At 57.5% G+C, this 54,889-nt stretch carries 56 protein-coding genes and 1 pseudogene (2 of these 57 only partly in view); 20 read left to right on the top strand and 37 right to left on the bottom strand.

Annotation, left to right across the window (positions count from 1 at the left end):
* A protein-coding gene (locus HMPREF1144_RS11795) for a FosA family fosfomycin resistance glutathione transferase (protein ID WP_009652853.1) crosses the window boundary here: on the top strand, positions 1-7 show its 3' end. Its footprint begins 437 nt before the window's first position; the window shows 7 of its 444 coding nt (coding positions 438-444); the start codon falls outside the window, past its left edge; the stop codon is at positions 5-7.
* A gap of 275 nt (positions 8-282) precedes the next feature.
* Here the strand turns inward: HMPREF1144_RS11795 and HMPREF1144_RS11790 are convergent, their stop codons facing one another.
* The 8 genes from HMPREF1144_RS11790 to HMPREF1144_RS11755 form a co-directional block, all read right to left on the bottom strand.
* Positions 283-1,626: an APC family permease gene (locus HMPREF1144_RS11790; protein WP_004128506.1), complete on the bottom strand. Its 1,344-nt coding sequence runs from the start codon at positions 1,624-1,626 to the stop codon at positions 283-285.
* Positions 1,623-2,534, bottom strand: coding sequence for an acetamidase/formamidase family protein (locus tag HMPREF1144_RS11785; RefSeq protein WP_009652855.1), 912 nt, complete (start codon positions 2,532-2,534; stop codon positions 1,623-1,625). The genes HMPREF1144_RS11790 and HMPREF1144_RS11785 overlap by 4 nt, the downstream gene beginning before the upstream one ends.
* 452 nt (positions 2,535-2,986) lie before the next feature.
* A complete protein-coding gene (symE, locus tag HMPREF1144_RS11780) occupies positions 2,987-3,322 on the bottom strand; it encodes an endoribonuclease SymE (RefSeq protein ID WP_009652858.1) in 336 nt (111 codons plus the stop codon).
* A gap of 217 nt (positions 3,323-3,539) precedes the next feature.
* The gene (locus HMPREF1144_RS11775) at positions 3,540-5,306 is read right to left on the bottom strand and encodes a restriction endonuclease subunit S (RefSeq protein WP_009652846.1); all 1,767 of its coding nucleotides are present in this window, start codon (positions 5,304-5,306) and stop codon (positions 3,540-3,542) included.
* Positions 5,306-6,775: a type I restriction-modification system subunit M gene (locus tag HMPREF1144_RS11770; protein WP_009652832.1), complete on the bottom strand. Its 1,470-nt coding sequence runs from the start codon at positions 6,773-6,775 to the stop codon at positions 5,306-5,308. The genes HMPREF1144_RS11775 and HMPREF1144_RS11770 overlap by 1 nt, the downstream gene beginning before the upstream one ends.
* Before the next feature lie 74 nt (positions 6,776-6,849).
* Positions 6,850-9,279 (bottom strand): EcoAI/FtnUII family type I restriction enzme subunit R, encoded by a 2,430-nt coding sequence (gene hsdR / locus HMPREF1144_RS11765; RefSeq protein WP_009652831.1) that lies wholly within the window; start codon positions 9,277-9,279, stop codon positions 6,850-6,852.
* Positions 9,280-9,325: 46 nt separating this feature from the next.
* Complete coding sequence (locus tag HMPREF1144_RS33590; RefSeq protein WP_227500437.1) at positions 9,326-10,114, bottom strand: hypothetical protein; 789 nt, start codon at positions 10,112-10,114, stop codon at positions 9,326-9,328.
* Between the two features lie 27 nt (positions 10,115-10,141).
* A complete protein-coding gene (locus HMPREF1144_RS11755) occupies positions 10,142-11,554 on the bottom strand; it encodes a PLP-dependent aminotransferase family protein (protein WP_004128527.1) in 1,413 nt (470 codons plus the stop codon).
* 177 nt (positions 11,555-11,731) lie between these two features.
* Between HMPREF1144_RS11755 and HMPREF1144_RS31345 the strand changes: the two genes are divergently transcribed.
* From HMPREF1144_RS31345 to HMPREF1144_RS11740, 4 genes are all read left to right on the top strand, one after another.
* Positions 11,732-11,896: a DUF1127 domain-containing protein gene (locus HMPREF1144_RS31345; protein ID WP_004098259.1), complete on the top strand. Its 165-nt coding sequence runs from the start codon at positions 11,732-11,734 to the stop codon at positions 11,894-11,896.
* Between the two features lie 218 nt (positions 11,897-12,114).
* Positions 12,115-12,579: a MarR family winged helix-turn-helix transcriptional regulator gene (locus HMPREF1144_RS11750; protein WP_004128530.1), complete on the top strand. Its 465-nt coding sequence runs from the start codon at positions 12,115-12,117 to the stop codon at positions 12,577-12,579.
* Between the two features lie 6 nt (positions 12,580-12,585).
* Entirely contained in the window at positions 12,586-13,653 is a 1,068-nt protein-coding gene (locus HMPREF1144_RS11745; protein ID WP_004098264.1) for an HlyD family secretion protein, read from the top strand.
* Positions 13,643-14,707: a DUF2955 domain-containing protein gene (locus tag HMPREF1144_RS11740; RefSeq protein ID WP_004098265.1), complete on the top strand. Its 1,065-nt coding sequence runs from the start codon at positions 13,643-13,645 to the stop codon at positions 14,705-14,707. The genes HMPREF1144_RS11745 and HMPREF1144_RS11740 overlap by 11 nt, the downstream gene beginning before the upstream one ends.
* A gap of 2 nt (positions 14,708-14,709) precedes the next feature.
* On the opposite strand, the gene HMPREF1144_RS11735 is transcribed toward HMPREF1144_RS11740, so the two are convergent.
* A complete protein-coding gene (locus HMPREF1144_RS11735; protein ID WP_004098266.1) occupies positions 14,710-15,624 on the bottom strand; it encodes a LysR substrate-binding domain-containing protein in 915 nt (304 codons plus the stop codon).
* A gap of 312 nt (positions 15,625-15,936) precedes the next feature.
* On the opposite strand from HMPREF1144_RS11735, the gene HMPREF1144_RS11730 reads away from it, so the two are divergent.
* From HMPREF1144_RS11730 to HMPREF1144_RS11720, 3 genes are read left to right on the top strand one after another with little or no spacing between them, the layout of a single operon-like run.
* Positions 15,937-16,620: a nucleoside recognition domain-containing protein gene (locus tag HMPREF1144_RS11730; RefSeq protein ID WP_004098267.1), complete on the top strand. Its 684-nt coding sequence runs from the start codon at positions 15,937-15,939 to the stop codon at positions 16,618-16,620.
* Entirely contained in the window at positions 16,613-17,080 is a 468-nt protein-coding gene (locus tag HMPREF1144_RS11725) for a YjiG family protein (protein ID WP_004098268.1), read from the top strand. Before HMPREF1144_RS11730 ends, HMPREF1144_RS11725 begins: the two co-directional genes overlap by 8 nt.
* A gap of 20 nt (positions 17,081-17,100) precedes the next feature.
* Complete coding sequence (locus tag HMPREF1144_RS11720) at positions 17,101-18,204, top strand: M20 peptidase aminoacylase family protein (RefSeq protein WP_004098269.1); 1,104 nt, start codon at positions 17,101-17,103, stop codon at positions 18,202-18,204.
* A gap of 59 nt (positions 18,205-18,263) precedes the next feature.
* On the opposite strand, the gene HMPREF1144_RS11715 is transcribed toward HMPREF1144_RS11720, so the two are convergent.
* The 4 genes from HMPREF1144_RS11715 to HMPREF1144_RS11700 all read right to left on the bottom strand — a co-directional run bounded on the left by HMPREF1144_RS11715 (position 18,264) and on the right by HMPREF1144_RS11700 (position 20,764).
* Entirely contained in the window at positions 18,264-18,518 is a 255-nt protein-coding gene (locus HMPREF1144_RS11715; protein ID WP_004098270.1) for a DUF3343 domain-containing protein, read from the bottom strand.
* A complete protein-coding gene (gene yjiL / locus HMPREF1144_RS11710) occupies positions 18,515-19,282 on the bottom strand; it encodes a putative 2-hydroxyacyl-CoA dehydratase activator YjiL (protein WP_009652827.1) in 768 nt (255 codons plus the stop codon). The genes HMPREF1144_RS11715 and yjiL overlap by 4 nt, the downstream gene beginning before the upstream one ends.
* 8 nt (positions 19,283-19,290) lie before the next feature.
* Positions 19,291-20,442, bottom strand: coding sequence for a double-cubane-cluster-containing anaerobic reductase (locus tag HMPREF1144_RS11705; RefSeq protein ID WP_004098273.1), 1,152 nt, complete (start codon positions 20,440-20,442; stop codon positions 19,291-19,293).
* A gap of 82 nt (positions 20,443-20,524) precedes the next feature.
* Positions 20,525-20,764: a DUF2164 domain-containing protein gene (locus tag HMPREF1144_RS11700; RefSeq protein ID WP_009652824.1), complete on the bottom strand. Its 240-nt coding sequence runs from the start codon at positions 20,762-20,764 to the stop codon at positions 20,525-20,527.
* 374 nt (positions 20,765-21,138) lie between these two features.
* On the opposite strand from HMPREF1144_RS11700, the gene HMPREF1144_RS11695 reads away from it, so the two are divergent.
* Complete coding sequence (locus tag HMPREF1144_RS11695; protein WP_004098275.1) at positions 21,139-22,350, top strand: phosphoadenosine phosphosulfate reductase; 1,212 nt, start codon at positions 21,139-21,141, stop codon at positions 22,348-22,350.
* On the top strand, positions 22,350-22,976 hold the full coding sequence (locus tag HMPREF1144_RS11690) for an IbrB-like domain-containing protein (RefSeq protein WP_004098276.1): 627 nt from the start codon (positions 22,350-22,352) through the stop codon (positions 22,974-22,976). The genes HMPREF1144_RS11695 and HMPREF1144_RS11690 overlap by 1 nt, the downstream gene beginning before the upstream one ends.
* Before the next feature lie 10 nt (positions 22,977-22,986).
* Here the strand turns inward: HMPREF1144_RS11690 and mdtM are convergent, their stop codons facing one another.
* From mdtM to HMPREF1144_RS11670, 4 genes are all read right to left on the bottom strand, one after another.
* Positions 22,987-24,228, bottom strand: coding sequence for a multidrug efflux MFS transporter MdtM (gene mdtM / locus HMPREF1144_RS11685; RefSeq protein ID WP_009652859.1), 1,242 nt, complete (start codon positions 24,226-24,228; stop codon positions 22,987-22,989).
* A 163-nt stretch (positions 24,229-24,391) separates the two neighbouring features.
* The gene (locus tag HMPREF1144_RS11680; RefSeq protein WP_004098278.1) at positions 24,392-25,681 is read right to left on the bottom strand and encodes a DUF445 domain-containing protein; all 1,290 of its coding nucleotides are present in this window, start codon (positions 25,679-25,681) and stop codon (positions 24,392-24,394) included.
* Positions 25,674-26,336 carry a LysE family translocator gene (locus HMPREF1144_RS11675; RefSeq protein WP_009652849.1) on the bottom strand — a complete coding sequence of 221 codons (663 nt, stop codon included), beginning with the start codon at positions 26,334-26,336 and terminating at the stop codon, positions 25,674-25,676. Before HMPREF1144_RS11675 ends, HMPREF1144_RS11680 begins: the two co-directional genes overlap by 8 nt.
* A 46-nt stretch (positions 26,337-26,382) precedes the next feature.
* Positions 26,383-27,198, bottom strand: coding sequence for an AraC family transcriptional regulator (locus HMPREF1144_RS11670; protein WP_009652834.1), 816 nt, complete (start codon positions 27,196-27,198; stop codon positions 26,383-26,385).
* A gap of 29 nt (positions 27,199-27,227) precedes the next feature.
* On the opposite strand from HMPREF1144_RS11670, the pseudogene HMPREF1144_RS34000 reads away from it, so the two are divergent.
* The 3 genes and pseudogenes from HMPREF1144_RS34000 to HMPREF1144_RS11660 all read left to right on the top strand — a co-directional run.
* Positions 27,228-27,305, top strand: a pseudogene (locus HMPREF1144_RS34000) (Rpn family recombination-promoting nuclease/putative transposase); the annotation flags it as partial.
* Between the two features lie 12 nt (positions 27,306-27,317).
* Positions 27,318-27,710, top strand: coding sequence for a transposase (locus HMPREF1144_RS11665; RefSeq protein WP_009652856.1), 393 nt, complete (start codon positions 27,318-27,320; stop codon positions 27,708-27,710).
* 178 nt (positions 27,711-27,888) lie between these two features.
* Entirely contained in the window at positions 27,889-29,259 is a 1,371-nt protein-coding gene (locus HMPREF1144_RS11660) for an NAD-dependent succinate-semialdehyde dehydrogenase (RefSeq protein ID WP_009652829.1), read from the top strand.
* 45 nt (positions 29,260-29,304) lie between these two features.
* On the opposite strand, the gene HMPREF1144_RS11655 is transcribed toward HMPREF1144_RS11660, so the two are convergent.
* From HMPREF1144_RS11655 to HMPREF1144_RS11580, 16 genes are all read right to left on the bottom strand, one after another.
* Entirely contained in the window at positions 29,305-29,625 is a 321-nt protein-coding gene (locus tag HMPREF1144_RS11655; RefSeq protein ID WP_004098289.1) for a hypothetical protein, read from the bottom strand.
* Positions 29,625-30,170, bottom strand: a complete 546-nt coding sequence (locus HMPREF1144_RS11650) for a YfaZ family outer membrane protein (RefSeq protein WP_004098290.1) — start codon at positions 30,168-30,170, stop codon at positions 29,625-29,627. Before HMPREF1144_RS11650 ends, HMPREF1144_RS11655 begins: the two co-directional genes overlap by 1 nt.
* A gap of 348 nt (positions 30,171-30,518) precedes the next feature.
* Positions 30,519-31,475: a GTPase gene (yjiA, locus tag HMPREF1144_RS11645; RefSeq protein ID WP_004098291.1), complete on the bottom strand. Its 957-nt coding sequence runs from the start codon at positions 31,473-31,475 to the stop codon at positions 30,519-30,521.
* A gap of 11 nt (positions 31,476-31,486) precedes the next feature.
* The gene (locus HMPREF1144_RS11640) at positions 31,487-31,690 is read right to left on the bottom strand and encodes a YbdD/YjiX family protein (RefSeq protein ID WP_004098292.1); all 204 of its coding nucleotides are present in this window, start codon (positions 31,688-31,690) and stop codon (positions 31,487-31,489) included.
* Between the two features lie 109 nt (positions 31,691-31,799).
* Positions 31,800-33,950, bottom strand: a complete 2,151-nt coding sequence (locus HMPREF1144_RS11635) for a carbon starvation CstA family protein (protein ID WP_004098294.1) — start codon at positions 33,948-33,950, stop codon at positions 31,800-31,802.
* 297 nt (positions 33,951-34,247) lie between these two features.
* Entirely contained in the window at positions 34,248-34,760 is a 513-nt protein-coding gene (locus HMPREF1144_RS11630; protein ID WP_004098296.1) for a 4-hydroxyphenylacetate 3-monooxygenase reductase subunit, read from the bottom strand.
* 19 nt (positions 34,761-34,779) lie between these two features.
* A complete protein-coding gene (hpaB, locus tag HMPREF1144_RS11625) occupies positions 34,780-36,342 on the bottom strand; it encodes a 4-hydroxyphenylacetate 3-monooxygenase, oxygenase component (RefSeq protein WP_004098298.1) in 1,563 nt (520 codons plus the stop codon).
* A gap of 361 nt (positions 36,343-36,703) precedes the next feature.
* Positions 36,704-37,594 (bottom strand): 4-hydroxyphenylacetate catabolism regulatory protein HpaA, encoded by an 891-nt coding sequence (gene hpaA, locus HMPREF1144_RS11620; RefSeq protein ID WP_009652862.1) that lies wholly within the window; start codon positions 37,592-37,594, stop codon positions 36,704-36,706.
* 9 nt (positions 37,595-37,603) lie between these two features.
* Entirely contained in the window at positions 37,604-38,980 is a 1,377-nt protein-coding gene (hpaX, locus tag HMPREF1144_RS11615; protein WP_004098301.1) for a 4-hydroxyphenylacetate permease, read from the bottom strand.
* 43 nt (positions 38,981-39,023) lie between these two features.
* The gene (gene hpaI / locus HMPREF1144_RS11610) at positions 39,024-39,815 is read right to left on the bottom strand and encodes a 4-hydroxy-2-oxoheptanedioate aldolase (protein ID WP_004098302.1); all 792 of its coding nucleotides are present in this window, start codon (positions 39,813-39,815) and stop codon (positions 39,024-39,026) included.
* 10 nt (positions 39,816-39,825) lie between these two features.
* Positions 39,826-40,629 carry a 2-oxo-hept-4-ene-1,7-dioate hydratase gene (hpaH, locus tag HMPREF1144_RS11605; RefSeq protein WP_009652823.1) on the bottom strand — a complete coding sequence of 268 codons (804 nt, stop codon included), beginning with the start codon at positions 40,627-40,629 and terminating at the stop codon, positions 39,826-39,828.
* Positions 40,630-40,728: 99 nt separating this feature from the next.
* On the bottom strand, positions 40,729-41,109 hold the full coding sequence (locus tag HMPREF1144_RS11600) for a 5-carboxymethyl-2-hydroxymuconate Delta-isomerase (protein WP_004098305.1): 381 nt from the start codon (positions 41,107-41,109) through the stop codon (positions 40,729-40,731).
* Between the two features lie 12 nt (positions 41,110-41,121).
* On the bottom strand, positions 41,122-41,979 hold the full coding sequence (gene hpaD, locus HMPREF1144_RS11595) for a 3,4-dihydroxyphenylacetate 2,3-dioxygenase (protein ID WP_004098307.1): 858 nt from the start codon (positions 41,977-41,979) through the stop codon (positions 41,122-41,124).
* A gap of 1 nt (position 41,980) precedes the next feature.
* The gene (gene hpaE / locus HMPREF1144_RS11590; protein WP_004098309.1) at positions 41,981-43,447 is read right to left on the bottom strand and encodes a 5-carboxymethyl-2-hydroxymuconate semialdehyde dehydrogenase; all 1,467 of its coding nucleotides are present in this window, start codon (positions 43,445-43,447) and stop codon (positions 41,981-41,983) included.
* The gene (locus tag HMPREF1144_RS11585; protein WP_004098311.1) at positions 43,444-44,208 is read right to left on the bottom strand and encodes a fumarylacetoacetate hydrolase family protein; all 765 of its coding nucleotides are present in this window, start codon (positions 44,206-44,208) and stop codon (positions 43,444-43,446) included. The genes hpaE and HMPREF1144_RS11585 overlap by 4 nt, the downstream gene beginning before the upstream one ends.
* The gene (locus HMPREF1144_RS11580) at positions 44,205-44,837 is read right to left on the bottom strand and encodes a fumarylacetoacetate hydrolase family protein (protein ID WP_009652850.1); all 633 of its coding nucleotides are present in this window, start codon (positions 44,835-44,837) and stop codon (positions 44,205-44,207) included. The genes HMPREF1144_RS11585 and HMPREF1144_RS11580 overlap by 4 nt, the downstream gene beginning before the upstream one ends.
* 285 nt (positions 44,838-45,122) lie before the next feature.
* Between HMPREF1144_RS11580 and hpaR the strand changes: the two genes are divergently transcribed.
* A complete protein-coding gene (hpaR, locus tag HMPREF1144_RS11575; RefSeq protein ID WP_009652847.1) occupies positions 45,123-45,560 on the top strand; it encodes a homoprotocatechuate degradation operon regulator HpaR in 438 nt (145 codons plus the stop codon).
* Between the two features lie 121 nt (positions 45,561-45,681).
* Here the strand turns inward: hpaR and HMPREF1144_RS11570 are convergent, their stop codons facing one another.
* Positions 45,682-46,896, bottom strand: a complete 1,215-nt coding sequence (locus HMPREF1144_RS11570) for an amino acid deaminase (RefSeq protein WP_004098316.1) — start codon at positions 46,894-46,896, stop codon at positions 45,682-45,684.
* Positions 46,897-47,097: 201 nt separating this feature from the next.
* Here HMPREF1144_RS11570 and HMPREF1144_RS11565 point away from each other — a divergent pair, with 201 nt between their 5' ends.
* From HMPREF1144_RS11565 to HMPREF1144_RS11545, 5 genes are all read left to right on the top strand, one after another.
* Positions 47,098-48,537: an N-acyl-D-amino-acid deacylase family protein gene (locus HMPREF1144_RS11565; RefSeq protein WP_009652844.1), complete on the top strand. Its 1,440-nt coding sequence runs from the start codon at positions 47,098-47,100 to the stop codon at positions 48,535-48,537.
* Between the two features lie 10 nt (positions 48,538-48,547).
* The gene (locus HMPREF1144_RS11560) at positions 48,548-48,940 is read left to right on the top strand and encodes a RidA family protein (protein ID WP_004098320.1); all 393 of its coding nucleotides are present in this window, start codon (positions 48,548-48,550) and stop codon (positions 48,938-48,940) included.
* A gap of 103 nt (positions 48,941-49,043) precedes the next feature.
* Positions 49,044-50,528: a sodium:solute symporter family protein gene (locus tag HMPREF1144_RS11555; RefSeq protein ID WP_009652822.1), complete on the top strand. Its 1,485-nt coding sequence runs from the start codon at positions 49,044-49,046 to the stop codon at positions 50,526-50,528.
* Positions 50,525-51,397, top strand: a complete 873-nt coding sequence (locus tag HMPREF1144_RS11550; RefSeq protein ID WP_004098325.1) for a 2-dehydro-3-deoxygalactonokinase — start codon at positions 50,525-50,527, stop codon at positions 51,395-51,397. The genes HMPREF1144_RS11555 and HMPREF1144_RS11550 overlap by 4 nt, the downstream gene beginning before the upstream one ends.
* Positions 51,384-51,986, top strand: coding sequence for a 2-dehydro-3-deoxy-6-phosphogalactonate aldolase (locus HMPREF1144_RS11545; RefSeq protein ID WP_004098327.1), 603 nt, complete (start codon positions 51,384-51,386; stop codon positions 51,984-51,986). The genes HMPREF1144_RS11550 and HMPREF1144_RS11545 overlap by 14 nt, the downstream gene beginning before the upstream one ends.
* Here HMPREF1144_RS11545 and HMPREF1144_RS11540 read toward each other — a convergent pair.
* Both HMPREF1144_RS11540 and HMPREF1144_RS11535 read right to left on the bottom strand, forming a co-directional pair.
* Positions 51,983-52,846 (bottom strand): MurR/RpiR family transcriptional regulator, encoded by an 864-nt coding sequence (locus tag HMPREF1144_RS11540; RefSeq protein WP_014227796.1) that lies wholly within the window; start codon positions 52,844-52,846, stop codon positions 51,983-51,985. The two genes, HMPREF1144_RS11545 and HMPREF1144_RS11540, sit on opposite strands and share 4 nt — an antisense overlap.
* A 70-nt stretch (positions 52,847-52,916) precedes the next feature.
* Positions 52,917-53,450: a GNAT family N-acetyltransferase gene (locus HMPREF1144_RS11535; protein ID WP_042927570.1), complete on the bottom strand. Its 534-nt coding sequence runs from the start codon at positions 53,448-53,450 to the stop codon at positions 52,917-52,919.
* A 32-nt stretch (positions 53,451-53,482) separates the two neighbouring features.
* On the opposite strand from HMPREF1144_RS11535, the gene HMPREF1144_RS11530 reads away from it, so the two are divergent.
* The gene (locus HMPREF1144_RS11530; RefSeq protein WP_009652833.1) at positions 53,483-54,319 is read left to right on the top strand and encodes a GNAT family N-acetyltransferase; all 837 of its coding nucleotides are present in this window, start codon (positions 53,483-53,485) and stop codon (positions 54,317-54,319) included.
* A gap of 3 nt (positions 54,320-54,322) precedes the next feature.
* Here HMPREF1144_RS11530 and HMPREF1144_RS11525 read toward each other — a convergent pair whose 3' ends face one another.
* Positions 54,323-54,889: the final stretch of an MFS transporter gene (locus HMPREF1144_RS11525; protein WP_009652825.1), read on the bottom strand. 795 nt of this gene lie beyond the right edge of the window; only the last 567 of its 1,362 coding nucleotides appear in the window; its start codon lies beyond the right edge, outside the window; its stop codon occupies positions 54,323-54,325.

Raw genomic sequence — 54,889 nt, 5'->3', positions numbered from 1 at the left:
CCCGTAGCCCGGCTAAGCGTAGCGCCACCGGGAAAACAATCTGAAGCGATATTGCGCGTTGTTTCCCGGAGGCGGCGCTTAACGCGCCTTGTCCGGGCTACCGGCCCGCAGACGGCTGGGAACCCGTAGCCCGGCTAAGCGCAGCGCGAGCCGGGGAAAAGCGGAGGCAGCATTGTGCGTTGTTTCCCCGGAGGCGGCGCTTAACGCGCCTTGTCCGGGCTACCGGCCCGTGCGATCTGGTAGCCCGGCTAAGCGCAGCGCGAGCCGGGGAGATAAATCGCGTTAGCCTTCCAGCTTCAGTTCCACATTGCGCTTGAGCACCAGGCGCATCAGCAGGTAATAGACCACGCCAACCGCCAGCCAGCTCAGCCCCAGCACCTTCGCCTGCGCGTCCATTTCATAAATAACAAAGCCGATAATGCACAGCCCCACCACCGGGAACAGCAGGTGTACCACCAGATTGCGCGATTTCTGACGAATGATGTAATGGTTTATCACGGCGATATGCAGCACCAGGAAGCCCATCAGCGCGCCGAAGTTCACCAGCCGGCTGAGGTTATCGATATCGCCGTAGAACCAGAGGCCGGAAGCCAGCGAAATCAGCGCCACAAACAGGGTGCTGACGTAAGGCGTTTTCAGCCGCGGATGCACTTTCGCCAGCAGCTGCGGCAGCTGCTTGTCGCGCGCCATCGCAAACAGAATACGCGACACGGCGGCCTGCGCCACCAGGGCGTTAGCAATCCCCCAGGAGATCACCGTCGACCACATGGTGACATACTTCAGCCAGCCGCCGCCCGCCAGATTCGCGGTATCGTAGAAGGCGGTATCGAGGCTGCTGAACGTCATGCCCTGCGCCAGATCGGCGGCAATCCACGTTTGCAGGATAAACAGCGAACCAACCAGCATCAGCGCGCCCAGCGACGCCTTACCCACGGTATCTACGCCGCCTTTCGTTTCCTCTGACAGCGTGGAGATCCCGTCGAAGCCGAGGAACGAGAGCACGGCGATGGAGACCGCGCCCATCACCAGCGGCAGGCTGAACTTATCGGCGTTATAGAGCGGGTCGAGGGTCAGATGGCCCGCCCCGGCGCCGGAGTAGAGCGCAATCAGCCCCAGCACGACGAACACCGATAGCACCACGATCTCCGCGATCAGAATCGTGTTATTGGCGCGCGCGGTAAAGGTAATGCCGCGCAGGTTAATCAGGCTGTTAATCGCAATAAAGCCGACAATCCACAGCCAGCCCGGCACGCCAGGCAGCATGGGCGCCAGCGCCGCCGCGCTGACGATATAGAGCAGCGACGGCACCAGAATATAGTCCAGCAGGATCAGCCAGCCGGCGAAAAAGCCGACAATCGGATGAATACCGCGCTGGGCATAGGCATATACCGAGCCGGAGACCGGAAACGCGCGCGACATCGACCAGTAGCTCATGGCGGTAAAGAACATCGCCACCATACCGATAAGATAGGCCAGCGCCACCATGCCCTGCGCGCCGTCCCAGACGTAGCCAAAGACGCCAAACGGCGCGATAGGCACCATAAATATCATGCCGTAGACCAGCAGATCGCGGAACGTCAGCGCCCGATGCAGCTCCTGCTTATAGCCAAATTGTTCAACGCTCATGCCTGCTCCCCTTCAATTCGCAGGGAGAGCTGTTCAGCCACTGATTTCGGTAAGGCATAGCGGCAGGTTTTCAGCGGGTCGACTACCTGACAGATTTGCAGGTCGCCCGCAATGCTCAGGATGCTGATGGCGTCCGCCAGCGTCAGGGAGGTATTGTCGGCGATAAAGTGCGCCATATTGCGGGTGGCCAGGGCGGCGGCATCATCAAGGGTCAGCGCCGAGGCGAGGGTAAACAGGGTCTCGCTGTTTTCGAGCATCGGCAGCGGCAGCTTGCGGTTTTTGACCACCGTCAGTTCGACCAGCACTTCGCCGGGGATTTCCAGACCGCAGACCGAGACTTCGCCATCGCCCATCGCGGCGTGTAAATCCCCCAGTCCGAACAGCGCGCCGGGCACGTTGACCGGCAGCCACAGGGTGCTGCCGGCGGTAATCATTTTGCAGTCCATATTGCCGCCGTGGCTATCCGGCGTGCCGCAGGAGATGGCTTCCCCGGCAGGCGCGACGCCGATCACGCCGACCATCGGATTAAGCGGCACGCGCACGTTGCCGGGCAGTACGGCATGGTCGTTTTCAATGGGCACGATAGTGACCTTAGGGGCATCGAGCTCGTCGCCAATCACTCCGAGCTGCGGCGCGGTGACCATCACCGCCTGATTGCTCGTCAGGGTAATGCGCTTGATGGTCACCTTGAGCGCATCGCCCGGCTCGGCGCCCTCGACGTACACCGGCCCGGTCGCTGGGTTGATGCGCTGCCAGTCCAGTTCGTTGAACACGGCATCGGCGGAGGTGATTTGGTCGGAGAAGCAGTCGCAGGTTTCGAACAGCACTTCACTGCCGCTGCTGACGGTAGCGACAGGAGCGTTATCCCGCGACATGGCGTAAACCACCCGATCTTTGGTTATTTTCATGACATTCATCCCGGTTATATTGTTGTGTTTTTTATATTTAGAGTTTCCCGTATAGGGAATGAGTGAATGTATCGGGATTATTATGGGAAGGCAATCAGGTCAGTTTTTTCAAAAATAAATGGTATATATTTGCTGGTGAATCATGCGGTTAGCTATATTGGTGGGGTTTTCTTATATGCTGGTTATTTAGCAAAAAACTTTTTGTTATTTTGGCTTTAGTGGTTATTTTCTAATTGTTTACTGCTATGGGACTATTATCCAGCATATTACGCTGCTGCGTACGGCAGTAGGATTATTTATATATGCGGTGATATGAGCGCATTATAAGGTTTTAGGTGCCGTGAGAAGAGAAATCCCGGAGGCGGCGCTTGACGCGCCTGTCCGGGCTACCGGCCCGCAGACGGCCGGTATCCCGTAGCCCCGGTCAGCGCAGCGCCGCCGGGGAATTTAGCTTAGGCCAGCTTACATTTCTGCCCGGCGATCGCGCCGATTAACGCCTGCACCTGCTTCTGCTTGCGCGCCGACAGCTTGTGCAGCTGGCGCAGAGACTCTACCAGTTCCGGCTCCGGCTGCTTCGCGGTAATCACGATACAGCCTTCCATTACTTTGATATCGATTTTGGCACCAGTGGCAAAACCGGCGGCTTCCAGCCACTGGCCTTTCATGATAATCGCCGGGATACGCTGGCGATCTTCAAAGCGGCTCGCGTAACTGACGGTGCCTTTACGGTTATTTTCCGGGGAGACTTCTGGATCGGTGAATTCTGCAATAGAATGCGGGGTAGTCATGATCTCTATTCCTATTCCAATAGTGGTTGTGATTAGCAAGGCGCTCGTGTTGCAGCACGGGCGTCTTGCGTTAAATACCTGTACATATCATCAGGGAATAGAAGGAAAGTCCAGCTGAAAATGAATGAAAATAACGGCGTGGATGAAAGGAAGGATTATTTCTGGTGATGGGAATAAAGCGGCTATTTAGCCGCTTTATTGGTTTATGAAGGGCGGGTTAATTTATGGCGGCGTCAGTGAGGTCGTCGGCCAGGTGGAGCTGGGTTTGTTGGGATGCTTTTATGTTGGATTTAAGGTTGTTGCAATATTCAAATAAAATATTAACTTTATCAATTATTCTATACTGTTCATTTAGCGGTGGAAGAGGGATGTTTAGATTTTCAACATCTCCTACACGTAGATGTTTAACCGTCAAACCAACAGCATTCACCGATGCCCTTTCAAGTAAATGAGGCTCTGTAAGTGCAAGCAAGAGAAATTCATTAGAAACAAATTCATGCATAACTCGAATAAGCATTGTTCGTTGTCCCAAACACCATTTAACATTTGGTGGTATGATCAATGCTTCGCCCATAGGAGCCTCACGGGTAAATATAATATCTCCCGGTGATGGCGGACAACGTTTGGACCAAAAATCATATGTCTCCTGGCTAATGAATTTTAAGTCTTGCTCCAGAAACCTTCTCTCACGGATATTAGTCGTCCGAATTATTGGTATGCCCGTATCTGTATATGGGGCCGTTTTATTGTGACAATCAACTAAGTATTCGCAAAGTTCAATAAGATGAACTGTCGTCCAATTATTCGGTAACCTGAATGGTGGCTTTGCCTTTTTTAATTTATTTATTTTACGAAGCATTGTTTCAGCTTCTTTATTATCAGCTTGTTGTTGTCTTAGCTTTTTATTTCGTGATGTGCTTAATTGTTCTAATAAAATCTCTGCTGAAGAATCATTCGGATCCTGCGGCACCAGTTTGCCCATCACCGCCAGTTGCAGAATGGTCTGTTGTAACGCGTCAATGCTGGCTTCGGTGATAAACAGCGTGTCAAAATTCTCGCTGATACGCGCCCAGTTTTCGGCCAGTTCATCGGTGTTCTGGCTGTCGGTTAGCGTAGTTAGCAGGGTTTCAACCAGCTGTTGGTGGGCGTCCAGACTGGTCAGGGAATGCTGCTCCAGTTGGTCGCAGAGGGACATGAGAGCAGTAAGTTTTACAACAATTCGATATTGTTCTGCCAACGGTGGAAGTGCCATAACCGTATTACGTAAGGTGCTTAGTGATACAAAAGGCTGAACTCCACCAGAAGATATATTTCTCAACACTAAGGATAAAGACTCCAGCACACATCTTAAATATTCTGGAACAGATAGATCTTTGCTATAGTATTTAAATAAAGCAACATTTTTTATTGAGAATTCATTTTGAGTATCAACAATAGCAGGATTTCCAATACTACCAATCATAGCAAAGAGAATATCATTGAATTCTACAAAAGAGCGCTCTTTAATTTTTTCATGTGCCTCTTTGCTTATAAATTTAATATCATCAAAATTCAGTTTTCCAGAGGACAAATTTTTACTTGTGACCAATGGATAGCCTTCTGATTGATACTTAGGAGTATCATGCGTTCCATCTCTTACATCATATATTTCTACAAGACGCGCCCATTCCCACCCCTCCGGCAGCTCAAACGGTTTCTCTTCCTCGCTAATCTCCGGCAGCGGCTTCTGCTTTTTAATTTTCCCCTGCTTCACCAGCTCGGCCTTTTCCGCCGCAATGCGTTTCAGCAGCACCGATGCCGGTTCATCGTTCGGATCCTGCGGCACCAGCTTGCCGCGCACCGCCAGCTCCAGAATCAGCTCACGCAGCTTCTTAATGCCGTACAGGTCAATCTTACCCGAACTGCCGCGCCCGGCCGTAGAGCGGGTTTGCAGCGCCGTGGTCCAGGTATCGATATGGTCGACAATCAGTTTTTCCACCGCCATCAGTTGGCCTCCTTACCGGAGAGCGCCGCGCCGAGGATATCGCGCAGCTGGTGGCGCAGGGTCTGGATTTCTTCCTGTTGTTTGGCGTACTGCGCCAGCAGTTCGTCTGGGTCGTGACTGACGGTTTCCGCCTGGTGCGGGTTTTTGATATCGAGGTTAAAGTTGCGGGCAATCACCTCGTCGATGCTGACCTTCCACGCCTGTTCGTTTTCGACGCGGCTGGCGAAGCCGTCGGCCTCGTTGCCCCACCAGTCGATCTCGGCCTGGAATTCTTCAAACTTCATCGGCTTGGTTTTGCTGTAGTTCTTCACGCCCGCCGGGTACGGATGCTCGTAGAACCAGATCGCTTTGGTCGGCTGGCCCTTGGTAAAGAACAGCAGGTTGGTTTTGATCCCGGTGTACGGGTTAAACACGCCGTTCGGCAGACGCACGATGGTGTGCAGGTTGCACTCCTCGGTGAGCAGCTTTTTGATTTTGGTTTTCACGCCTTCGCCAAACAGCGTGCCGTCCGGCAGCACCACCGCCGCGCGGCCGTTTTTCGCCAGCACTTCAATAATCAATTGCAGGAACAGATCCGCCGTTTCGCGGGTCTGCATTTCTGCCGGGAAGTTCTTCTCGATGCCGTCTTCTTCGGTGCCGCCGAACGGCGGGTTGGTGACGATCACATCCAGCTGTTCATCCCACGACGACAGCGGCTTGTTGAGGGTGTTGTCGTGACGAATTTGCACCGGCACTTCGATGCCGTGCAGCAGCATATTGGTGGTCGCCAGCAGGTGCGGGAGCTGTTTTTTCTCCACGCCGTGGATCTGCTGTTGCAGCGTCTGGTGATCGGCCACGCTCTTCACGTAGTTGTTTTTTACGTGATCGAACGCGCAGGCGAGGAAGCCGCCGGTGCCGCAGGCCGGGTCCATAATTGATTCGCCGAGCTTCGGATCGACGCGATCGACCATAAAGCGGGTGACGGCGCGCGGGGTATAAAACTCACCGGCATTGCCCGCCGATTGCAGATCTTTGAGGATCTGTTCGTAAATGTCGCCGAACAGGTGGCGCTCGCTGGCGCTGGTGAAGTCGATTTCGTTCAGCTTGTTGATCACCTGACGCAGCAGGGTGCCGTTTTTCATGTAGTTATAGGCATCGCTGAACGCCTGTCTGACCACAAAGCCGCGCGGGTTCTTATCGATAGGCGCGCTGAGGTTTTTCAGCGCCGGGAACAGGTCATCGTTGACGAATTCCAGCAGGGAATCGCCAGTAATGCCCTCGGCGTTCGCCGCCCAGGTGCGCCACAGGTAGCGCTGTGGTATAGGGAATTGGTAGTTATCCTGCTCCAGTTCCAGCGCTTCTTCCTGGGCGTCGAAGATTTTCAGAAACAGTAGCCAGGAGAGCTGGCCGAGGCGCTGCGCATCGCCGTCCACGCCGGCGTCTTTGCGCATAATGTCCTGTAAGGATTTGATAACTGAGCTGATTGACATGATGTGTTCCATGTTTCATTAACAATAAGGCCTTCTGCTACGCGGTGGCAGCAGAAGGCGCAAAAGGGGAGTGGTTACGCGGAGCGGGGCGGTAGGTGGTAGATTTCGCTCTCCAGCTCGCTGATGGCCTGATTATACCCGTTACGGTCGCCGAATCCGCTTTTAATGATCTCCGGCAGCGTACCCATGCTGTCAAACGGCTTGAGCTTCAGTACGTGAATACTCTCTATTTCCTGCACGCCCGCGTCGGCGTATTTATCCAGCAGTGTATTCAGCACCGCCTGCGCGGCATCGGAGTATTTGGTGAAGTAGTTGCGCTTACGCACGTTCTCCGCCCGCTCTTTGCGGGTTAACGGCGGCTGACCATACACCACGTGGCACAGCATGTCGAACGGGTCGAGCTCTTTACCGACCTCTTCCGCCAGCACTTCCCAGATTATACCCTGCTGTTCCAGCTCGTTGATGATGGCCTGTTTGCGCTCGGCGCCCTGCCATTTGCGGGTGAAATCATCCAGCGAGGCGTACTCTTTGAGCAGCGTTTTGCGGGTGTAATCTTTGAAGGATTCGGTGACCAGCTTGCCGTCGGCGTCGTAATACTGCACGCGCTGGGCGATTACGCCGACGGCCACGCCGTTGACGTGAAACTTGCGCACTTTGTTCTCGTCCTCTTCCGGCAGCGGGCCGACATCGCCGGAATCGGTGACGGTATACGGGGCGGGATCTTCATCGACACCGGTGATGTCGTTTTCGGTCTCTTCTTCGTGTTCGTCGAACTGCTCTGCAAAATCAGACTCCGGGTCGGCGATATCTTGCGGCGTGGTGTCCATCACCTTTTCCGGGATGCCGTCGAAGCGCTCGTCGGCGAACAGTTCGGTGGCCTTTTTGAAGTCGAGGATGGTGAACCATAGCTTGCCGTAGCGTTCATCGATGCGGGTGCCGCGGCCGATGATCTGCTTGAATTTGGTCATCGACTGAATGTTTTGGTCCAGCACCACCAGTTTGCAGGTTTTGGCGTCCACGCCGGTGGTCATCAACTCGGAGGTGGTGGCGATGACCGGATAGGCTTTTTTGGGGTTAATAAAGTTATCCAGCTGGGCTTTGCCGATGTCGTCATCGCCGGTGATTTTCATCACGTACTTGTCGTTCTTCTTGACCTGTTCCGGGTTGAGATTGACCAGCGCGCGGCGCATTCGCTCCGCGTGATCGATGTCGTTACAGAAGATGATGGTTTTATCCATCGGGTTGGTGCGTTTGAGGTAATCGGTAATGGTTTTCGCTACCAGTTCGGTGCGCTCATCGATCACCATCGTGCGATCAAAATCTTTCTGGTTGTAGATACGGTCGTCGATCAGCTCACCGTTTTTATCCGTCTGGCCTTTGGTGGGACGCCAGCCCTGAAGATCAACATCGATATCGACGCGCACCACTTTATAAGGGGCAAGGAAGCCGTCTTCGATGCCTTCTTTCAGCGAGTAGATATAGACCGGGTCGCCGAAGTAATCGGTGCTGGAGACTTCATGAGTCTCTTTCGGCGTGGCGGTTAAGCCAATCTGCGTGGCGGCGCTGAAATAGTCGAGGATTTCGCGCCATGCGCTGTCTTCCGAAGCGCTGCCGCGATGGCATTCGTCGATCACAATCAGGTCAAAGAAATCCGGGGCTACCTGTTTAAAGGCCTTTTGATCTTCTTCCGGGCCGGTAATGGCCTGGTACAGCGCGAGATGGATTTCAAAGGCCGGGTCGATGGTGCGCCCGGTGACCTTGGTCATCGCTGTGCCAAAGGGCAAGAAGTCGTTATTTTTGGTCTGATCGACCAGAATGTTGCGATCGGCCAGGAACAGGATCCGCTTCTTACTTTTCGCTTTCCATAAGCGCCAGATGATCTGGAAGGCGGTATAAGTTTTGCCGGTGCCGGTTGCCATCACCAGCAGAACGCGGTTCTGCCCGGCGGAAACGGCTTCAATCGTTTTATTGATGGCCTGTAGCTGGTAATAACGTGGCGCTTTGCCGCTGCCGTCGTCGTAGTAGTCCTGAGTAATTACCGGAAGCTGGGCTTCGGTGTAACCTTTCCAGACGCAGAGCTTGTGCCAGAGTTCGGCTGGGGATGGAAATTCGTCAAGGGTAATACTTTTTTCGAGCAACTCGCCTTCGGCTGCCGTGGCATCGCGGAAAATAAAACCGTCGCCGTTGGTGGCGAAGACGAAAGGAACGTCCAGCAGGCGTGCGTACTCGATGCCCTGCTGCATCCCCTTGCCGATTTCGTGTTTGTTGGCTTTGGCTTCAATGACCGCCAGCGGAATGCCCGGCTTGTAATACAGCACGATATCGGCGGATTTCACCGTTCTGCGCGCTGCAACCTTACCGCGCACGATGACCTTACCGTCCCGGAGTTTGACCTCCTGTCGGATTTGCGTTGTGTCGCTCCAGCCGGCATCGAGGATGGCGGGCATAACGCGTTTGGTGATAATGTCTGCTTCCGTCAGGGTACTCAGGTTAAGGTCAGCCATAGTTCTCTCTTTACGTGAACAGGAACCTTCTGATTTTACATAATTATCAATTCTGGGAGAAGATATTTATACACTCATTCAGGTATAGGTTTTTATCGATTTTATTAATGTGTGAGGGATTTATTTTTAAATCATAAAATAATTCGCAGAATTCTTTCTTGTTCACCATTCCACTTCCGTCTACTAATTTTATTTGATTAGCTGAATAATAAGAGATGCTAATTGATAAGAGAAGGATAATTGCACTGGATGGTTTTTTGTAATACATCGACAAGTAACGAAATGATGGAGCTATTAATAGTCTGAATGTAAGTGTAAGAACAAGCAATGCCAATATAAAACCTATCATTAGATCAATGTTGCCAGATGGTCTGTTAAAATCTCCAGTAAGGAAAATTCTGTTGATTGCTATGCAAAACAAGAAGAATGTTATTACATTAATAACCGCGTAGGTTTGAAGCACCTGAAAAAAATAAACACTATGACACACATTTTTTTTAAATCGAGTTGCTGTAGACATGCACAGCCAGAAAAAGACTCCAAACTTTATAGGTTGGATTAACAAAAGAATGTACCAATATAGTTGATTGAATATTAATTTAAAGCTAGTTATGGGAGCTAATTTTATTGAAAGAAAACTGAATGCAGCTATCAATGAGCCTACAATTAGTATTGATTTTAATAAATTAGCGCCAGAATTTACCAAGGGAGCATATTCATGGGTGCCGTCATATATTTCCGGGTGTTTAATGAATATATACATTTCCGAGAGGAAATCATATCCTGGAATAATTTTTAATGCATTGGTCGAAAATTTTTTTAAGTTGCTTTCCATATATTTTCCATTAGTTAAGATGATTAATCACTCCATCGCCACTTTCACCGCTTCCCCCAGCTGCACCATCACCTCTTTATGCTTCTCGATCGGCGGCAGGGCGCAGTTGATCCTTAAGCAGTTGCGGTATTTCCCGGATGCTGAAAACAGCGATCCCGGCGCGACCTGGATTTTCAGGCGGCACAGCTGCTTCGCGACGCAGACCATATCCACCTGCTCCGGCAGCTCGACCCACAGCATAAAGCCGCCTTTCGGGCGGGTAACGCAGATCCCGCAGGGGAAAAACTCCCGCAGCCAGCAGGTGTAAATTTCCATATTACGCTGGTAGATCTGCCGCATTCTTCGCACGTGGCGGTGATAGTGGCCTTCGCGAATAAAGTTACAGGCCGCCAGCTGAGTGGAGGGAACGTTGGTTCCGCTCGCGGCATACTTCATCTGCAGCAGGCGATCGTAATAACGGCCGGGGGCAATCCAGCCGATGCGCAGGCCGGGAGCGATGGTTTTGGTAAACGAACTGCAGAGCATCACCCGGCCGTCGATATCCCAGGAATGGATGGTGCGCGGACGCGGGTATTCGGTCGCCAGCTCGCCGTAGATATCATCCTCAAAGATAACGATATCGTGGCGCTGGGCGAGGCACAGCGCCGCCCGCTTGCGGGCATCCGGCATGATAAATCCCAGCGGATTATTGCAGTTGGGGACCAGGATCACCCCTTTGATCGGCCATTGATCGAGCGCCAGCTCTAACGCCTCGATGCTGATCCCGGTTTCCGGATCGGTGGGGATCTCGATGGTTTTTAGCCCTAATCCGCGCAGCATCTGCATGGTGCCGTAGTAGCAAGGGGATTCGACGGCGACGATATCGCCGGGCTGGCAGACCGACAGCAGCGCCAGCGACAGCGCGCTGTGGCAGCCGCTGGTGAGCACCAGATCGTTGGCGGTGACCACCGATCCGCCGTCGAGCATCAGGCGGGCGATCTGTTCGCGCAGCTCGCGACGCCCGGCCAGCTCGTCGTAGTTCAGCACTTCGCTAAGGTTGTGCTGAATTGCCCGGCTCAGCTCGCGCCAGATAGGCTTCAGGCTCGGCTGAGTGACGTCCGGCGAGCCGCCGCCGAAGGGGATAATTGATTTATCGTGGCGGGCGTCGAGCATGGTCAGCACCTGATCCCACTGGGTGATCTCGACAGGGCGCTGGACCGGACGCGACATCGGCGGCACCGGCGGCTGGGCTTTACGCGGAGCCACGAAATAGCCGGATCGCGGCTGCGGCACGATCAGCTGCTGCTGTTCCAGCGTCTGGTAGGCCTGCTGAACGGTGCTGATGCTGACACCGTGTTCCTGGCTCAGGCTGCGTACCGACGGCAGCTTTTCGCCGGGGCGATACAGCCCCTGTTCGATGCGTTCTGCCAGCAGGCTGGCCAGATGTTGATAGCGGGTCATGCTGTATCCTTGATCGTCGCCATACAGATCAATAAACCAGTACAGATTGGCGGTAAAAATGAGGTCTGCTGTACGTTTTAGCGAATCTGTATGTTAAAGAAAAGTATTTTGTGAATCTGTATTGTTTAGCCCCGGATCCGTGAAGATAAAGCCTCTGGCAAGGTGAGGAGGTAGAGGATGGAATTTCACGAGAATCGGGCAAGACAGCCGTTTATCGGCTTCGTATTTCTGGCGCGGATAATCAAAAAATGGTGGCTTCGTGAACAAACGCGCAGGACATTGCAGCGTATGAGCGACGAACAGCTAAAAGATGTCGGGCTGCGTCGGGATCAGATCAATTAAAAAATGCGATTTATTCCCTGGCATTTCCCCGGAGGCGGCGCTTGACGCGCCTGTCCGGGGGGCTACCAAACCGCGCTGTTCTGTAGCCCCGGTAAGCGCAAGCGCGACCGGGGATAATACATTCATAGAATTTATCAATTCATGCTTATCCCCTCTTCGTTTCTTGATACTTATCGTGATAAGTATTATTTTCCTCACCGTTAAGTGAGGAAAAAAAGATGACCGAAGACGACCTGTTTGCCCGCCGCCCGATGGGCATGCGCATGGCGATGGTGGTGCGCCAGTGGCGCGCGATTATTGATTCTGCCATTACCGACACCGGCCTGACCCAGTCAAGCTGGACGGTGCTGATGCAGCTGCATCAGTTGGGGGATAACGTCTCGGTCAGCGAGCTGGCGGAGGTGCAGGGCATTGAGCTGCCGCCGCTGATGCGCACCCTCACGCAGCTGGAAAAGCAGGGCTATCTGCTGCGTTCAACATCGCCTTATGACAAACGCATACGCCTGCTGACGCTGACGGCGGAAGGCCGCGCTATTCTGGAGAAGCTGAACCGCGTGATTGAGACCTATCAACAGCGCGTCACCGAAACCCTCCCTGAAGCGCAGCTCGCCGCCTTTAGCGCCACGTTAAATCAAATCGCCTGCAATCTGCGGACTATCCGCGAAGAAGATAACAAGATCTAAAACACTATGATGACCCCTGAACAGAAATTTGCCCGCTGGGTAAGGGTGAGTATTGCCGCCTTCCTGGCCATATTCGCCTGGTTTATCGTTGCCGATATCTGGATCCCGCTCACGCCGGACTCCACCGTGATGCGCGTGGTCACGCCGGTCTCGTCGCGCGTCTCCGGCTATGTCTCCCATGTCTATGTGCACAACAACAGCCAGGTGAAGAAGGGCGACCTGCTCTATGAACTGGATCCGACGCCGTTTATCAATAAAGTGGAAGCGGCGCAGATCGCCCTTGAACAGGCGAAACTCAGTAACCAGCAGCTGGACGCGCAGATCGCCTCTGCCCGCGCCAACCTGCGCACCGCCCAGTACACCGCGCGCAACGATAAGGTGACCTTCGATCGCTACCAGCGCCTGAGCACCATGCAGAACGTTTCCCAGTCGGATCTGGATAAAGTGCGCACCACCTGGCAGACCAGCGAGCAGTCGGTCAGCGCGCTCAACGCCAGTATCCAGAATCTGCTGATCCAGCGCGGCGAGCGCGACGATGGGCGCAACGTCACGCTGCAGAAGTACCGCAACGCGCTGGAAGAGGCGCAGCTTAACCTCGGCTGGACGAAGGTCCGCGCGGAGACCGACGGGATGGTGAGCAACCTGCAGCTTAACCCCGGTCTGTACGCCACCGCCGCCACGCCGCTGCTGGCGCTGGTGAGCAATCAGACCGATATCGTCGCCGATTTCCGTGAAAAGAGCCTGCGCCACACCGGCGTCAATACCGATGCCGCGGTGGTGTTTGATGCGCTGCCGGGGAAAGTCTTCCCGGCGCACGTCACCAGCAGCGATGCCGGTATTCTGGCCGGCCAGGAAGAGGTCAATGGCCAGCTGTCGCAGCCGGAGCAGTCCACCCGCTGGGTGCGCGACGCGCAGCGCATGCGTATTCACGTCGCCCTGGACGAGCCGCTGGATAAGCCGCTGCCCACCGGCGCCCGCGCGACGGTACAGCTCTATAACAGCGATGGCCCGTTCGCCCGTACCTTCGCCGGCGCGCAGATCCATCTGGTGAGCTTCCTGCACTATGTCTATTAATACCCTGGCGCGGGTTTTCACCCCGCACGGCAACATCGTCTACACGGCGAACGATTTTCGCCAGACCCTGCGCATCGCCGTGGCCGGCACTATCGCACTGAGCATTTCGACCTTCTACGACGTACAGTACGGCGTCTTTTTCGTGGTTTATCCGCTGATGCTGCTGTCGCTGGTGCCGGTATTTAACCGTCACGTGGCGCGGCAGTTTGTGTTCAGCGCGGCGGTGAACTGCGTCGAGATGGTGTTAATCGTCGGCTATCTGTCGCAATGGCCGGTGATTATGACCCTGGTGGTGTTTGGCCTGTACGTGATGCGCTTTCGCTTTATGAGCCAGGGGCCGCTTTTTTTGCTGGGATCGATGGGCGTGGTGTGTCAAAGCACGATGCTCAACTTTATGAGCTATCCCACCAGTAACTGGCACACCCTGATGTTCTCCAATATGGAGGCCTGCGTGATGGCGGTGGCGCTCAGCGCGCTGCTGAACTACTTCATCCCGGACGTTGAACCGCGCAAGCCGCCGCCGCGCATTGAAAAAGACGCCGCTCGTATTCGCCATGAATCGCTGCTCTCCGGCAGCGTGGCGACAATGATCTTTGTGATCTTTCAGGTCTGCGACCTGAGCGACTCGCTGTCGGCGCTGATGGCGGGAATTTTAATTCTGTTCCCGATGCACTATCGCGGCGCGGTGATCAGCTCGATCTGGCGGGTGGTGGGGGTGGTGCTGGCCTGCCTTTATATCCTGGTGGTGCAGCTGATTATCTACGACTTCAGCAACCATATGGTGCTGATGATGCCGCTGATTGGTCTCGGTCTGGCGTTTAGCGCCCGCCTGCACGTGATGGAGAAGGTGGGGGCCGGCGTGGGCTTCGCCAGCATTACCACCATCGGCATCATGTTCGGCCAGAACCTGCATCCGGACCAGGACCTGGTGTTCAGCGATCTGTACCGCATCACTTCCGTCACCGTGGCGCTGATCGTTACGCTGACCATGGTCTTTCTTATGCATCGGCTGCTGAACTGCTTTGCGCCAACGCGGTTCGTGGTGACCGAATAAGCTCAGGCCGCCAGCGCCCGCTGCGCGTCGCGAAAAGCGTTGTGCAGCAGCCGCCACATATGATGCGCCGCCGGCGAAAAGCGGCGGTCGGAGTTGCGTAGCAGGTGGCACTGGGCGCTGCTGGCGATAGGATGATCGATGGGGACCGCGGTCAGAATACCGTGGGCGATCGCCTCCCGGGCGGCGTATGCGGTCATAAAAGAGATCCCCAATCCCGCCTGGCTCAGGCTCATGGCGGTCGAAAAGAGGTTGCAGCGATAGGCGGGGTGAAACTGCCGTCCGGCGGTTTTGAACATGGCGTTCATATGGCGCTGCAGGCCAAAGCTGTCGGTGAGCGCGATCAGGCGATATTGCGTAAGCTCATCGATGGTGACGGCGGGCAGGGCAGCGATGGGATGCTGTGGCGAGACCACGGCGCAGATAGGGCCCCACTGAAAGCTGTGGCGTTTAAGCTCCGGGTTGCCGATGGGGCCGAAGGCAACCGCCATATCCGCTTCGCCGCTGGCGATATCGTTGAGCATCTCCTGCATGCTGCCGACAATAATATCCACGAATACGTTAGGCCAGGACTGCGCAAAGGTGCTCATCACCGATTCAATAAAGGTGGTGACCAGCCCGCCGCCAATCCTCACTGAAATTGTCCCGCCGCGCATATGGCGTAAATCCTTCAGGTGACTTTCCAGCTTTTCCCGGCGCTGACGGCTTTCGAAGTAGTCCTCCGCCAGCAGACGTCCGGCTTCGGTCAGCACCACGTTTCGCCCCTGGCGTTCCAGCAGCGGCAGCTCCAGCGCCCGTTCCAGCTGCGCTATCTGGCGGCTGATGACTGACGGGTTGATGCCCAGCATATCGGCGGCCCGGCGAATGCCTCCCTGAATCCCGACTTCATACAGATAGCTCATTGGCCTCTCATGCAACATCGTTTCTCGCTCCTTTGTTGACCTGTAGTCAACAATAACACCCTTTCACAGGTATTTATCATCCCGGCAAGTTATAGATAATCGTAATTCGGACAAAAACTGGCAGGGAGGAAAATTCTCATCGCTTATTTCCGGCGTGCTATTAAGGTGGCAAGGCTCGGGAAGGTGAAGAATAAGAAATGGTGATGATGCTGAGTAAGGGAATATGGAAAAGCCTATCAGTGAAAATAATAAATTCGAATAACAATAAATTGACATAATTTCAAATTGCAAACAATCGCACTAACATTTCATTATGTGAGAGGACAGGGTATGAGTGAAAATAAAACGTTGGAATGTTCCTCCGACGAAACGGCAAATGAGTGGAAAGTCGGGCCCGGAGCCTGGATTTCACTGATTATCGTATTGTTAGTTTTCTCCGGGTTGCTGTTTAAGGTTGAAGGCATGGCCTGGCTGGGGGCGTTTGACTTTACCACCCTCGGCGGCGCGTTCGGCACCATGAAAACGCCGGAAACCAACACCTTTATCGGCAGCGGCGGCATCAGCGCCAAGGCCGGCTTTCTGTTTGCCCTGTCGCTGGTGCCGACGGTGATGCTGGCGCTGGGGCTGCTGGAGATATTTACCCACTACGGGGCGATCCGCGCGGCGCATAAACTGCTGACCCCGCTGCTTCGCCCGCTGCTCGGGATCCCGGGTTATACCGGCCTGGCGCTGATTACCGATTTACAGAGTACCGATGCCGGCGCGGCGCTGACCAAAGAGCTGTATGACAGCGACAAAATAAATCGTAAGGATCTGGTTATTATGGGCGCCTGGCAATATTCCGGCGCCGGCCTGATTAATAACTACTTCTCGATTGGCTCAGCGCTTTTCGCTTCGTTAACCATTCCTATCATTATTCCGCTGCTTTTAATGTTTGTGCTGAAATTTGTCGGCGCGGCAATCACGCGTCTGGTTCTGAATACCGCTTATAAAAGGGATTTTGAAAATGAATAATTCGGCAAAAGTCGGTAGTAACCCGTTCGATATTTTTGTTATCGGTGCACGCAAAGGATTTAATATCGCCATCAACAATCTGATGCCGAATGTATTAATGGCCTACGTGATCGCTGAAATGCTCAATTTGCTCGGCGTGATGCAGATCATCGGCCACGTCTGCGCGCCGCTGATGGGCCTGTTTGGCCTGCCGGGTGAAGCCATTACCGTATTGCTGACCTCCTGGCTCTCCGCCTCTGCGGGAACCGGCGTGGCGGTGAGCCTGTTGAGCAAAGGCACCCTTAACGTGGCGGATATCACGATTCTCATCCCGGCGATTTTCCTCATGGGTTCGCAGCTTCAGTACATGGGGCGCCTGCTCGGCGTGGCGGATGTCCCGAAAAAATATTGGCCGCTGCTGATGGCGGTGAGCGTTATCAATGCCGTCATCGCCATGCTGGTCATGCGCGTGATTGCATAATAGAAGGCAAGGAGTAAGACGTGTCGCGAACTTTAGAGCATTTCAATTATCTGCATCAAATCCCTGAACTGGGCTTTGAGGAGCACAAAACGTCGGCATACATCGGCGATGTATTAGAAGCCGCGGGGTTTCAGGTTCAGCGCAACGTCGGCGGCACCACCGGCATTGTTGCGCTGCTGGATAGCGGTAAGCCGGGGCCGGTCGTGGCGCTGCGGGCGGATATGGATGCGCTGGGCCATATCATCGATGGCCGCTTAGAGGCTCGCCATACCTGTGGCCATGACGGGCACTCTTCGGTGGTGTTGACCGCCGCGGAAGAGATCCTCGCCGAAGGGCTGGTGAAGCGCGGGAAGCTGAAAATACTCTTTCAGCCCGCCGAAGAGCTGGGCACCGGGGCGATCGCGCTGACGGAAGCGGGCGTGCTGGACGACGTGGAGATGCTGTTCGGCTTCCACCTCAGGCCGCTGGAGGAGTGCCCGAAGGGCAAGGCGGTGCCGGCGATGTACTACTCCGCCTCGGCGACGGTGATGGTCGATTTCCATGGCAAAGCCGCGCATGCCGCCCGGCCTCACCTGGGCGTTAACGCGCTGGATGCCGCGTCGCACGCGGTGCAGGCGGTAAACGGGATTCATCTGGCGCCTTCGCTGACCTGGAGCGCTAAAGCGACGCGCTTTCTGTGCGATGCGGGGGTAACCAACTCGGTGCCGGCGAAAGCGCACGTGTGCTGGGATCTGCGCAGCGCGGAAAATGACGGCATGGCGACGCTGAAAGAGCGGGTGGTGCGGGCGATAGAGAGCAGCGCGGCGGCTTATGGCGCCACCGTTGATATCCAGATCGTCAAGGAGATGCCCGCCGCGATTATCGACGAACAGGCTACGGCTATCGTCAGCCAGGCGATTCGCGAGGTCTTTGGCGATGCCGGATTAACCGACGCGAAAAGCACGCCGGGCAGTGAAGACTTTTTCCACTACCTGCGCCTGCGTCCAGAGGTGAAGGGCGGGTTCTGGGGGCTGGGCTGCGACCTGCTGCCGGGGCTGCATCATCCGGAGATGCACTTCGACCGCGCCGCGCTGGCGGATGGCGTGCGGGTGTTTAAATCCTGCGTGCGCCAGCTGCTGGGCTGAGGGAACAAACCCGGATATTGTGCGCGCTGTACGCCGCCGGGCGATGATTCGCGCGCTGGTTACGCCTGCGGCGGAAACTGAGCCAGCAGCTGATAATCATCCCCGGCGACGCGAAACAGGGCTGCCGTTTGGCCGGGGAGAATCCACTTCTGTTCTTCGCCCGGCTCACAGCTCAGATAAATACAAAGCCCGCAGCCGCCGCGCAGCTGGCGCGGAATGTCCTTCACCCGGAAGGACGCTCCCGCCGCCTGCAGGGCTTTGCGCATCCGCACTACCCCCACCGTTGAGTGAAATAAAAACAGATATTCCGTCACCGGCGGCTCCTCTGACGTAAGCCGATCAGCGCCGCGCCGATCGCCCCGGCAAACTGCGCGTCGGGATGCGTTTGTACCGCCATACCCACGTGCCCCTCAAGCCTCCGCGCGAAGGCCGTGCAGTGGCTGACGCCGCCGGTAAACAGCAGCGGCCCCTGCGCCGACAGACGGCCGATAAAATTGGCGCTGCGTCGGGCCATGGCGTTGATCACCCCGGCGAGGATCGCCTCCGGCGGCACCCCGGCCGAACGCAGGCTGATGACCTCGGATTCGGCGAATACCGTGCACATGCTGGTAATCGTATGGGGTTCAACGCCTTCGGTGATGCTGTCGAGCTGTTCGACGCTGGCCCCCAGCGTACGCGAGATCACTTCCAGAAAGCGCCCGGTGCCCGCCGCGCATTTATCGTTCATCAGGAAATCGGTGAGATTACCCGCGTCGTCCAGCTGGATAACCTTGCTGTCCTGGCCGCCGATATCGATGACCGTCCGGGTCTGCGGGGCCAGCAGCCGCGCGCCGAGCCCGTGGCACGAGATCTCGGTGACCTGCTTATCGGCAAAATCCACCAGCTGGCGACCGTAGCCGGTTAAGGTTAAAAAGGGGCGCTCGCTCAGGCCTGCGCGGAGCGTTTCCCACGCCTCAACGATGGCGTCGGCGGGGCGAAACGGCGTCGGGCAGAGAAAGCGGCGCTGAATCACGCCGTCTTCAAGCAGGATGCCTTTGGTGGCGGTCGATCCGGAATCAATCCCTACGGTAACGGTCACGCGCGCTCCTAAAGCATCTCAATAAAGGCCGCCACGCGGGTGCTGAGCTGGCCGATATCCGCCGTCGAATAGTCGGTCTCAATGGCGATATAGGGGATGTCGTGCTGCTGGCGCACGTGGCGTTTTATCGCCAGCGACTCCACCGCGTAGGTATGGCAGGCCTGCAGAATGACGTCTACCACTCCGTCGGCCTGGTACTCTTCTACCATTTGACTAAGCAGGGACAGGCGCTGGTCGTTCGGCGAGATGCAGGAGCAGCCGATGGCGAGATATTTATCGGTCAGGGCGTCGTAAACGTCGCCCGTCTCCTCCACGCAGCGCTCGGTGGCTTTCGCGCCGGTGCAGTTTTCAAAACCGACCACCCAGCCGCCGTTGTCCTCAATGGCCTTCACCACTTTTTCCGCCGCGCCGCCGATCGGGCAGCCGGTGATCAGAATACGCGGCCGCGCCGCCAGCCGTTTGCCCTCTTGCCACTGCAGGCGTACCCGATCGGCCATGTCGTTGAGCTCATCGATCAGCGCCGCTTTATCGAAGCGGAAGGTCGCGCCGTAGACCACTTTTAAAATATCGCTGCCGCTGAGCGCGGGCGGGTTGAGCTGCCCGACGCGATAAAAGTTCGCCAGCGCCCGCCGTTCGCGGTTCTTGAGGAGAATCGCCTCGCGCAGGGCGGCTTCGGTAATCGGCGTACCAAAGCGATCTTCCACCACCTTCTGCAGGCGCAAAATTTCCGCTTTCCACAGCGCCCGCGAGGCATCATCGCTGGCGCTGTTCGGCAGCTGCATCACGTGCACGGCTTTGAATTCGGCCATGTATTCGTACATTTTCTTTTTGCCGTCGCAGGTGGTTTCGCCCACCACGAGGTCGGAAAAGTAGAAATAGGGGCATTTGTCGGTCTTGCCAAAACCGTAGCTGCTTTTTATCAGCGGACAGAGGTTGCGCGGCAGATCCTTTTCCGCCTCTTCAATCGTCTCGTCGGAGGTGGAGCACAGCGACACCACCACCGCGCCCGCGGCCAACGGGATCTCCTGCGGCATAAAGGTGCAGTAGGTGCCAACCAGCGGAATATTTTGCTCTTTAAGCTCCATGACCGTGAGGAAACCCTGCTGGCGGGCTGCGGAGAAGTGGTCAAAAATGGCGGGTAGATCGGTGATAAGCGACATGGTTTTCCTTCCCCGTACACGGGAGATGATGAAAGAGGTCGCATTATAGCCACATTTTGTATGGGTATTTATTGATCTTCCGCTAATAGACTTTTTTCAGATCCATCTCTTCCTGAATCCGATCGCCCCACGCAAGGTGGGTGGCGATGGCCGCATCAATCCCGGCGTTATAAAACATCGGACCCAGCTCTTTCGCAATAAAGTCGACAAAGAATTCCGCGTCAAATTGCTCCAGCTCCAGCTCAAAATTCTCTTCGCAGTATTTAGACAGCTTCTCGCGCAGCAGATCGCGTTGCGGCGGGCTGAGATCGATATCGCTCATGGCGTTCCTTAATCTTTATTGTTACGGTGAATCAGGGCCGCTGATTATATCCGATCGCGGAGAGTCAGTTGCGATATGGCGTGATGTTTTTGGCCGCAATAAAGGATATTGATGACCTCGGTTGGCGGAGAATTGTGACTGAGATCACAGCATTCCCGAGAAAACGAAGATAATAGGAGTTATTCTCGTAACTTTATGAATTTAAATGAGATAGTATGATTTTTATGGTGTGAATAACATTTAGTCGTGCTCGCCTTTTTTCAGCATGTTCGGTATCTGGATGAATAATCTATGAACCTGTTTTCAGGTTATCTGGCTTACGGGATTTTTCTATAAGTACATTCTGACGGCGATTCATTTATCAGGGGTGAAGGATGAAACGCGTAAAACTGAATATGAATGTTTTTGACGCTGCTCTGATGCGCCTGGATTGGGTATTTGATACTTTCGAGCAGGTCTGTTTATCTTTTTCGGGTGGTAAAGACTCGACGGTATTATTTCATCTGGCGGCGGCCGTTGCGCGTAAAAAAGGGAAAAAGTTTGCGGTATTGTTCGTGGACTGGGAAGCGCAGTATTTATTAACCATCCAGCACGTACAAAATATGAAAGAGCGCTATCAGGACGTGGTGAGCCGCTTCTACTGGGTGGCGCTGCCGATGACCACGGTGAGCGGCGTATCGCAGCATGAGCCGGAATGGGTCGCCTGGCGGGCCGGGGTTGAATGGGTCAGGCAACCGCCGGATGACGCCATCACTGATGCCGGTTTTTTCCCTTTTTATCAGCCGGAAATGACCTTTGAAGCGTTTATACCGGCCTTTTCCCACTGGCTGGCTGCGGGGCGTAGTCTCGCTTCGCTGATCGGCATCCGCACCGACGAGTCGCTGCATCGCTATATGGCGCTCACTTCGCCGACCAAACTGCGCTTTGAGGACGATAAACCATGGACCACCGCCTCGCCGGAAGGGTTCAGCTACACCTGCTATCCCCTCTATGACTGGCGGACCCGCGACATCTGGATCTTTAATCACAAATCGCGGCTCCCCTACAACCCGCTCTATGACCTGATGCACCGCGCTGGCGTACCGCTGAAAAATATGCGCGTCTGCGAGCCCTTCGGCCCCGAGCAGCGGCGCGGGCTGTGGCTTTATCACATTCTTGAGCCGGAGACCTGGGAGCGGATGTGCCGTCGGGTCTGCGGGGCGCACAGCGGCGCGATTTACGCCAACGCCAGCGGCGACTACTTTGCGCTGAAGACCAAAATCCGCAAACCGGCGCATTTTAGCTGGCGCGAGTATGCGCTCTTTCTGCTCGACAGCATGCCGGAAAAAACCGCCGAGCATTACCGTAATAAAATCGCTATTTATCTGCACTGGTACCAGACCCGCGGTTTCCCTGTCGATATTCCCGACGAGCAGGAAAAAGATCTCGGCTATCGCGATGTTCCCTCATGGCGCCGCATCTGCAAGACGCTGCTGAAAAACGATTTCTGGTGCCGGATGCTGTCGTTCAGCCCGACGCAGCCAAAGCACTATGAGCGCTACTGTCGGCTGGTGAGTAACAAACGTAAAGAGTGGAGGACGCTTTGATGTCACCGGATGTGGCTAAGACAGTGATTGAGTATCTCGAGTCGTTTGACGATATTGACCTGAAAATCAAAGCGATTAACGAGCTGAAGAGCCTGATCCACCAGCACAGTCCCTTCTGCCGCGAGCCGGTGGACTGCGTGCTGTGGGTCGAGGCCAAAACGGTTGAGGCGAATGACTACAACCCCAACGTGATGGCGACGGTGGAAAAAAAGCTGCTGGAACGCTCTATCGAACTGGATGGTTTTACCCAACCGGTAGTGGTGGCTCGCCAGCAGCGACGGCACCTGGTTGTCGACGGCTTTCATCGCCACCTGATTGGTAAGAGTCGCCCGGAGCTGAGCCGGCGCCTGCATGGTTATCTTCCGGTGACGCTCATCAATGCCGAGCGCGAAGGGCAGAAAGAGCGCATCGCCGCCACCATTCGCCATAATCGCGCCAGGGGCAAACATCAGATCGCGGCGATGTCCGACATCGTCCGCGATTTACATCGCCAGGGCTGGGACGATCGGCGCATCGGCGAAGAGCTCGGTATGGATGCGGACGAGGTGCTGCGTCTGAAACAGATCAGCGGCCTGACGGAGCTGTTCGCCGACGAGAGCTTTAGTGAAGCCTGGACCGTGGAGTAGCTAATGTGGGCTACTCCTGCGCCAGCTCGGCTTCCGGCTGCTGGCGTATCCGGCTTAATAAACCCGCCAGACAGCACGCGGCCGCGATCCCCGCCGCCACCCCCAGCAGATGAAAAGGCAGCCTGCCGCCGTTAAACCACAGCCAGCGCGCCGCTTCGATAGAGAGCGCGCTGACGCTAAGGATCACGATATTCAGCGACGCGGAAACGGTGCCCTTTGGCAGATCGTTGGAAAACAGGGTAAAGCGGAACAGCGTTGGGAAGATCAGCCCGATGCCGAAGGCGTAAAAGCAGGTGCCGATTACCGACCACAGCCAGACGTGCGGCCACAGCAGGTTGCCAAGGATCAGGATCGCCAGCCCGGTCATCTGGATGGGCACCGCGCGCCAGATAAAGCGCGGGCGCGTCGGGTCTTTGACCCAGCGCGCTACCGACAGGTTGGCAATAATCACTGCGCTGAAGACCGGCACCTGGGTCCAGGCGAACTCGGCGGTGGTCAGCCCGCCGTCGTCAATCAGGATAACCGGCGAGACCGCAACCCAGCTCATCAGTGGAATATAGCTGAGCGAGAGCGTGGCGGCGCCGAACAGAAAAACGCGGTTGCGGAAAACATCGCGGAAATCGCGCAGCACGCCGCTGGCGCTGAAGGGGACGTCGCCGCGCCGGACGGTCTCCGGCATATTCAGCAGCAGCCCCAGCCAGGCGATAAACCCCATGACGGCAATAATCCCGAACAGCACTTTCCAGTGCACGAAGTGCATCAGCGCCGCGCCGGAGAGCGGGCCAATGATCGGCGCGATCAGCACGATCGAGGTAATAATCGCCATCAGCTTAATGGCTTTTGTCTGGCCGAACGCCTCCTGCACGGTGACGTAGCCAACCGTAGCGATAAAACAGATGCTGGTGCCCTGAACAAAGCGCGCGGCGAGGAACTGCTCCATTGAGGTGGTGAACAGGGTCGCGAAGCAGGCCAGGGTAAAGATCAGCGCGCCGGTGAGCAGCACCGGACGGCGGCCGATACGATCGGAGAGCGGCCCGAGAAGCCACTGTAGCGCCATGCCGCCGGCCATATACAGGCTGACCGAGGCGGGAGCCAGCGCCACGTCGGCGTCAAAGTCGCGCACCACGTGGATAATCCCCGGCTGGATAAGATCGGTGGTCAGATAGGCGGCAAAGTCATAGAGGATCAGCGCTGCCGGGAAGAAAAGCGTGGCGGAATGGCGGGCGAAAAAACGGGTCATCCATTGCAACATCGGTGGGCTCCTTGTTGAGTCTCTACGCCATAAATAGCCGTTTATGCGCGCACTATTTCAGCACTTCACACTGCAATAAATTTAGGGTCAACCTAAATATCCATGTGTTTTTAATGGTTAATGTGTATTCATGTAAGAAATACATTAAAAACAAAAAGTTGAATTAAATATGTAAATGCAGCAGCGCCGGAATTTGTGAAAACAGCCACAGCAGCAGACCGATAGTGCCGCCAACCAGCGTGCCGTTGATGCGGATAAACTGCAGGTCCTTACCAATGTTCAGCTCGATTTGTCGGGACATATCGCGGGAGTCCCAGCTTTTGACCGTATCGCTGATATGGCGCGTCAGGAAGGCGGCAAACTCCGGGGCCACCCGGTGCGCCGCCTGCTCAAGATGTTCGTTCAGCGATTCGCGCAGCGCCGCATCGTGGAGCAGCGTTTCGCCAAACCACTGACCGGCTTCGGCAATGCGCTGCTTAATGCGTGAATCGTCACTATTAACATCGTTTTTAACCCAGCCGCGCAGATCGGCCCATACCTCGCCCAGATAGCGGTTAAAGGTCTCATCGTTTTTCAGATACGCTTTGATATTGTCCGCTTTTTCCGCCATTAGCGGATCGGACTTCAGGTTGTCGATCAGCTTTAGCGCCGCGCGATCGAAGGCCTGGCGGATCTGATGGGCGCGATCCTGACTCACTTCGTCGAGCAGCGTGTTAACCGCATCGGTAACCATTTCAGCGCTGTGCTCGCCGAGCCATTCGGTAGGCAGCAGCCTGGCTTTAAGCGGATGCTCGGTCTCCAGCCAGTGCACGATACCGCGGGCAATAAACGCCCGCGAGCTGTCGCGCTGGAGCAGGGCGATCAGCTGGCTAATCAGCGAATCGAGCAGCTTCTGGTGACGGTTGTCGCGCGTCAGCCCCTCCAGCATCATAGCGCTGGTTTGGGTTAAATCGACCTTATCAATCGCTTTATGCACCGCCCGACGCAGCAGCCGCTGAATGCGCGCGTCGTCGGTGAGCTCGAGAAACCCGCTCATCACCTGCAGCAGATGCTGGCCGACCCGCCGCGCGTTTTCCGGCTGGCTGAACCAGTTACCGAGCATCAGCGCTGGTTCATAGCGCCGGATCAGCGCCACCAGCGACGGCGTATCGAGAAATTTTTCCTGCACGAAATAGCCGAGATTATCGGCAATCCGGTCCTTATTACGCGGAATAATCGCCGTATGCCGCGCAACGAACGGCAGCGGAATACGGCGGAACAGCGCCACGACCGCAAACCAGTCCGCCAGCGCGCCGACCATTGCCGCTTCGGAAATAGCCTTTAGCGCACCGACCCATGGCGTTGGCGGCAGCACGAGGGTAGTGATAAAAATGGCGGCTGCAATCAGCAGCAGCGAGAGCGCCAGCAGCTTGGCGCGTTTCAGTTCAGCGAGTTTTTCCATAAGCTTAAGCATATAGCCTGACGGCGAACTCGTGCAAAAACTGCCACACAATCCAACAACCAAAAGCCATCAATACGCCGCCGGCCGTACGCTCGACTCGCCAGACGACGGCGGAAAGGCGGCGCTGCACCGACGGTAGCGCAATCAGCGTGACCAGCAACAGATCCCATATCAACACCACGCTGGTCATCCAGGCTCCGCTGACGGCCTGCTGCACCAGCGTGACGTTCGGGCCCAGCAGGGAGGTCATCAGCGCGAGGTAGAACAGCGCGTTTTTCGGATTGAGCAGCGAAGAACCCAGCCCGAGAAAAAGCTGTTTCACCAGCGGCGGGCGCGAAGCCGAGGCGCCGTGCAGCGCCAGCGTGGCCGGGCGGCTTCTGAGCAGCAGGCTGCCAATCCACAGCAAATACGCCGCGCCCAGCAGCTCAATCACCGTAAACAGCAGCGGCGCCTGGCGCAGGATCTCCCAGCCGATAATGGCCAGAAGAATATACAGACCGTTTCCGGCGGCAATGCCGAGACACAGGCCGACGCTGCCGCGCAGGCGATAGCGGATGGCGTAGCCCACCAGCAGAAAAAAATCCGGCCCGGGACTCAGCAGGGCGACAAAATGGGAGAGCGCCAGCGCGGGGAAGGCGGAGGGAAAGAGCGTAGCGAGTATGTCCATAGCAACCTCAGTATTAATCTGAGGTCACCTTACGCCAGCGTAAACGCTAATTATTGTCTGTTATTGATCGGGACTGCGCATACTGGCGCGGCGTGGCGGCGGTATAGCTGACAAAGGTTTTATGAAAGTGGCTCTGGTCGGCAAACCCGGCCTGGTAGCCGACATCGGCGATATTATCCCCGGCCCGCAGGCGCGTTTTGGCGAACTCAATCCGCGCGATATTGATAAAGCTGGCGGGCGTCAGGCCGGTATCCTGCTTGAAGGCGCGGATCAGCGTCTCTTTGCGCAGCGCAAACTCATCGGCGAGGCTATCCAGCGTCGGCGGCGCCTGCAGATTGGTTGCCAGACGACTGAACAAACGCGCGCTGGTTTGGCTAAGCGCCACAGGCGCGAGCGGGCGCAGCGGCAGGCCGCGCAGCAATCGGGCGACGCTTTCGGGTAACGTGGCGGTGTTCTGCTGGCTCATCAATTCCACGATCTGCAAATACCGGGCAAACAGTTCGGCATCGCGTATTACCGGCTGGGAGGCTATTAACCGTTCTTGATGCGCATCGTTGGCCAGCTGTCGTCGGCACCAGCTTAGCTCGAGATAGAGCATATGGTAGCTGCGCGGCTGGCCGTCGCGCGGATTGCAGCTGTGGGGGGCCTGGGCGGGGATAATAATCAGATCGCCCGGCCGCAGCAGATACTCCTGCCCGTTGCAGATACAGCGCGTTTCCCCCTCGATAATCGCCCCCACGGAGAGCTGCGGATGGCGATGACGTTTATAGGCCTGGCGGCTGTTCCAGGTACTGCGCAGCTCCAGCCAGGGCAGATGTTCGTCGCGCCAGAAGGTTTGCTGAATATCGCGCGTATGGCTCACGGTGGGCTCCTTAGCTGAGAGGGATAGCTGTTTATACCATGCCGTTTCCGCTGGTGGATATTACCGTCGTGCCTGATGACGAAATTGTCCAGCATCGAAGAGTCGCCTGACTGGAGCTGATGCAAAAACCTATTCGTCAGCGCGATTTGCTGGGCATTGTGGAACCTCTGACGGCCATTTTGCTTAGCGGATACGCTAATGACAGGCAGCTAAAAACGCTGTTTAATTACCTGATTCATTTGGGAAAAGTGTTTCGATTGGGGGAATTTATCCGCGAAGTGGCCCAGCGTGTTCCGCAGCATAAGGAGAAGCTCATGACTATCGCCGAAAGGTTACGTGAAGTGGGGCGCAGGCAGGGGAAGCGGGAAGGTCGACTTGAGGGCGTTGAGGAGGGGCCGCGGGCCGAAGCGCTGCGTATTGCTCAAACGATGGTTGCCGAAGGTATGGCCCTGGAAACGGTGCTGAGAATTACCGGTTTGTCGGAGGAGGACATTCGGGCCGTTATTCACTAACTCATTGATATTATGTTTTTATTCCTGAGCGATTTATGCCGATAGCGCGCTACGTTTCATTTCTGGAAAATTCTGTATCTCTCTGAGTTTGGCCGCATCCTCAGCTATCTCGACTACCCTTAATATCCTGTGCGGTATTTATGACTGCGTTAACAGCGATAACAAGGAGACATACGATATGGCTTATCAGACGGTGAATCCTGCCAATAACCAGCTTATTAAAGAGTTTCCGGCACACAGTGATGCGGACGTAGAAGCGGCTCTGCAGAAGGCGGATGCGCTTTATCATTCGCCGTGGGCGAAAGGGGATATTGACCAGCGCCTGCCGGTACTGCATAAACTGGCGGACTTGATCGACAGCCGGGTTGAAGAGTTGGCGAAAATCGCCAGCCAGGAGATGGGCAAACTGATTGAGCAAAGCCGCGGTGAAGTGAAGCTGTGCGCGCAAATTGCTCGTTACTATGCCGACAACGCCAAACAGTTTCTGGCGCCGGTAAAATATCCGTCAGAACTGGGCGAAGCCTGGGTTGAACACCATCCTATCGGCGTGTTGATGGCGGTAGAACCGTGGAACTTCCCTTATTATCAGCTGATGCGCGTGCTGGCGCCGAACCTGGCGGCGGGGAACCCGGTTATCGCCAAACATGCCAGCATCGTCCCGCACTGTGCGGAAACCTTCGCCCACCTGGTACGCGAAGCCGGTGCGCCGGAAGGGGCGTGGACTAATCTGTTTATTTCTCAGGATCAGGTGGCGAAGATTATCGCCGACGATCGCGTACAGGGTGCGGCCCTGACCGGGTCGGAAAAAGCCGGTGGCGTGGTGGCGGCGCAGGCGGCTAAACACATCAAGAAAGCGACGCTTGAACTGGGCGGAAACGATGTCTTTGTGGTCCTGGACGATGCCGATCTGGCGGAGGCGGTGAAGATCGGCGTGCAGGCGCGGCTCAACAATGCAGGCCAGGTGTGCACCGCGGCGAAGCGCTTTATCCTGCATGAAAAAATTGCCGACTCGTTCCTGAGCCAGTTTACCGAGGCCTTCCGTCAGGTGAAAATCGGCGATCCGCTGGATGAGAGCACGACGCTGGGGCCGCTCTCCTCAAAAGATGCGCTGGATACACTGACCAGGCAGGTGAACGACGCGGTGAAAAACGGCGCGAAGCTGCACCTGGGCGGTAAACCCGTGCAGCGGGAGGGCAGCTTTTTCGAGCCCACCATACTCACCGGTATTACCCGCGATAACCCGGCTTACTTCGAAGAGTTCTTCGGCCCGGTTGCGCAAATCTACGTGGTGAAAGATGACGATGAGGCGGTGAAGCTGGCTAACGATTCGCACTATGGCCTTGGCGGAGCCGTATTCAGCCAGGATATCGAAAGAGCGAAACGCATGGCCTCGCGGATTGAAACCGGGATGGTCTATATCAACTGGCTAACCGATACCGCGCCGGAGCTGCCGTTTGGCGGCGTTAAGCGTTCCGGGTTTGGCCGCGAGCTTTCCGATCTCGGGATTAAAGAGTTTGTGAATCAGAAGCTGGTAGTCGTGCATAAATAACGGCGTGAAAGACAAAAACCTGCCATCCGGCAGGTTTTTTTGTGTTCACTGAACTTCAATCTTATCCCAGCCGCTCTTAAACATGCAGCTGTCGACGAGCGTATCTCTGCGCCCCTCATTGGCGTCCTCGACCGTATAGCTGGTGGAAATATCCTTTTTCTTGTTCTTTTTGTCCGTTTTTTCCGAGCTTGAACCGGTAACAACGTTATCCGGGGGGAGATCGATCAGCGCCTGCGCTTCGCATTCCGTGAGCTTTTTATTCATCTCCGTATCGCTGACGCCCGGCTTCACCCATTTGTACTGGACGCAGCCTGACAGCAGCACGGTGAAGCTCAAAACGCAAAGCGCGGCGAAGCGGCCGTTCATCAGAAGGTAACCCCGCCGCCGACATAGGCGCCGTCAATCAGCGTGTGGCCCGGACGGCCATCTTTGCCGTCGACGCTGACATGGCGATAGCCCACTTTCAGCGTGACCGGGGTGATTGGCGTCCAGCTTACGCCGCCGTTGGCTTCAACGTAGTTTTTGACGCTATTGTTCAGGCCCTCCGGTGCGGCATAGCCCTCACCATAGAGATGGATGCTGTCGGTCAGGGCAACGTTGACGCCGCCGCCGATGGGGAAGGCCACGCCGTTATCGCCTTTTTTAGGGCCGAGGTAGATGGCTTTCGCGCCGGCATTGAACATCACCGGGCCGAGTTCCAGGTTATAACCCGCGCCGACGCCGCCTGTCTGGGTACCGTCATCGGTATTTTTGAGCCAGTTGCTTTCCACATACAGGCCAGAGGAGGATTTCCCCATTTCCAGATTCAGGTTGGTGAAGTTCTTGCCCTGCTCAACGGTGCCGCCCATCGCGAGTGCGGATCCCGAGACGGCAGTCAACGCCGAGAGAAGAAGGATATTCAGCTTTTTCATGTTTTATGCCTCATCATTACATTACGCGGAGGGCACCTTAACAATCGATTTTTATGACTGCAAATCAGCAAGTGATGACTGCTTTATGCTAATTTTGTTATTAGATATATTTATTTGTGTTGTTTGTTAGTTGTTTTTACTGCGGAGTCAATGGGTAATCTTTAGCCGTTGAGCGTGAGTTGAATCTTTTGGCTAAATATTCGCTGAACGGGTGAGAAAAAGCGGTTGTAGACGCAATAATTGGCTTTCTAATTATTTCCAAAAACATTTCTATTGTTACATATAAGAACGAAATTTTACATTTCAGCCGCGCATTCCCCCTCCAGAAGAGGGGGGCGAGCGACATGACTACTTGCGCAGGCTCGCAAATGCGGTGCGAATCTCATCTTCCGGAAGCTGTATCCCAATAAACACCAGGGTACTGTGCGGCCGCTCATCGCCCCACGGCCGGTCCCAGTCGGCGCTGTATAGCCGTTGAACGCCCTGGAACAGCAGGCGGTTGGGCTCGCCGTCGATCCATAGCATCCCTTTATAGCGCATCAGCTGTTCAGCAAAGGTGAGCAGCAGGTTTTCCATCACCCGCGACACGTCGCTGATATCCACCGGATAATCCAGCTCCACCACGATAGACGACACGTCGTTCTGCTTATCGGCCATAAAGTGGAAGCGCGGTTTGCTGCTGACCACGTTCTCTTCCAGCATAAAGCCGCTGGTGTTAAACAGCAGATTCAGGTCGATATCGCCGTGGGTGACGTTGTAAATCGGCGCGCGGGCGTTAATACGCATCAGCCGTTCGCGGAGCTTGTCGCTGTCGCCCGCCACGTCAGTTTTGCTGAGCAGGATACGATCGGCGTAGCCCACCTGCGACTGGGCAATGGTGAACTGATTCATCTGCTGGTCGGCATGCACCGCGTCAACCAGCGCAATCACGCCATCCAGCAGATAGCGTTCACACAGCACATCGTGAGAGAAAAAGGTCTGGATGATCGGGCCGGGGTCGGCCATGCCGGTACATTCGATCACCAGCCGGTCAAAATCAATTTCTCCGCGATCGCGGCTGTCGAGCAGATCGAGCAGGGCGTCTTCCAGCTCGTTGGAGCGGGTACAGCAGATGCAGCCGTTGGTCAGGGTTTTAATCTGCGTGGCGCGATCGCCGATAAGCTGGTCATCGACGGCGACTTCGCCAAATTCGTTTTCGATAACGGCAATTTTAAAGCCGTGCCGTTCGTTCAGGATATGGCGCAGCAGGGTGGTCTTACCCGCGCCAAGAAAACCGGTGAGCAGGGTGACTGCAATCGGTGCCATGTTTGCCTCCATTAGCAGCAGCGTACGCCGCCTTTGCCGTCGCCGCCGTAGCGGGCCTGCTGGCGTTCGCGAAAGAATTCATCGTAGGTCATGTACGGCTTGTCCGGATGGTTAGTCTGCATATGCTCGACGTAATTATCGTAATCCGGAATGCCAATCAGCATTTTCGCTGCCTGACCGAGGTATTTTTTTGCCTGACCTAAGTTACCAAACATTGTGAGTCCCAGAGAACGAATAAAGCCGGATGGCGGCTAGCGCCTCATCCGGCCTACAAACATTCGTTTGTGTAGACCGGATAAGCGTAGCGCCATCCGGCATTAAGGTTTAGTGATGGGAAGAGGTCTTCACGCCGCCTTCCGGTACCGGCACGTACGGGGTCTCTTTGTCGGTACGCACTTTATTGTTGCGCACGTTGAGCCAGGTTTTGATGCCGTAGAAGATGATGCTGTAAACCACCACCAGGAACAGAATGCTCAGACCCGCGTTAGTGTAGTTGTTCACCACGATATGGTTCATGTTGGCAATCTGCTGCGCGGTCAGTTCGCCGCCGGCGGCGATCTTCTCTTTATACTGCTGCGCCATGAAGAAGAAGCCTTCCATCTGCGGGTTGGTGCTGAACAGTTTCAGACCCAGCGCCCAGGTGGTGCACAGCAGCAGCCATGCGGCCGGGATCACGGTGACCCAGATATATTTGGTGCGCTGCATTTTGACCAGCACCACGGTGCCGAGCACCAGCGCCACGGCGGCCAGCATCTGGTTAGAGATACCGAACAGCGGCCACAGGCTCTTCACGCCGCCCAGCGGGTCGACCACGCCCTGATACAGCAGGTAGCCCCACAGGCCGACGCAGCCCGCGGTACCGATAACACCGGCCACCAGCGAATCGGTTTTCTTGAGGAACGGCACGAAGTTGCCCAGCAGATCCTGCAGCATAAAGCGGCCTGCACGGGTACCGGCATCCAGCGCGGTAAGGATAAACAGCGCTTCAAACAGAATACCGAAGTGGTACCAGAAGCCCATATCCGCCATCGGGATGATTTTGTGGAACACATGAGCGATACCCACGGCCAGCGTCGGCGCGCCGCCCGCGCGGTTCAGTACCGACGGTTCGCCGATATCTTTCGCGGTTTGCAGGATTTGCTCAGGTGAGATCACGAAGCCCCAGGAGCTGACGGTCGCTGCCGCGTGTGCGGTGACATCCCTCAGCTGCGCGGCAATCAGCGCGGCGTTCTCACCGCCCATTTCGTGCAGGTTCGGCATGGTGATGCCCAGACCCGCCGGCGGGGTGTTCATCGCGAAGTAGAGGCCCGGTTCGATAATTGAGGCCGCTACCAGTGCCATGATAGCGACGAAAGATTCCATCAGCATCGCGCCGTAGCCGATAAAGCGGGCGTCGGTTTCGTTAGCCAGCAGCTTCGGCGTGGTGCCGGAGGCGATCAGGGCGTGGAAGCCGGAGACCGCGCCGCAGGCGATAGTGATAAACAGGAACGGGAACAGCGCGCCTTTCCACAGCGGACCGGTACCGTCAATGTACTGGGTCACCGCCGGCATTTTCAGGTCCGGGTTGAGGATAACGATACCCAGCGCCAGGCCGACGATCACGCCAATTTTCAGGAAGGTCGCCAGGTAGTCGCGCGGCGCCAGAATCAGCCATACCGGCAGCAGCGCGGAGATGAACGCGTAGCCAATCAGGGTAAAGGTAATGGTGGTGTCTTTAAAGGTCAGCGCCGGGCCCCAGTACGGGTCGTGGGCAATGATGCCGCCGAACCAGATGGACGCCACCAGCAGCACGATACCGATAACTGAAACTTCACCCACGCGGCCCGGACGCAGGAAGCGCATATAGATACCCATAAACAGGGCAATCGGCACGGTCGAGCAGACGGTGAATACGCCCCACGGGCTTTCCGCCAGCGCTTTCACCACGATTAACGCCAGCACCGCAAGGATGATGATCATTATCAGGAAGCAGCCGAACAGCGCGATGGAACCCGGCACCGGACCCATCTCCTGCTTGATCATTTCCCCCAGCGAGGCACCGTTACGGCGCGAGGAGATAAACAGCACCATAAAGTCCTGCACCGCTCCTGCCAGCACGACGCCCGCCAGCAGCCACAGGGTACCCGGCAGGTAGCCCATCTGCGCGGCGAGCACCGGGCCCACCAGCGGACCGGCGCCGGCAATCGCGGCAAAGTGGTGGCCGAACAGTACGTAGCGGTTGGTCGGAACGTAGTTCAGGCCATCGTTGTTAATCACCGCAGGCGTGGAGCGCGTAGGGTCGAGCTTCATGACCTTTTGCGCGATATACAGGCTGTAATAACGGTAGGCGACGAGGTAGACGGAAACCGACGCCACCACGATCCACAGCGCACTGACGTGCTCGCCGCGGCGCAGAGCGACGACCGAGAGGCAAAATGCCCCGATGATTCCAAGAATCACCCAGGGTATGTGCTTGAATAACTTTTTAGTATCCATAGTAAAACCTGGCTTAATAAGATGAATAATGGGCCGAAGCCGTCTGGGTTTAGTTAGGGTTTGAGGAGGCATTGATTAGCTATGCTGGGGACCATCTTGCCAGAACGTCGCGCGCGTAAAGTTGGGTAAATCTGTGAGTGGTTATATTCGGGGTTAAGCGGTCACTTGCGAGGGTAAGCGGTTGGGCAGGAATCCCGGTAGGTTTAAATATGTGATTGAGATCACAGGAATATTCCCGCCGTGACGATGGTGGGAAGCGAGGTAATCCCCTCTCCCGCGAGAGAGGGGAAGGCAAAACTACGCCACGACGTCCATCTCCATCATCACCGGATGGAAGCGGCGCTTAAAGTAAATCAGCCCGTGGCCCTGCTGGCTCAGGGTAATGTTCCTGATTTCCACCAGATAGACCAGGTGGCTACCGATGGTCTGCACCTGGCTAATCTCACCCTCGAGGCTCGCCAGCGCACCTTTCAGCACCGGCTGGCCCAGCGCGCCTTTTTGCCAGCCGCTGAGGCCGAAACGGTCATCCATCGTCATCCCGGTCATGCCGGCGAAGTGGCGGGCCATCTCCTCTTGCTCGTGGTTCAGCACGTTGATGCACAGCTTGCCGTTGCCCTGGAACACCGGATTCATCGCGCTGTTAGCGTTGATGCAGACCATTACCGACGGCGGCGTATCGGTCACCGAACAGACCGCGGTGGCGGTGATACCGCAGCGGCCCGCCTCGCCTTCGGTGGTGATGACGTTAACGGCGGCCGACAGACTGGCCATGGCATCGCGAAAACGCAGACGTTGTTCATCTAATTGCATTGTGACCTCCCGCTGCCGGTTACTTCAGCAGCTTATCCAGCATGTTGATATCGGTATTGTTGTGCAGATGCGGCACCGTCCAGCCGTTCTGGTCGTACTCGGACAGGCAGCGATCCACCATCGCCATCATTTTGTCCATGTTGCCGGAGCTCTGCGCCTGACGCAGGCACTGCAGGCGAATCTCATCCTGGCTACCGGAGTAGTTGATTTCGTACAGTTCATGACGGCCGCCAAACTCGCTGCCGATGGCGTCCCACATCAGTTTGAGGATCTTGATGCGCTCGACGTGATCCATGCCGTTAGATCCGCGCACGTATTTCGCCAGGTATTCGTTGATCTGCGGATTATTGAGATCGCGGGCGCTGGACGGCAGATAGATCAGGCCGCTGGTGACGTTGCGTTCAATAATGTTTTTGATTTTGGCGTAGGCCATCGGCGCCATCACGCGATAGGTTTGCAGCGCGGCGTGATCCGGCAGATACGCGCCGTTAACCCACGGCGTGGCTTCGGCGCACATCGAGTCGCTCAGCGCCCAGAACATATTGCGCCAGGCCACCACTTCGCCGAGATCCGCCTGCACGCCGCGGAATTCAAGGGTGCCGGTACACTCCAGCGAGCGCTTGAGCAGGGCGGTGATAAAGTCGAGCTTCACGGCCAGACGCACGCAGGCCTGCAGCGGATACATGCGGGCGAAGCCGCCCTCCATCGTCCAGCGGCGGCAGCGATCGAAGTCGCGATAGATCAGCACGTTTTCCCATGGGATCAGCACATTATCCATCACCAGGATCGCATCGTTTTCGTCGAAGCGGCTGGAGAGCGGATAATCGTAGGGCGATCCGGTTGCCCCGGCGACCAGCTCATAGGAGGCGCGGGAGATAAGCTTGACCCCTTCGGCGTCCATCGGCGCGACGAACATCAGCGCGAAGTCCGGATTTTCGCCCATCACCTGCGCCGAGCCGAAGCCAATCATGTTGTAGTGGGTGAGCGCCGAGTTGGTGGCTACCACTTTCGCGCCGCTGACGATAATCCCGGCATCGGTCTCTTTCTCCAGCTTGATATAGACGTCTTTCACTTCGTCGGCCGGCTTATGGCGGTCGATGGGCGGGTTGACGATGGCGTGGTTAAAGTAGAGGCCGGTTTCCTGAATGCGGGTGTACCAGCTGCGGGCGTTCTGTTCAAACTGGCCATAAAACGCCGGGTTTGCGCCGAGCGCGCAGCCGAATGCCGCTTTGTAGTCCGGGGTACGTCCCATCCAGCCGTAGCTCAGGCGCGACCATTCGGCGATAGCGTCGCGCTGCTGGCGCAGATCGTCGGCGCTTTTCGCGACGCGGAAGAACTTGTGGGTATAGCCGCCGCTGCCGGTATCGGTGCTCCAGCACAGGGTATCCTGCAGCTCGGGTTTATGCAGCGCGTCGTACATCTGCGCGACGGAGGCGGCGGCGTTGCGGAACGCCGGGTGGGTGGTCACGTCCTTAACGCGTTCGCCGTAGATATAGATTTCGCGGCCGTCCTGCAGGCTCTTCAGGTACTCTTCACCGGTTAACGGGCGTTTAGCGTCGGCACGGAAATTTTCAGGTTTCATAGGTGACCTCTTCAGTATTAATCGGAATGCGATGTTAAATTTATGTTTTGTTTTTGTTGTTTAATTGAAGCGGTTAACGCGGCTTTCGTGAAGAGACTTTTAGGTCAACGGTCGGTACTTTTCAGGCGGGGTTGGGTTATGTGATCGGGGGTTGGTTTTTCTATTTTCTGGCCAGGCTCCCCGGTGAGCCGACGACAAGTCAGGGCGGGTTTTGAATTTATAGCCCGGACAGATGCGCAGCATCGCCTCCGGGAAATTCAGTGACTCTGCGCTCTGCTCCGGGGGCGGCGCTTGACGCGCCATGCCCGGGCTACCGCCTCTCAGACGGCTGCGAACTCGCCGCGCCGTCCCCGGTAAGATCTTATGATACCGGTACTTTTTGCGTTCTGAACGCGCTCGGCGAGCAGCCGACTAAACGGTTAAAAAAGCGGGCAAAATAGGCCGGATCCTTAAAGCCCAGCTGCCAGGCTATCTCGTTGACCGCGCTGTCGGAAAAGAGCAGCAGCCTCTTGGCTTCGCGCAGCTGCCTGTCGAAAATCAGCCGTTTGGGCGGCCGGTTGGCGAAGCGGCGGCAGATATCGGTTAACCGGGATTCGGTCAGATGCAGCTCGCTGGCGTAATCCGGCACCGTCCAGTGCTGATGGTAGTGGCCATCGATCAGCTGGTTAAACCGCTGGAACAGCTTGAGCTCACCGCGTATCCCGCTGGCCGCGTGATCGTCAAGCTTCGCGTTGCGCAGCAGCAGGGTGAACACCGCCTGCGCCAGCAGCGTCAGGGTATGTTCCCGCCCCGGCAGCTGCGACGTCGATTCCCGTTCAATCAGCCGCCAGTAGTGCGCCAGCGCCGCCAGCTCCTCGGGCCTGTCGGCCAGCGACAGGCAGATGCCCGGCAGACCAAAAGCCTCCCGCGTGCCGGGATAGAGCACCTCCAGCAGCGGCCAGACCAGATCCTCGCGCACCGTCAGCACGTGACCGTCGCTATCGGACTCGGTGATAAAAGCGTGCGGCACCGAAGGCGGCGTCAGGACAAACAGCGGCGCCTGCACCGAATAGCGATGATCGTCGAGCTGCAGCTCAATCTGCCCGGTATCGAGAAAGTGCATCTGAAAATACTGGTCGTGACGGTGCGCCTGCATATCGCGGCCAAAGAACTCCGCCATCCTGGCAAACGATTGATAATGCACATCTTCCGTCCCCAGGCTCTCATCGTACTCTTTATTAATATCGATATTGGCTATCGGGCTCTGGCACATGGCGGCTCCTTACGGCGTCGCGCGCGGACGCGTTCCTTTCATCGGAATCGCCCAGATAATCATCGCGCCGATGACCAGCAGGGCGGCGACGAACCACAGGCCGCTGCTGAAGCTGCCGGTAATATCCTTCAGCCAGCCGATCATAAAGGGGCTGAGCGCCGATCCGATATTACCCGTCGCGTTGATCACCGCGATGCCGATTGCTCTGGCGCGCAGGCTGATTGACTGATCCGGCGTGGTCCAGAAAATGGCCATTGCGCTAAACGATCCGGTGGAGGCCATCACGATCCCGAGCAGCTGGATCAGGTTGTGATCGGTGGCCGACGCCAGCAGCCAGCCCGCGGCGGCGAACAGGAACGGCAGGGCGGTGTGGTGCTTACGCTCCTGATGTTTATCGGAGTGGCGGCTCCAGTAGATCATCCCCAGAATGGTACAAATCTGCGGGATCGCCGCCAGCAGGCCGATGGTGATATTGCTGCTGCTTTCGTTAAAGCTTTTGAGGATCTGCGGCGTCCAGATGCTGATCGCACTGAGCGTATTGGTCAGGCAGAAGTAGGCCAGGGTGTACATCAGCACGATTGGCGTGAACACTTCCCGCCACAGGCTGCGCTGCTGCATGGCGTGATGGCTGATCGCCCCTTCCGGCTGGACCAGCGTCAGGCGGTCGTTATCCATCATCTCCTGCAGGCATTTTTTATCGTCCGCGGTCAGCCATTTCGCCTTCGACGGCGAATCATCAAGCCAGAACCAGACCATAATACCGAGCAGCACCGACGGGAATCCTTCCAGCAGGAATAGCCACTGCCAGCCGTGCAGGTTCAGCAGGCCGTCCATCGACAGGATATAGCCGGAGACGATCGACCCCAGCGCGGTGGTCACCGGCATCGCGATCATAAACAGCGCGTTGGCGCGGGCGCGGAAAAAGGCCGGAAACCAGTAAGTCAGATAGAGCAGAATGCCGGGCAGAAAACCGGCCTCGGTGATGCCTACCAGCATGCGCAGGATATAGAGGCTGTTCGGCCCGGTCGCGAACATGGTGGCGGTGGAGGCGATGCCCCACAGCACCATGATGGTGGCGATCCAGCGGCGAGCGCCAACGATGCTGAGCATCACGTTGCTGGGAATGCCGAATATCACGTAGGTGGCGTAAAACAGGGTGGTGGCAAGACCGAACATGGTGGCGTTAAGGCCCAGATCCTGCCCCATGGTCAGCCCGGCAAAGCCGATATTGATGCGATCTAAAAACGAAAAGATAAACAGCACAAACAAAAAGACGATCAGGCGGCGAAAGAGCTTGTTGATAACCGACTGCTGCTGCGCCGTCAGCTGCTTGTGCTGATTAGCCGGATCGAACTTTTCCGGGATGGCAGATGATGTATCGCTCATTATCATTTTCCTCTAATGGGAATTTTGTAGGGTACTGCGGGTATTAATAGACGCCTGACGAACCCTGGGCGGTTTTTTCCGCGCCAAATCGTGCCGCCAGCGCTTCCGCGCCGCGGGCCAGCAGGGTGGTATCGACGCCGACGGCGACAAACAGCGCGCCGAGTTCCAGGTAGCGCTTCGCCAGCGGCTCGCTGGCCATCAGGATCCCCGGCGCTTTGCCCGCTGCGCGAATTTGCCCGATGGCGCGCTCAATAGCGGCCTGCACTTCCGGGTGCTGCGGGTTGCCGCTGAAGCCCATATCGGCGCTCAGATCCGCCGGGCCAATAAACACGCCGTCCACGCCCTCGACATCGAGGATCTGCGGCAGATTGTTGAGCGCTTCGCGGGTTTCGATCTGCACCAGCACGCACATCGCGTCGTTGGCCTGATGGAGATAATCCGGGACGCGGTTCCAGCGCGAGGCGCGGGCCAGCGCGCTGCCGACGCCGCGAATGCCCGCGGGCGGGTAGCGGGTGGCTTTCACCGCCAGCCGCGCTTCGTCGGCGTTCTGCACCATCGGCACCAGCAGGGTTTGCGCGCCGATATCCAGCAGCTGTTTAATCTGCACCGGGTCGTTCCACGACGGCCGCACCACCGGCTGGCTGGGGTAGGGGGCGATCGCCTGTAGCTGGGTCAGGATCGTCTGCACGCTGTTTGGCGCATGCTCGCCGTCGATCAGCAGCCAGTCGAACCCGGCCCCGGCCAGCAGCTCGGCGCTGTAGCTGCTGGTCAGCCCCAGCCACAGGCCAATCTGCGGACGACCCGCTTTTAAGGCGTCTTTAAAGGCGTTATGCATCATGTTTCTCCTAGACAAAGCGGCAGCTAATCGCGCCCATGTTGCCGTAGTCGACGTGGAAGGTGTCGCCCTTGCGCGCCGGTACCGGACGGGTAAAGGAGCCGCCGAGAATAATCTGCCCGGCTTCCAGCTGGACATCGTACGGCGCCAGCTTGTTCGCCAGCCAGGCCACGCCGTTGGCCGGGTGATTCAGCACCCCCGCGGCGACGCCGGTCTCTTCAATCACGCCGTTGCGATAGAGCAGGGCGGCGATCCAGCGCAGATCCATCTCGTCGGGTTTAATCGGGCGGCCGCCGAGGATCACCCCGGCGTTGGCGGCGTTATCGGAGATGGTGTCGAAGACTTTACGCGGACGCTGGGTTTCCGGGTCGATGTTGTGGCAGCGGGCGTCAATCAGCTCCAGCGCCGGGATCACGTAGTCGGTGGCGTTGTAGACGTCGAACAGGGTGCAGTGGGGGCCGCGCAGCGGTTTGGCCAGCACGAAGGCCAGCTCCACTTCGATACGCGGGACGATAAAGCGGTCGGTAGGAATATCGCCGCCGTCGTGGAAAAACATATCGTCCAGCAGCGCGCCGTAATCCGGTTCGCTGATTTGCGAACTGGCCTGCATTGCTTTTGAGGTCAGGCCGATTTTATGCCCTTTCAGCACGCGGCCTTCGGCGATTTTCATATTTACCCATTCGCGCTGTACCGCGTAGGCGTCTTCGATAGTGATCGTCGGGTAATCCAGCGAAATAGCGCGGATCTGTTCACGCTGTTTTTCCGCCTGGTTCAGCCGCTGGGCGATCAGGGTATGGGTATGTTTATCGAGCATAGTTGCTTCCTGTTACGTCATTCGGTGCTGCTGCGCCGGAAATAAAAGCCGGCGTCGTTTCGCCCTCTCCCGGCGGGAGAGGGCCTGACCGGCCGCACGCTATTTAAACAAGGCGTGCACGTTGTTCTGCTTGTAGTTCAGCGTCGGGTGTAGTTCATCAATCTCAAACGACAGCGCCAGATAGCGGCTCTCCATCAGCGCGGCGAAATGGGCTTTGATCAGCGTGAACAGCATATCGCCCACGTCCTGGCGGCTCTCCAGGCTGCGTCCGGCGCCAATTTTCAGCGTCATATGCACAAAGGCGTAATCGTGCTGGCCATCGGCCATCTGCCAGGTATCCAGCCAGATGGCGCGACTGCGAATGCCGCCGATGGGAAAGATGCCGGTGGCCGCCAGCGCGGCGTTCACTTTGCCGAACAGGCCCGGTAAATCAGCCTGCTCGCGGATGTTGTCGGTACATTCAGCGATAAAATGCGGCATTCTGCGTGCTCCTTACGCCGTTTCCGGCAGCGGGAAGACGGCGTTGACCTGGCCGGTGCCGGAGCTGGCGAACAGCTCGGTAATAAACTCTACTTTGCCGTCGTATTTGTCCCAGCCCAGCAGGCCCAGCAGCATCACCGTGTCGTGCATATTGCCTTCGCCGAAGCAGTAGTCGGCGTACTCCGGCAGCATGGTGCAGAACTCTTTGAATTTGCCTTCGCGCCACAGCTTCACGACCCGTTCGTCCATCTGGTGATCGAACTCGCGGGTATAGCTGTTCATCCCCTCTTCGGCGCGCTGGTCGTCGATGAAACGGTGCGACAGCGAGCCGCTGGCAAAGACCGCCACGGTGCCGTCATATTTCTCGATAGCCTTAAGAATGGCTTCGCCCAGCCTGCGGCTGTCGGCAAAATCATGGACGGTACAGAACGCCGAGATAGAGACCACTTTGAAATGCTTATCGCTGTTCATATAGCGCATCGGCACCAGGGTGCCGTACTCCAGCTTCAGGCTCGGAATGTTGTGCGCTTTGGCGCGGACCCCGAGTTTGACCGCTTCGTCGGCGATCAGGTGGCCGAGCGCCGGATTACCGTCGTAGTCGTAGGTCATGTCGCGAATAAAATGCGGCAGCTCGTTGCTGGTATAGACGCCCTGGAAATGGTCGGCACAGTTGATGTGGTAGGCGCTGTTAACCAGCCAGTGGGTATCAAAGACGATGATGGTATCCACGCCCAGCTCGCGGCACCGCTTGCCGATTTCTTTATGCCCATCGATGGCTCCCTGGCGGCAGCCGTGGTTTTTACCCGGCAGTTCAGAGAGATACATCGACGGTACGTGAGTGATTTTTGCTGCTAACGCTAACTTTCCCATATCAGACTCCCCATTTTGGGATCGGATGGTCGCCCATCGAGATGCAGACGTTTTTCATTTCAGCGAACACTTCAAAGCTGTATTCGCCGCCTTCGCGGCCGGTACCGGAGGCCTTCACGCCGCCGAACGGCTGACGCAGGTCGCGGACGTTCTGGGTGTTGACGAACACCATTCCGGCTTCGATGCCGCGCGCCAGGCGCAGCACCTTGCTGACGTCCTGGGTCCAGATATAAGAGGCGAGGCCGTACTCCACGTCGTTGGCCAGGCGCAGACCTTCCGCCTCGTCTTTAAACGGCAGCAGACAGGCTACCGGGCCAAAAATCTCTTCCTGCGCCACGCGCATGCGGTTATCGACGTCCGCCAGCACCGTTGGCCGCAGGAAGTTGCCGTTTCTCAGATGGGCGGGCAGATCGGCGGGTTTATCCGCGCCGCCTGCCAGCAGGGTTGCCCCCTCTTCAATGCCGAGGCGGATATAGCCGGAGACTTTCTCCCAGTGCTGCTGGCTAATCAGCGCGCCCACCTGGGTGTTCGGGTCGGTGGGGTCGCCAACGCGCAGGCGGTTAGCCCGCTCGGCGAAGCGTTTAACGAACTCGGGGTAGATGCTCTGCTGAATGAAGATGCGCGAGCCGGCGGTGCAGCGTTCGCCGTTGATCGAGAAAATGGTGAACAGCGCGGCGTCGAGGGCGCGCTCAATATCGGCGTCTTCGAAAATCAGCACCGGCGATTTGCCGCCCAGCTCCATGGAGTATTTTTTCAGGCCGGCGTTTTTCATGATGTTGCGCCCGGTGGCGGTGCCGCCGGTGAACGAGACCGCGCGTACGTCATGGTGGCGGACCAGCGCATCGCCAGCGGTGGCGCCATAGCCCTGCACCACGTTCAGCACCCCCGCTGGAATACCCGCTTCCAGCGCCAGCTCACCAAGACGGTCGGCGGTTAACGGCGACAGCTCGGACATCTTCAGCACCGCGGTATTGCCCAGCGCGAGGCACGGCGCCACCTTCCAGGTGGCGGTCATAAACGGCACGTTCCACGGCGACACCAGCGCGCAAACGCCGACCGGCTGCACGAGGGTGTAGTTGAGCATCTTGTCGTCAACCGGGTAGGTCTTGCCGTTCATCTGCTGGCACACCTCGGCGAAGAATTCGAAGTTGTGCGAGGCGCGCGGGATCAGCACGTTTTTGGTCTGGTGGATCGGCAGACCGGTATCGGCGGTCTCCATGGCGGCGATCTCCGGGACGTTCTGGTCGATCAGATCCCCCAGCCGACGCATCAGGCGCGCGCGCTCTTTCATCGGCAGATTGGCCCATTTCGGAAACGCCTCTTTCGCCGCCGCCACCGCCTGATTCACCTCATCGGCGCCGCCGGAGGCGACTTCCGCCAGCACTTCGCCGGTGGCCGGGTTGGTGGTATGGAAATACTCCGCGGCGGCGACGCTTTTGCCGTTGATCCAGTGGTTAATTTTTTTCATGACAGCTTCTCCTCATATGCCTGCTGGCTAATGATGTGGTTGACCAGGCGGCCGATGCCTTCCACTTCGACGATCACTTCATCGCCCGGCACCACGTCCGATAGCCCTTTAGGCGTGCCGGTGGCGATCATGTCGCCCGGCTGCAGGGTCATAAATTCGCTGAGGTAAGCGATCAGGAACGGAATGCTGAAGATCAGATCGGCGGTGGTGCCCTGCTGGCGCAGTTCGCCATTGACCCAGGTGCGCAGCGCCAGGTTATGCGGATCCGGGATCGTCTCTTTGCCGACGATCCACGGGCCGATCGGCGTCAGGGTGTCGCGGCTTTTGACCCGCAGGTTGGGGCGATAGTAGTTCTCCAGGTAGTCGCGGATGGCGTAGTCGTTGCAGACGGTGTATCCGGCCACGTACGCCATGGCGTCGGCTGCGGCGACCTTACGCGCGGTTTTGCCGATCACCACCACCAGTTCAGCCTCGTAGTGCATGTACTCGACGTTATCCGGGCGCACCGACTCTTGCCTATGGCCGATAAAGGTATTGGGCGCTTTGATAAACACCAGCGGCTCGGTTGGCGGCGTAAACGCCAGCTCGCTGGCGTGATCGGCGTAGTTCAGGCCCAGCGCGAACAGGGTGCCGTCGGCGGGCGGCAGCCAGCGAAACTCGCCTTCCTGAAGTAACCTGCCGTTGGCGAGCTGGACCTGCCCGCGTTCATCAACCTGGACATCGTGCCGTTGCCCCTGCCACTCAATACGTGCCTGTTTCATGCCAGTTCTCCTTCAGCAACCACCGGGTTTTCCAGCGCCGGGAAGCCCTCGGCGAGAATGCGTACGCGATCGCCGGGGCGCAGCGTAACGCGGGAGTGGGGTGTACCGATCAGAATCGCATCGCCGGGATTGAGGGTGGCGAATTCGCTCAGGGCGCTCAGCAGCCCGGAGGCGGAGCGCTGGAGATCGGCGGTATTCCAGCTGTCCGCTTCGCGACCGTTGATTTCGGTGATGATGGTCAGGTTATCGACGTTGCTGAGCGGCGCGAGCGCGCCAAGCGGGCAGAAGCCGTCGCGGCATTTAGCTTTGATGGCCGGACGATAGAAGCTCTCTTCCGGCAGGCTGACGTCGTTGGCCAGCGCGTATCCGGCAATATAAGCCGCGGCGTCTTCCACGGCGATTTTGCGTGCGATTTTACCGACGATCAGCGCCACGGTGGCGCCGCTCTGCACGGTTTCGCCTTGCGGATAGGGAATGCTCTCGCCGTCGCCGATAACGGTGTTGCGCGGTTTGATAAACCAGACCGCGGTCTTCGGCGGAGTTTTATACGGGGCCTGCTGGAACGCTTCGCGCCAGGCGTCGAGCTGGCTGCGGTGGTTAAGCGCCACGGCGAAGATGGTACCTTTCATTGACCACTCCTCTGCTACGGAATCGGGAAGTTAATAAATTCATTAATATGTTAATGATCATCTTTTATGCTTTGCGGAAAGGTTTGGCAAACAGAAGTGAATGTTTTGTGATCGGATTAACAATAAATTTACAGATATGTTTTTTATTTGTTGTTAATCAATTAGATAATTAATTTCCTTGTACCTTCTGGTACTTTTCAGAGGCAGAAACCGGTTGCCTTCAGAAGGAATTAGCGCTAATTATTAACTTATTAACAGATTGGGGATTTACTTCAGAGGTATGTGATGCATGATTCGTTAACTATCGCGCTGCTGCAGGCGCGGGAAGCGGCGATGGCCCACTTTCGGCCCATCGTTAAACGCCACAATCTGACCGAGCAGCAGTGGCGTATCGTGCGCATCCTCGCCGAACATCCGTCGATGGATTTTCACGATCTAGCCTTTCGCGCCTGTATTTTACGTCCGAGCCTGACCGGTATTCTGACCCGTATGGAGCGCGACGGCCTGGTGCTGCGTTTAAAACCGGTTAACGATCAGCGCAAGCTGTACGTTTCGCTGACGCCTGCGGGCCTGAAGCTGTATGAAAGCGCCCAGGCCCAGGTGGAAGAAGCCTATCGTCAGATCGAAGCCCAATTTACCGTCGAAAAAATGCGTCAGCTTACCGCGCTGCTGGAGGAGTTTATCGCCCTGGGGAATGGGATGGATGGAGAGGAAGAGGCGTAATTTTCCTTCCGTGAAGCTAGAAATATTCCCCCGGTCGCGCTGTGCTTACCGGGGCTACGGGCCGGTGCCATCCCGTAGCCCGGATAAGGCGCCAGCCGCCATCCGGGGAATTCCCCGCCGCTCAGAACAAGGTATCGAGCTCTTCCAGCACGTTATACTGCTCGTCCACCAGCAGTAGGGTTTTCCATTTATCAAACGTCAGGCACGGATGCGAGGTACCGAACACCAGAATATCGCCGACCTGCACGTCGCTGCCCGGCGCGAGGCGCAGCATACAGTGCTGATCCATGATCCCCACGCTCTCGATCCCCTCCGCGGAGAGCTGCTCGCCGTTGCGATACCGAGCGATCGGCTGCGGCAGTCCGGCGTCGAAGGCGCAGTCGCGCTTACCGAAGTTGACCACCGCGCGATCCGCTTCCGGCACCGACTGGACCATCGCCATTAGCTCCAGCGCCGAGGTTAAATCACCGCCCAGATCGCAGGCGATCGGATCGCGCGCCACCAGCGCTTTCTGCGCGATATCGTAGATCCCCAGGTCGTGGGTGATATAGCAGCCGGGGCGGATAACGATCCGGCATCGCGCCGGTTTCTTCGCCGCCAGCCAGATATTGCACACCACGTCATACCAGACGGTACCGGCGCCGGTCAGCACAAACTCCCCCTCAACCAGATGCGCCATCCGGCAGGCCAAATCGGCGGCCTGGCGCAGCAGAGCTTCCACCTGCGGCTGCGGATCGTCGCCGTGTAACACCCCTTCATACAGCTCAAGTCCGCGCAGCTTAAGGCCTGGAAGGTCCGCGACGGCCTCCGCCAGGGCCTGAGCATCCTCAACGCTGCGGCAGCCGCAGCGCCCGCCGGCCACGCCCAGCTCAATCAGCACGTCCAGCGTTTGCCGCCGTTCGCTAAAAAAGGCCGACAGCGCGCGGGCGTTGGCGAGGCTATCGATGCAGCAGATAAACTCCGCCGCCCGGTAATGCGCCTTCAGGCGCGATACCGCCTGCATATTCGCCCTGCCGACCAGCTGATTGACCATCAGAACGCGCTCAACGCCGCTGGCCATCGCCGCGCTGGCCTGCCAGGCGCTGCCCACGCCGATTCCCCATGCGCCCGCCCGCTGCTGGGCCTGAAAAATCCACGGCGTCATCGTTGTTTTACCGTGCGGCGCCAGCGAGACGCCGCGCGCGTCGGCGTAGCGCTGCATCCAGGCGATGTTATTTTCCAGCGCCGTTTTTTTCAGCAGCGCGGCGGGGAGGCAGACCTCCTCCGCCAGCAGATTTGCCGGAGCGGCCATCGCGGCGGCTTTGTGCGGAATAAGCGTATCGGAGTGGTATTTCATAACATTATCCTTTTAGGGTTTATGCTCGGAATAAAGCTGAGTATCAATTTTAATTGATTGAAAAATATAAATTTAATGTGTGATTTTTATTGTTTGTGAATAAAAGTATCACAATTTGATCTGGTTTTTGCGTAGTTTTCCACTGTTTTTCCGCCTTGTAAATGATTAACTTGTCGACAGAGTTGAAAGGGAGTCATTGAGATGAAAGTTAACTGGCTTTTCAAAAACGTCACGGTCATTGACGGCAGCGGCGGACCGCAGTATCGCGGTGACGTGGCGGTGAAGGGCGATCGGATTGTAGATATGGCCCCGGCGCTGAACCTGCCGGCGGAGCAGGTGATTGACGGGCAGGGGCGCGTGCTGGCGCCCGGGTTTATCGATGTGCATACCCATGACGACATCAACGTCATTCGTATGCCAGCCTATTTGCCCAAGCTGAGTCAGGGGGTGACGACGGTGATTGTCGGCAACTGCGGGATCAGCGCGGCGACGGCGACCCTGCGCGACGGCGTGCCTGACCCGATGAACCTGCTGGGCGAGCAGGAGCACTTTGTTTACCCCACCGTTAACGCTTACGCCCACGCGGTGGAGGCGGCGAAGCCGTCATTGAACGTCGGCACGCTGATTGGCCATACCGCGCTGCGCAATAACCATATGGACGATCTGTTCCGTCCGGCGACGGACACCGAGATCGCCGGAATGCGGGTGCAGCTGCGCGACGCGCTGCGTCAGGGGGCCCTGGGTCTGAGCAGCGGGCTGGCCTACGCCAGCGCGTTTCAGTCCACCACCGAAGAGGTGATGGCGCTGGCCGAGGAGCTGGCGGCGGAGGGGGGAATTTATACCACCCACCTGCGTTCGGAGTTCGAGCCGATTCTGGAGGCGCTCGATGAGGCGTTCCGCATTGGCCGCCACGGCAACGTGCCGGTGGTGGTCTCGCATCATAAGTGCGCCGGCGCGAAAAACTGGGGCCGCACCCGCGAGACGCTGGCCTTCTTCGATGAGATGCGCCAGCGCCAGGAGATTGCCTGCGACTGCTATCCCTATTCCGCCAGCTCATCGACGCTGGATATGAAGCAGGTGACCGATGAGTTCGATATCGTCATCACCTGGTCGGAAGCGCAGCCCGAGCAGGCCGGGAAAACCCTGCGGCAGATTGCCGACGGCTGGCAGGTTAGCCTGCACGAGGCGGCGGCGCGGCTGATGCCCGCAGGCGCCATCTACTACAACATGGATGAGCAGGACGTGCGGCGGGTGCTGCGTTATCCGGTGACCATGATCGGCTCCGACGGTCTGCCGAACGACCCGATGCCGCATCCGCGGCTGTGGGGCGCGTTCCCGCGGGTCCTGGGCCACTACAGCCGCGATGAACGGCTGTTTCCGCTGACCACCGCTATCCACAAGATGACCGGGCTGTCGGCGGCGCGTTTCCAGCTGGCGGATCGTGGGCTGGTGAAAGTGGGCTACTTTGCCGATCTGGTGCTGTTCGATCCGCAGACGGTGCGCGATGTCGCCAGCTTCTCCGACCCGAAACAACCGGCGGAGGGGATCGAGGCGGTGATGGTCAACGGCGTGATGAGCTACGGTAGCGACAAAAAGATTATCGGGCGCGCGGGGCGTTTCCTGCGCCGCCGAATGAACTAAGGAGTGCAAAATGAGTATTAAACGTTATGGCGTAGAAGGCGGTACCGGCACCGGCGGGCAGCATCTGCCGTTCGCGCGCGCGGTGGAGGCGGGGGGCTGGCTGTACGTTTCCGGCCAGACGCCGATGAAGGACGGTGAAGTGGTGGAAGGTGGGATTGTCGACCAGGCGCGTCTGGCGATTCAGAACTGCGTGGATATCATGACCGAAGCGGGCTACACCCTGGCCGACGTGGTGCACGTCAAGGTGATCCTCACCGATGCGCGCTATTTCCAGTCTTTCAATAAAGTGTTCCGCGAGTTCTTTGGCGACAACCCGCCTGCCCGTATCTGCTGCGTCGCGGACCTGGTGGTGGATTGTAAAGTCGAAGTAGATGTGACCTGTTATAACGCGGCTCGCGTATAAAAGTTTATTAACCAGAAATATAAACAGGATTTTTGAGCGCTGAATTCATTCAGCGCTTCGTAGCCTTTTACCTTTTACATACTCAACTGGCAGGATGTGAATAATGAATAGTCATATCTTTTTAGTCGGCTTTATTATTTACGCGTTGGCCATGATTTGGCTTGGCTGGTACGTGTCGCGTAATCAAAAAAGCGGTGAAGATTTTTTACTCGGCGGCCGTTCCTTACCGCTGTTCCTGACGCTGGGCTCCACCGTGGCGACCATGGTGGGGACCGGTTCAAGCATGGGTGCCGTAGGCTTCGGCTACAGCAACGGCTGGGCCGGAATGCTCTACGGCGTGGGCGGAGCCATCGGTATTTTGCTGGTGGCCTGGCTGTTTGCCCCGGTGCGTAAACTGCGCTTTATGACCATGAGCGAAGAGCTCTCTTATTATACGGGCGGCAGCCATTTAATTAAAAATATCGTCGGCATAATGATATTTGTTGCCTCGATTGGCTGGCTGGGGGCGCATATTCTTGGCGGCAGCATGTATTTATCCTGGGCGACGGGGATAAATCTGACGGTGGCCAAAATTATTATTGCCCTGGCCTTTGCGATTTACGTCATCATCGGCGGTTATTCTGCGGTGGTATGGACGGATACCATTCAGGCATTAATTCTCTTTTTTGGCTTTATCCTGATGGCGATTCTGGCGGTGGTTCACGTCGGCGGATGGGATGCCATCGTACAGGCGATGGATCCCAGGGCGATGAGCCTGTTCGCGGTCGATAAGCTGGGCGTCATTCCGGCGCTATCGCTGGCGATGGTCATCGGCGTCGGCGTGCTGGCGACCCCTTCCTATCGCCAGCGTATTTATTCGGGGAAAGATGTCTCTTCAGTGCGCCGCTCGTTTGTCTATACCGGCGTGCTGTATCTGTTTTTCTCGGTGCTGCCGGCGATTATCGGCATGGCGGCATGGACAATGAACCCCCATCTTGAGAACAGCAACTACGCCTTCCTGTTCGCCACCAGCTTCCTGCCGGCGATACTGGGGCTGGTGGTGCTGATTGCCGGGCTTTCCGCCACCATGTCTTCGGCCAGCTCCGATGCGATAGCCGCCGTGGCCATCATGATGCGCGATGTCTACACCCTCGTTACCGGAAAAATGCCGCCGGCGCATAAGGCGATAACGCTCTCCCGCTGGATGCTGGCGTTCGTTATCGGCCTGGCGATGATCTTCGCCCTGACCTCGAACGATATCATCAGCTATATCACCAAAATGATCTCCATGCTGATGTCCGGGCTGTTCGTCTGTTCAATTCTGGGCCGCTTCTGGCTGCGCTTTAACTGGCAGGGTGCGCTCACCGCGCTGCTGAGCGGCATGCTGGTGTCGATTGTGGTTCTGATGAAAGCCGACTGGCTGGCTTACTGGGGCAATCCGTGCATACCGTCGGTCGTCGGCAGCTTCGTTTCCGCCATTTTTGTCACCGTCATGACGCCAGCCAGCAAAATCAGCCGCCAGCAGGCGCTGGAAATGATTACGCAAGAGCGGGAAGGGCAGGCGATTCCGGCGAAGACGGTGGTGCAGGCCTCGGGAGAAGCACCATGAAGGACTATATTGCCGTCGACTGGGGCTCTACCCAGCTGCGCGGCTGGCTGATTCGCAACGGCCAGTGCGTCGGAACGAAGCAGCTGCCGCTGGGCATCACCCGCCTGAACGGACGATCGCCCGCTGACGTATTCGCGGAGCATGTGGCCCCCTGGCGCGGCGCCGAAATGCTGCCGGTGCTGATGGCCGGGATGATCGGCAGCGATGCGGGCTGGCAAGCGGTGCCGTATCTGGCCTGCCCGGCGGCGATCGACGCGCCGGGCCAGCTGCGATGCGCCGTGGCTGAAGGCGTGTGGATTATTCCCGGGCTCAAGATTGCGCAGGACGGGGAGTTCAACGTGATGCGCGGCGAAGAGACGCAGCTGCTGGGGGCTATGGAACTGGCGCCGGCGGAGTGCTATGTGCTGCCGGGCACCCACTGCAAATGGGTACAGGTGACGGACGGCATGGTGCGTCATTTTGCCACGGCGATGACCGGAGAACTGCATCATCTGCTGATGACGCAATCGCTGATCGGCAAAGGGCTGCCGGCCCAGCAGCCGGACGAGGCGGCGTTTGAACGAGGGCTGGAAAAAGGACTGGCGCAGCCGTCGCTGATTAGCGAACTGTTTGTCGCCAGGGCCGCCCGGGTGCTGGGAGGTCTGGCCGCAACCTCGGTCAGCGACTATCTCTCCGGGCTGCTGATTGGCGCGGAGGTGGCGACCCTCGGGCAGCGTTACCGTACCTCTGGCGTCACGCTGGTTGGCGACCCGGCGCTGAATGCCCGCTACAGCCGGGGGATGAGGGCGCGCGGAATGACGGTTAACAGCTGCAGCGGCGATGAGGCATTGCTGAACGGCATGGCGAGGATAATGCATGGACAAGATTAAACTGGTGGCGATTTTACGCGGTATTCGCCCCGCTGAGGCGGCGGAGCATATTGAGACGCTGATAATGGCGGGATTTCGCTATATCGAAATTCCGCTCAACTCACCGGACTGGCAGCAGAGCATTCCGCAGATGGCCGCGCGCTTCGGCGAGCAGGCGGTGATTGGCGCGGGAACGGTGCTTAAGGTGGAGCAGGTCGATTTTCTGGCCGATGCCGGGGCGAAGCTTATCGTGACGCCGAATACTCAGCCGGCGACCATCCGCCGGGCGGTGGCGCGCGGAATGCGGGTCTGCGCCGGATGCGCCACCGCGACCGAGGCGTTTAGCGCGCTGGACGCCGGGGCGCAGTGGCTGAAGATTTTCCCGTCTTCCACCTTCGGCCCGGACTATATTCGGGCGCTGAAAGCGGTGCTGCCGCCGGAGGTGCCGGTGCTGGCGGTCGGCGGCGTGACGCCGGAGAATCTGGCGAGCTGGGTCGAGGCGGGATGCGCCGGCGCCGGTCTGGGAAGCGATCTGTATCGCGCCGGGCAGGCCGTGGAGCGTACCCGTCAGCAGGCGGAGAGGTTTATCGCCGCCGCCCGCTGCGGTTAATCGCCCAGCGGCTGCCTGTCGACGCCGCCGCGATGGCTGTCGAGCGCCAGCTTAATCCGGCGCAGCCTGCCCTTTGCCTGGGTTTTGTTGGCCATCGCCAGTTCGGTGGCCAGCACGTCAACCATCGCCAGCATCGCATAGCGTGAAGTGCTGGGCTTGAAGATATAGTCGTTTTCGCGCACCAGCAGCGGCAGCACCAGATCCGCCTGCTCCGCCAGCGGCGTTCCGGCGGGGGTGATGGCAATGACCTTTGCGCCGTACTGCCTGGCAATCGCCGCGCTCTCAATAATTTCCTGGGTATAGCCGCCCAGCGACAGCACGATAACCACATCCTTTGGCGTCACCGCCGAGCTCATCATGCGCACCAGCAGGCCGTCGTTCTGGCTGACCACCGGCAGACCGAGGCGAAACAGACGGTACTGGATCTCCTGGGCGCAGATGGTGGAACCGCCGCCCATCCCGAGGGCCAGGATCTGCCGCGCGTCGCTCAGCCAGCTCACCGCGCGCTTCAGCGCCTCAATATCCAGCGCCCGGCGGTTGGTCTCCAGCACGCCGATGATCGACTCGTAGATCCCCTGCACGCCCTCAAGGTCCGGAACATCGAGGATAAATCGCTGCCCGACCGCCAGGGATTGCGCGAGCTTCATCTTCAGCTCGCGGACGTCTTTGCAGCCGAGCGCCCGGGCAAAGCGGGTGACCGAGGCCTGGCTGGTGTGGGTCAGGCGCGCCATCTCTGCGATGGGCAGCTCTGCCGCCGCCGCGACATCATCGAGAATGAACTGCGCGATGCGTTTTTCGGTCGCCGTCAGTTCCACAAAGCGATCGGTAATGCAGGAAATGATATCGATTGACCAGGACATACGGGTATCAACGGGTAAGTTTTGAATGGTACTTTGTACCATATTTCGCCGCTGAAATCAGCGCCGGAGGTTACAGCGCTAAGCGCATGGCGCAGCGCGTTTCCGGCGGCAGGCCGTGTTCCGTTTCCAGCTCCCTTTTCGCCACCAGTCCCGCCGGTAGCCTTAGCTCGCTTAACATTGAAAACCCCAGGCGCGTGTAAAACGGCGCGTTCCACGGCACGTCGCGGAAGGTGGTGAGCGTGACCGCCGGATACGCCGCCTGGCGGGCGGTCTCAATGACCTGCTCCAGCATCATGCGGCCAATACCTCGTCCCTGCCACGCCTGATGAACGGCGATCTCCACGATAAACAGCGCATCGTCCAGCGGTTCGCTCAGCAGGAAGCCGATCGGTTGGGCGTCGGCCACGGCCAGCAGGCTGTGGTCAGTTTCAAGAAACAGCCGGTGGCGCTCGGGGCTTATCACTTCGCTTTCCGCCAGCCAGGCCAGCGCCGGGATCTGGCGAAAAGCCTGGGCCGCCGAGCGCTCAATGGCGGGCAGGAGGGGAATATCGTTCTCCTCAGTCAGGCGTAACGTCGCGGCGGCGGTTATAGTGTTAGTTTTCATCACCTCAGCATAGCAGCCTCCGGGAGAAATGTATGGAGCTTACCGCCGTTCCCGCCACCCAGTTCAGCATTGAACAACTGACAACGATCCTCAACGACTGTTTCGAAGATTACCTGGTTCCCGTCACGCTGTCGGTAGAGGTTTTTGTCCAGCGCTTTAGCGCCGAAGGGCTGAGCCTGCTGGATTCTCGCGTCTGGCTGGATGGAGATGTCCCCGCCGCGATGGCGGTCGTCGTCCGCCGCGGCGATGAAGCCCGGCTGGCGGCGTTCGCGGTGCGGCCTGCGTATCGCGGAAAGGGCGTTGGCCGCCGGCTGATGACGCCGCTTATCGACGCGCTGCGCGAGCAGGGCGTACGGCGGATGTGGCTGGAGGTTATCCGCGACAACCACGCCGCGGTGGCGCTGTATCAATCGCTGGGCTTCGAGGTTCGGTACGGGCTGTGTGGCTATCTGAGCGCGCAGGCTGCGAGCGAGAAGTCATCCGCATTGCAGGAGTATGACGTGCTGGCGCTGACGCGCAGGGCAGGCGCCGAGATTAACGGCCAGCTGCCGTGGCTGATGGACCCGCTCACCTTCAGCACCCTCCCGTGCCGGGCGTTGAGCCTTCATCAGCAGGCTTTCGCCGTGCTGGCGACCTTAACCAGCAGGCCGCAGCTGCAGTTTTTATGGGTCGATCCCGCCGCCCGCGGGCGCGGGCTGGGGCGGGAAATGCTGATGGCGCTCGCCCAACGCTTTCCGGGGCTCGGGACCTCGGTGACCATCCCGGAGCGCTTTACGCCGCTGTTTCACGCCGCCGGCTATACGCCCATGGCATTAAAACAGTATGAGATGAGCGCAACGTTGAGCGCCCCGCCGCCAGCAGGGCGTTGAGATTCAGCCGTTACGCGGGTCGCTAATCGGCTGACGAACCAGGAAAATATAGGCCAGCGCGCCGAGGGCGGTCACGCAGCCGCAGATAATCAGCGCCAGCTGGAATGAATGGGTGGTATCGACGATAAATCCGGTCACCAGCGGCGCGAAGGAGGCGCAGATAAAGCTGGCGAAGTTCTGGATGCTGCCGACGGACGCGGTCATCCTTGAGGCCACCGCGACGTGAATCAATCCCCAGCAGGAGGTGCCGGCAAAGTGGATGCAGAACAGCGCCATACCGATTAACAGCACCGCGGCGATAGAGGTAGTGGCCTGTGGCACGATAAGCGTAAATGCGGCAGAGCAGAACATCCCGGCAATAATGCAAATTTTACGGCTTTTGATCGGCGCCATGCCGCCTTTAACCAGCCAGTCGGTGACGTAGCCGTTGATGAGCATACCGGCGGCGCCGAACAGGAAAGGAATGGCGGCCATAAAACCGGTACTTTTCAGATCGAGGCTATATGCCGTTTGCAGGTAGCCCGGCAGCCAGGCCAGATACAGCCATGCGGTATAGTTGATGCCGCTGAA

Origin of the sequence: Klebsiella sp. OBRC7 (assembly GCF_000293135.1) — a bacterium.
In the GTDB taxonomy this organism is placed as follows: domain Bacteria; phylum Pseudomonadota; class Gammaproteobacteria; order Enterobacterales; family Enterobacteriaceae; genus Klebsiella; species Klebsiella michiganensis.
This window is presented reverse-complemented; position numbering and strand designations above follow the sequence as displayed.

Coding starts and splice junctions, on each gene's coding strand:
- HMPREF1144_RS11790 (WP_004128506.1), bottom strand. CDS start 1,626: ATGAGCGTTGAACAATTTGGCTATAAGCAGGAGCTGCATCGGGCGCTG.
- HMPREF1144_RS11785 (WP_009652855.1), bottom strand. CDS start 2,534: ATGAAAATAACCAAAGATCGGGTGGTTTACGCCATGTCGCGGGATAAC.
- symE (WP_009652858.1), bottom strand. CDS start 3,322: ATGACTACCCCGCATTCTATTGCAGAATTCACCGATCCAGAAGTCTCC.
- HMPREF1144_RS11775 (WP_009652846.1), bottom strand. CDS start 5,306: ATGGCGGTGGAAAAACTGATTGTCGACCATATCGATACCTGGACCACG.
- HMPREF1144_RS11770 (WP_009652832.1), bottom strand. CDS start 6,775: ATGTCAATCAGCTCAGTTATCAAATCCTTACAGGACATTATGCGCAAA.
- hsdR (WP_009652831.1), bottom strand. CDS start 9,279: ATGGCTGACCTTAACCTGAGTACCCTGACGGAAGCAGACATTATCACC.
- HMPREF1144_RS33590 (WP_227500437.1), bottom strand. CDS start 10,114: ATGGAAAGCAACTTAAAAAAATTTTCGACCAATGCATTAAAAATTATT.
- HMPREF1144_RS11755 (WP_004128527.1), bottom strand. CDS start 11,554: ATGACCCGCTATCAACATCTGGCCAGCCTGCTGGCAGAACGCATCGAA.
- HMPREF1144_RS31345 (WP_004098259.1), top strand. CDS start 11,732: ATGGAATTTCACGAGAATCGGGCAAGACAGCCGTTTATCGGCTTCGTA.
- HMPREF1144_RS11750 (WP_004128530.1), top strand. CDS start 12,115: ATGACCGAAGACGACCTGTTTGCCCGCCGCCCGATGGGCATGCGCATG.
- HMPREF1144_RS11745 (WP_004098264.1), top strand. CDS start 12,586: ATGATGACCCCTGAACAGAAATTTGCCCGCTGGGTAAGGGTGAGTATT.
- HMPREF1144_RS11740 (WP_004098265.1), top strand. CDS start 13,643: ATGTCTATTAATACCCTGGCGCGGGTTTTCACCCCGCACGGCAACATC.
- HMPREF1144_RS11735 (WP_004098266.1), bottom strand. CDS start 15,624: ATGTTGCATGAGAGGCCAATGAGCTATCTGTATGAAGTCGGGATTCAG.
- HMPREF1144_RS11730 (WP_004098267.1), top strand. CDS start 15,937: ATGAGTGAAAATAAAACGTTGGAATGTTCCTCCGACGAAACGGCAAAT.
- HMPREF1144_RS11725 (WP_004098268.1), top strand. CDS start 16,613: ATGAATAATTCGGCAAAAGTCGGTAGTAACCCGTTCGATATTTTTGTT.
- HMPREF1144_RS11705 (WP_004098273.1), bottom strand. CDS start 20,442: ATGTCGCTTATCACCGATCTACCCGCCATTTTTGACCACTTCTCCGCA.
- HMPREF1144_RS11700 (WP_009652824.1), bottom strand. CDS start 20,764: ATGAGCGATATCGATCTCAGCCCGCCGCAACGCGATCTGCTGCGCGAG.
- HMPREF1144_RS11695 (WP_004098275.1), top strand. CDS start 21,139: ATGAAACGCGTAAAACTGAATATGAATGTTTTTGACGCTGCTCTGATG.
- HMPREF1144_RS11690 (WP_004098276.1), top strand. CDS start 22,350: ATGTCACCGGATGTGGCTAAGACAGTGATTGAGTATCTCGAGTCGTTT.
- mdtM (WP_009652859.1), bottom strand. CDS start 24,228: ATGTTGCAATGGATGACCCGTTTTTTCGCCCGCCATTCCGCCACGCTT.
- HMPREF1144_RS11680 (WP_004098278.1), bottom strand. CDS start 25,681: ATGCTTAAGCTTATGGAAAAACTCGCTGAACTGAAACGCGCCAAGCTG.
- HMPREF1144_RS11675 (WP_009652849.1), bottom strand. CDS start 26,336: ATGGACATACTCGCTACGCTCTTTCCCTCCGCCTTCCCCGCGCTGGCG.
- HMPREF1144_RS11665 (WP_009652856.1), top strand. CDS start 27,318: ATGCAAAAACCTATTCGTCAGCGCGATTTGCTGGGCATTGTGGAACCT.
- HMPREF1144_RS11660 (WP_009652829.1), top strand. CDS start 27,889: ATGGCTTATCAGACGGTGAATCCTGCCAATAACCAGCTTATTAAAGAG.
- HMPREF1144_RS11655 (WP_004098289.1), bottom strand. CDS start 29,625: ATGAACGGCCGCTTCGCCGCGCTTTGCGTTTTGAGCTTCACCGTGCTG.
- HMPREF1144_RS11650 (WP_004098290.1), bottom strand. CDS start 30,170: ATGAAAAAGCTGAATATCCTTCTTCTCTCGGCGTTGACTGCCGTCTCG.
- yjiA (WP_004098291.1), bottom strand. CDS start 31,475: ATGGCACCGATTGCAGTCACCCTGCTCACCGGTTTTCTTGGCGCGGGT.
- HMPREF1144_RS11640 (WP_004098292.1), bottom strand. CDS start 31,690: ATGTTTGGTAACTTAGGTCAGGCAAAAAAATACCTCGGTCAGGCAGCG.
- HMPREF1144_RS11635 (WP_004098294.1), bottom strand. CDS start 33,950: ATGGATACTAAAAAGTTATTCAAGCACATACCCTGGGTGATTCTTGGA.
- HMPREF1144_RS11630 (WP_004098296.1), bottom strand. CDS start 34,760: ATGCAATTAGATGAACAACGTCTGCGTTTTCGCGATGCCATGGCCAGT.
- hpaB (WP_004098298.1), bottom strand. CDS start 36,342: ATGAAACCTGAAAATTTCCGTGCCGACGCTAAACGCCCGTTAACCGGT.
- hpaA (WP_009652862.1), bottom strand. CDS start 37,594: ATGTGCCAGAGCCCGATAGCCAATATCGATATTAATAAAGAGTACGAT.
- hpaX (WP_004098301.1), bottom strand. CDS start 38,980: ATGAGCGATACATCATCTGCCATCCCGGAAAAGTTCGATCCGGCTAAT.
- hpaI (WP_004098302.1), bottom strand. CDS start 39,815: ATGCATAACGCCTTTAAAGACGCCTTAAAAGCGGGTCGTCCGCAGATT.
- hpaH (WP_009652823.1), bottom strand. CDS start 40,629: ATGCTCGATAAACATACCCATACCCTGATCGCCCAGCGGCTGAACCAG.
- HMPREF1144_RS11600 (WP_004098305.1), bottom strand. CDS start 41,109: ATGCCGCATTTTATCGCTGAATGTACCGACAACATCCGCGAGCAGGCT.
- hpaD (WP_004098307.1), bottom strand. CDS start 41,979: ATGGGAAAGTTAGCGTTAGCAGCAAAAATCACTCACGTACCGTCGATG.
- hpaE (WP_004098309.1), bottom strand. CDS start 43,447: ATGAAAAAAATTAACCACTGGATCAACGGCAAAAGCGTCGCCGCCGCG.
- HMPREF1144_RS11585 (WP_004098311.1), bottom strand. CDS start 44,208: ATGAAACAGGCACGTATTGAGTGGCAGGGGCAACGGCACGATGTCCAG.
- HMPREF1144_RS11580 (WP_009652850.1), bottom strand. CDS start 44,837: ATGAAAGGTACCATCTTCGCCGTGGCGCTTAACCACCGCAGCCAGCTC.
- hpaR (WP_009652847.1), top strand. CDS start 45,123: ATGCATGATTCGTTAACTATCGCGCTGCTGCAGGCGCGGGAAGCGGCG.
- HMPREF1144_RS11570 (WP_004098316.1), bottom strand. CDS start 46,896: ATGAAATACCACTCCGATACGCTTATTCCGCACAAAGCCGCCGCGATG.
- HMPREF1144_RS11565 (WP_009652844.1), top strand. CDS start 47,098: ATGAAAGTTAACTGGCTTTTCAAAAACGTCACGGTCATTGACGGCAGC.
- HMPREF1144_RS11560 (WP_004098320.1), top strand. CDS start 48,548: ATGAGTATTAAACGTTATGGCGTAGAAGGCGGTACCGGCACCGGCGGG.
- HMPREF1144_RS11555 (WP_009652822.1), top strand. CDS start 49,044: ATGAATAGTCATATCTTTTTAGTCGGCTTTATTATTTACGCGTTGGCC.
- HMPREF1144_RS11550 (WP_004098325.1), top strand. CDS start 50,525: ATGAAGGACTATATTGCCGTCGACTGGGGCTCTACCCAGCTGCGCGGC.
- HMPREF1144_RS11545 (WP_004098327.1), top strand. CDS start 51,384: ATGGACAAGATTAAACTGGTGGCGATTTTACGCGGTATTCGCCCCGCT.
- HMPREF1144_RS11540 (WP_014227796.1), bottom strand. CDS start 52,846: ATGTCCTGGTCAATCGATATCATTTCCTGCATTACCGATCGCTTTGTG.
- HMPREF1144_RS11535 (WP_042927570.1), bottom strand. CDS start 53,450: ATGAAAACTAACACTATAACCGCCGCCGCGACGTTACGCCTGACTGAG.
- HMPREF1144_RS11530 (WP_009652833.1), top strand. CDS start 53,483: ATGGAGCTTACCGCCGTTCCCGCCACCCAGTTCAGCATTGAACAACTG.